57 protein-coding genes and 1 tRNA gene (1 of these 58 running past the window's edge) are annotated in these 57,671 nt (G+C 37.5%); 7 read left to right on the forward strand and 51 right to left on the reverse strand.

The genetic code is table 11. The annotated features are described in order from the left end of the window. Positions 1-356: 356 nt before the first annotated feature. The 7 genes from AC6UC9_RS00005 to ykzS all read right to left on the reverse strand — a co-directional run bounded on the left by AC6UC9_RS00005 (position 357) and on the right by ykzS (position 8,116). Positions 357-2,417: an LTA synthase family protein gene (locus AC6UC9_RS00005; RefSeq protein ID WP_500700771.1), complete on the reverse strand. Its 2,061-nt coding sequence runs from the start codon at positions 2,415-2,417 to the stop codon at positions 357-359. A 1-nt stretch (position 2,418) separates the two neighbouring features. Beyond that, positions 2,419-3,483, reverse strand: a complete 1,065-nt coding sequence (locus tag AC6UC9_RS00010; RefSeq protein ID WP_500693602.1) for a lysylphosphatidylglycerol synthase transmembrane domain-containing protein — start codon at positions 3,481-3,483, stop codon at positions 2,419-2,421. A gap of 4 nt (positions 3,484-3,487) precedes the next feature. Then, on the reverse strand, positions 3,488-4,510 hold the full coding sequence (locus AC6UC9_RS00015) for a glycosyltransferase family 4 protein (protein ID WP_500693601.1): 1,023 nt from the start codon (positions 4,508-4,510) through the stop codon (positions 3,488-3,490). Between the two features lie 12 nt (positions 4,511-4,522). Then, positions 4,523-5,707: a glycosyltransferase family 4 protein gene (locus tag AC6UC9_RS00020; RefSeq protein ID WP_500700772.1), complete on the reverse strand. Its 1,185-nt coding sequence runs from the start codon at positions 5,705-5,707 to the stop codon at positions 4,523-4,525. A gap of 102 nt (positions 5,708-5,809) precedes the next feature. After that, positions 5,810-7,540: a phosphoenolpyruvate--protein phosphotransferase gene (gene ptsP, locus AC6UC9_RS00025; RefSeq protein ID WP_500700773.1), complete on the reverse strand. Its 1,731-nt coding sequence runs from the start codon at positions 7,538-7,540 to the stop codon at positions 5,810-5,812. A 1-nt stretch (position 7,541) separates the two neighbouring features. Continuing rightward, entirely contained in the window at positions 7,542-7,808 is a 267-nt protein-coding gene (locus AC6UC9_RS00030; RefSeq protein ID WP_500693598.1) for a phosphocarrier protein HPr, read from the reverse strand. A gap of 113 nt (positions 7,809-7,921) precedes the next feature. Continuing rightward, positions 7,922-8,116, reverse strand: a complete 195-nt coding sequence (gene ykzS / locus AC6UC9_RS00035; protein WP_500700774.1) for a protein YkzS — start codon at positions 8,114-8,116, stop codon at positions 7,922-7,924. Between the two features lie 163 nt (positions 8,117-8,279). On the opposite strand from ykzS, the gene AC6UC9_RS00040 reads away from it, so the two are divergent. Together AC6UC9_RS00040 and AC6UC9_RS00045 are read left to right on the forward strand one after the other, a co-directional pair. After that, positions 8,280-10,295, forward strand: coding sequence for an ATP-dependent Clp protease ATP-binding subunit (locus AC6UC9_RS00040; RefSeq protein ID WP_500699311.1), 2,016 nt, complete (start codon positions 8,280-8,282; stop codon positions 10,293-10,295). Between the two features lie 90 nt (positions 10,296-10,385). Beyond that, a complete protein-coding gene (locus AC6UC9_RS00045) occupies positions 10,386-11,249 on the forward strand; it encodes a MucBP domain-containing protein (protein ID WP_500700775.1) in 864 nt (287 codons plus the stop codon). A gap of 30 nt (positions 11,250-11,279) precedes the next feature. On the opposite strand, the gene AC6UC9_RS00050 is transcribed toward AC6UC9_RS00045, so the two are convergent. The 7 genes from AC6UC9_RS00050 to recX all read right to left on the reverse strand — a co-directional run bounded on the left by AC6UC9_RS00050 (position 11,280) and on the right by recX (position 19,892). Further along, the gene (locus tag AC6UC9_RS00050; RefSeq protein WP_500696558.1) at positions 11,280-12,701 is read right to left on the reverse strand and encodes a C69 family dipeptidase; all 1,422 of its coding nucleotides are present in this window, start codon (positions 12,699-12,701) and stop codon (positions 11,280-11,282) included. A 58-nt stretch (positions 12,702-12,759) separates the two neighbouring features. Further along, on the reverse strand, positions 12,760-14,337 hold the full coding sequence (locus AC6UC9_RS00055; RefSeq protein ID WP_500700776.1) for a peptide chain release factor 3: 1,578 nt from the start codon (positions 14,335-14,337) through the stop codon (positions 12,760-12,762). Positions 14,338-14,412: 75 nt separating this feature from the next. After that, the gene (locus AC6UC9_RS00060) at positions 14,413-16,437 is read right to left on the reverse strand and encodes a CDP-glycerol glycerophosphotransferase family protein (RefSeq protein WP_500700777.1); all 2,025 of its coding nucleotides are present in this window, start codon (positions 16,435-16,437) and stop codon (positions 14,413-14,415) included. A 9-nt stretch (positions 16,438-16,446) separates the two neighbouring features. After that, positions 16,447-17,322: a hypothetical protein gene (locus AC6UC9_RS00065; protein ID WP_500700778.1), complete on the reverse strand. Its 876-nt coding sequence runs from the start codon at positions 17,320-17,322 to the stop codon at positions 16,447-16,449. Positions 17,323-17,381: 59 nt separating this feature from the next. Further along, positions 17,382-17,792, reverse strand: coding sequence for a glycerol-3-phosphate cytidylyltransferase (gene tagD / locus AC6UC9_RS00070; RefSeq protein WP_500693590.1), 411 nt, complete (start codon positions 17,790-17,792; stop codon positions 17,382-17,384). Between the two features lie 106 nt (positions 17,793-17,898). Then, the gene (locus tag AC6UC9_RS00075; RefSeq protein WP_500700779.1) at positions 17,899-19,062 is read right to left on the reverse strand and encodes an AI-2E family transporter; all 1,164 of its coding nucleotides are present in this window, start codon (positions 19,060-19,062) and stop codon (positions 17,899-17,901) included. A gap of 14 nt (positions 19,063-19,076) precedes the next feature. After that, positions 19,077-19,892 (reverse strand): recombination regulator RecX, encoded by an 816-nt coding sequence (gene recX, locus AC6UC9_RS00080; protein ID WP_500700780.1) that lies wholly within the window; start codon positions 19,890-19,892, stop codon positions 19,077-19,079. Positions 19,893-19,976: 84 nt separating this feature from the next. Between recX and AC6UC9_RS00085 the strand changes: the two genes are divergently transcribed. After that, complete coding sequence (locus AC6UC9_RS00085) at positions 19,977-20,426, forward strand: flavodoxin (protein ID WP_500700781.1); 450 nt, start codon at positions 19,977-19,979, stop codon at positions 20,424-20,426. Positions 20,427-20,447: 21 nt separating this feature from the next. On the opposite strand, the gene AC6UC9_RS00090 is transcribed toward AC6UC9_RS00085, so the two are convergent. Beyond that, the gene (locus tag AC6UC9_RS00090; protein ID WP_500695211.1) at positions 20,448-21,371 is read right to left on the reverse strand and encodes a YihY/virulence factor BrkB family protein; all 924 of its coding nucleotides are present in this window, start codon (positions 21,369-21,371) and stop codon (positions 20,448-20,450) included. Positions 21,372-21,374: 3 nt separating this feature from the next. After that, positions 21,375-22,478 (reverse strand): non-hydrolyzing UDP-N-acetylglucosamine 2-epimerase, encoded by a 1,104-nt coding sequence (wecB, locus tag AC6UC9_RS00095; RefSeq protein ID WP_500700992.1) that lies wholly within the window; start codon positions 22,476-22,478, stop codon positions 21,375-21,377. Positions 22,479-22,670: 192 nt separating this feature from the next. On the opposite strand from wecB, the gene AC6UC9_RS00100 reads away from it, so the two are divergent. Further along, complete coding sequence (locus tag AC6UC9_RS00100; RefSeq protein WP_500700782.1) at positions 22,671-23,609, forward strand: glycosyltransferase family 2 protein; 939 nt, start codon at positions 22,671-22,673, stop codon at positions 23,607-23,609. A 96-nt stretch (positions 23,610-23,705) separates the two neighbouring features. On the opposite strand, the gene AC6UC9_RS00105 is transcribed toward AC6UC9_RS00100, so the two are convergent. The 7 genes from AC6UC9_RS00105 to AC6UC9_RS00135 all read right to left on the reverse strand — a co-directional run bounded on the left by AC6UC9_RS00105 (position 23,706) and on the right by AC6UC9_RS00135 (position 30,446). Beyond that, positions 23,706-25,067 carry a gluconate:H+ symporter gene (locus AC6UC9_RS00105; RefSeq protein WP_500693612.1) on the reverse strand — a complete coding sequence of 454 codons (1,362 nt, stop codon included), beginning with the start codon at positions 25,065-25,067 and terminating at the stop codon, positions 23,706-23,708. 134 nt (positions 25,068-25,201) lie between these two features. Beyond that, entirely contained in the window at positions 25,202-26,089 is an 888-nt protein-coding gene (locus tag AC6UC9_RS00110; RefSeq protein WP_500700783.1) for a GRP family sugar transporter, read from the reverse strand. A gap of 131 nt (positions 26,090-26,220) precedes the next feature. Further along, entirely contained in the window at positions 26,221-27,108 is an 888-nt protein-coding gene (locus AC6UC9_RS00115; protein ID WP_500693583.1) for a GRP family sugar transporter, read from the reverse strand. A gap of 144 nt (positions 27,109-27,252) precedes the next feature. Further along, positions 27,253-27,325, reverse strand: a tRNA-Arg gene (locus AC6UC9_RS00120). 50 nt (positions 27,326-27,375) lie between these two features. Beyond that, positions 27,376-28,644, reverse strand: coding sequence for a DEAD/DEAH box helicase (locus AC6UC9_RS00125; protein ID WP_500700784.1), 1,269 nt, complete (start codon positions 28,642-28,644; stop codon positions 27,376-27,378). Position 28,645: 1 nt separating this feature from the next. Next, complete coding sequence (locus tag AC6UC9_RS00130) at positions 28,646-29,641, reverse strand: Gfo/Idh/MocA family protein (protein ID WP_500700785.1); 996 nt, start codon at positions 29,639-29,641, stop codon at positions 28,646-28,648. Continuing rightward, the gene (locus tag AC6UC9_RS00135) at positions 29,634-30,446 is read right to left on the reverse strand and encodes a GH25 family lysozyme (RefSeq protein WP_500700786.1); all 813 of its coding nucleotides are present in this window, start codon (positions 30,444-30,446) and stop codon (positions 29,634-29,636) included. The genes AC6UC9_RS00130 and AC6UC9_RS00135 overlap by 8 nt, the downstream gene beginning before the upstream one ends. A 205-nt stretch (positions 30,447-30,651) precedes the next feature. Between AC6UC9_RS00135 and gntK the strand changes: the two genes are divergently transcribed. Together gntK and AC6UC9_RS00145 are read left to right on the forward strand one after the other, a co-directional pair. Beyond that, positions 30,652-32,217 (forward strand): gluconokinase, encoded by a 1,566-nt coding sequence (gntK, locus tag AC6UC9_RS00140; protein ID WP_500696546.1) that lies wholly within the window; start codon positions 30,652-30,654, stop codon positions 32,215-32,217. Positions 32,218-32,324: 107 nt separating this feature from the next. Further along, positions 32,325-33,665: an APC family permease gene (locus tag AC6UC9_RS00145; protein ID WP_500700787.1), complete on the forward strand. Its 1,341-nt coding sequence runs from the start codon at positions 32,325-32,327 to the stop codon at positions 33,663-33,665. A gap of 26 nt (positions 33,666-33,691) precedes the next feature. Here AC6UC9_RS00145 and rlmD read toward each other — a convergent pair whose 3' ends face one another. From rlmD to AC6UC9_RS00195, 10 genes are all read right to left on the reverse strand, one after another. Beyond that, the gene (gene rlmD, locus AC6UC9_RS00150) at positions 33,692-35,068 is read right to left on the reverse strand and encodes a 23S rRNA (uracil(1939)-C(5))-methyltransferase RlmD (RefSeq protein WP_500700788.1); all 1,377 of its coding nucleotides are present in this window, start codon (positions 35,066-35,068) and stop codon (positions 33,692-33,694) included. Positions 35,069-35,110: 42 nt separating this feature from the next. Continuing rightward, on the reverse strand, positions 35,111-36,130 hold the full coding sequence (locus AC6UC9_RS00155; protein ID WP_500693576.1) for a diacylglycerol kinase: 1,020 nt from the start codon (positions 36,128-36,130) through the stop codon (positions 35,111-35,113). Positions 36,131-36,142: 12 nt separating this feature from the next. Continuing rightward, positions 36,143-37,564, reverse strand: coding sequence for an Asp-tRNA(Asn)/Glu-tRNA(Gln) amidotransferase subunit GatB (gene gatB, locus AC6UC9_RS00160; RefSeq protein WP_500693575.1), 1,422 nt, complete (start codon positions 37,562-37,564; stop codon positions 36,143-36,145). A gap of 2 nt (positions 37,565-37,566) precedes the next feature. After that, positions 37,567-39,021 (reverse strand): Asp-tRNA(Asn)/Glu-tRNA(Gln) amidotransferase subunit GatA, encoded by a 1,455-nt coding sequence (gatA, locus tag AC6UC9_RS00165; protein WP_500700789.1) that lies wholly within the window; start codon positions 39,019-39,021, stop codon positions 37,567-37,569. Positions 39,022-39,023: 2 nt separating this feature from the next. Next, positions 39,024-39,332, reverse strand: coding sequence for an Asp-tRNA(Asn)/Glu-tRNA(Gln) amidotransferase subunit GatC (gene gatC, locus AC6UC9_RS00170; RefSeq protein ID WP_500693573.1), 309 nt, complete (start codon positions 39,330-39,332; stop codon positions 39,024-39,026). Between the two features lie 31 nt (positions 39,333-39,363). Then, complete coding sequence (locus AC6UC9_RS00175) at positions 39,364-40,521, reverse strand: CamS family sex pheromone protein (protein ID WP_500699295.1); 1,158 nt, start codon at positions 40,519-40,521, stop codon at positions 39,364-39,366. Beyond that, a complete protein-coding gene (gene ligA, locus AC6UC9_RS00180; protein ID WP_500700993.1) occupies positions 40,502-42,520 on the reverse strand; it encodes an NAD-dependent DNA ligase LigA in 2,019 nt (672 codons plus the stop codon). The genes AC6UC9_RS00175 and ligA overlap by 20 nt, the downstream gene beginning before the upstream one ends. Before the next feature lie 22 nt (positions 42,521-42,542). Next, positions 42,543-44,807 carry a DNA helicase PcrA gene (gene pcrA / locus AC6UC9_RS00185; protein ID WP_500700790.1) on the reverse strand — a complete coding sequence of 755 codons (2,265 nt, stop codon included), beginning with the start codon at positions 44,805-44,807 and terminating at the stop codon, positions 42,543-42,545. A gap of 88 nt (positions 44,808-44,895) precedes the next feature. Continuing rightward, a complete protein-coding gene (locus tag AC6UC9_RS00190) occupies positions 44,896-46,029 on the reverse strand; it encodes an ATP-grasp domain-containing protein (protein ID WP_500693570.1) in 1,134 nt (377 codons plus the stop codon). Positions 46,030-46,059: 30 nt separating this feature from the next. Further along, positions 46,060-46,671 carry a glycoside hydrolase family 73 protein gene (locus AC6UC9_RS00195; RefSeq protein ID WP_500693569.1) on the reverse strand — a complete coding sequence of 204 codons (612 nt, stop codon included), beginning with the start codon at positions 46,669-46,671 and terminating at the stop codon, positions 46,060-46,062. A 119-nt stretch (positions 46,672-46,790) separates the two neighbouring features. On the opposite strand from AC6UC9_RS00195, the gene AC6UC9_RS00200 reads away from it, so the two are divergent. Beyond that, a complete protein-coding gene (locus tag AC6UC9_RS00200) occupies positions 46,791-47,102 on the forward strand; it encodes a DUF2187 family protein (RefSeq protein ID WP_500693568.1) in 312 nt (103 codons plus the stop codon). Positions 47,103-47,130: 28 nt separating this feature from the next. Here the strand turns inward: AC6UC9_RS00200 and AC6UC9_RS00205 are convergent, their stop codons facing one another. From AC6UC9_RS00205 to rpsE, 18 genes are all read right to left on the reverse strand, one after another. Then, positions 47,131-47,712, reverse strand: a complete 582-nt coding sequence (locus tag AC6UC9_RS00205; RefSeq protein WP_500696540.1) for an ECF transporter S component — start codon at positions 47,710-47,712, stop codon at positions 47,131-47,133. A gap of 66 nt (positions 47,713-47,778) precedes the next feature. Then, positions 47,779-48,171, reverse strand: a complete 393-nt coding sequence (gene rpsI / locus AC6UC9_RS00210; RefSeq protein WP_010022758.1) for a 30S ribosomal protein S9 — start codon at positions 48,169-48,171, stop codon at positions 47,779-47,781. Positions 48,172-48,184: 13 nt separating this feature from the next. After that, positions 48,185-48,628, reverse strand: a complete 444-nt coding sequence (rplM, locus tag AC6UC9_RS00215) for a 50S ribosomal protein L13 (protein ID WP_500693566.1) — start codon at positions 48,626-48,628, stop codon at positions 48,185-48,187. Between the two features lie 119 nt (positions 48,629-48,747). After that, positions 48,748-49,548: a tRNA pseudouridine(38-40) synthase TruA gene (gene truA / locus AC6UC9_RS00220; protein WP_500700791.1), complete on the reverse strand. Its 801-nt coding sequence runs from the start codon at positions 49,546-49,548 to the stop codon at positions 48,748-48,750. Further along, positions 49,549-50,331 (reverse strand): energy-coupling factor transporter transmembrane component T family protein, encoded by a 783-nt coding sequence (locus tag AC6UC9_RS00225; RefSeq protein ID WP_500700792.1) that lies wholly within the window; start codon positions 50,329-50,331, stop codon positions 49,549-49,551. Between the two features lie 13 nt (positions 50,332-50,344). After that, positions 50,345-51,208, reverse strand: coding sequence for an energy-coupling factor transporter ATPase (locus tag AC6UC9_RS00230; protein ID WP_500700793.1), 864 nt, complete (start codon positions 51,206-51,208; stop codon positions 50,345-50,347). Beyond that, positions 51,187-52,020, reverse strand: coding sequence for an energy-coupling factor transporter ATPase (locus tag AC6UC9_RS00235; RefSeq protein WP_500695228.1), 834 nt, complete (start codon positions 52,018-52,020; stop codon positions 51,187-51,189). Before AC6UC9_RS00235 ends, AC6UC9_RS00230 begins: the two co-directional genes overlap by 22 nt. 175 nt (positions 52,021-52,195) lie before the next feature. After that, a complete protein-coding gene (gene rplQ, locus AC6UC9_RS00240; protein WP_500700794.1) occupies positions 52,196-52,579 on the reverse strand; it encodes a 50S ribosomal protein L17 in 384 nt (127 codons plus the stop codon). Positions 52,580-52,597: 18 nt separating this feature from the next. Beyond that, a complete protein-coding gene (locus AC6UC9_RS00245) occupies positions 52,598-53,548 on the reverse strand; it encodes a DNA-directed RNA polymerase subunit alpha (protein ID WP_500693560.1) in 951 nt (316 codons plus the stop codon). A gap of 61 nt (positions 53,549-53,609) precedes the next feature. Next, on the reverse strand, positions 53,610-53,999 hold the full coding sequence (gene rpsK / locus AC6UC9_RS00250; protein ID WP_010022745.1) for a 30S ribosomal protein S11: 390 nt from the start codon (positions 53,997-53,999) through the stop codon (positions 53,610-53,612). Positions 54,000-54,023: 24 nt separating this feature from the next. Next, complete coding sequence (rpsM, locus tag AC6UC9_RS00255; protein ID WP_500693559.1) at positions 54,024-54,386, reverse strand: 30S ribosomal protein S13; 363 nt, start codon at positions 54,384-54,386, stop codon at positions 54,024-54,026. Between the two features lie 30 nt (positions 54,387-54,416). Beyond that, positions 54,417-54,536: a 50S ribosomal protein L36 gene (gene rpmJ, locus AC6UC9_RS00260; protein WP_010022743.1), complete on the reverse strand. Its 120-nt coding sequence runs from the start codon at positions 54,534-54,536 to the stop codon at positions 54,417-54,419. A gap of 26 nt (positions 54,537-54,562) precedes the next feature. After that, the gene (gene infA, locus AC6UC9_RS00265; protein WP_010022742.1) at positions 54,563-54,781 is read right to left on the reverse strand and encodes a translation initiation factor IF-1; all 219 of its coding nucleotides are present in this window, start codon (positions 54,779-54,781) and stop codon (positions 54,563-54,565) included. A 105-nt stretch (positions 54,782-54,886) separates the two neighbouring features. Beyond that, positions 54,887-55,546: an adenylate kinase gene (locus tag AC6UC9_RS00270; RefSeq protein WP_500700795.1), complete on the reverse strand. Its 660-nt coding sequence runs from the start codon at positions 55,544-55,546 to the stop codon at positions 54,887-54,889. Positions 55,547-55,559: 13 nt separating this feature from the next. Then, positions 55,560-56,876: a preprotein translocase subunit SecY gene (secY, locus tag AC6UC9_RS00275; protein ID WP_500700796.1), complete on the reverse strand. Its 1,317-nt coding sequence runs from the start codon at positions 56,874-56,876 to the stop codon at positions 55,560-55,562. Then, positions 56,876-57,307: a 50S ribosomal protein L15 gene (rplO, locus tag AC6UC9_RS00280; RefSeq protein WP_500699278.1), complete on the reverse strand. Its 432-nt coding sequence runs from the start codon at positions 57,305-57,307 to the stop codon at positions 56,876-56,878. Before rplO ends, secY begins: the two co-directional genes overlap by 1 nt. A gap of 31 nt (positions 57,308-57,338) precedes the next feature. Then, positions 57,339-57,521 (reverse strand): 50S ribosomal protein L30, encoded by a 183-nt coding sequence (gene rpmD, locus AC6UC9_RS00285; RefSeq protein ID WP_500693555.1) that lies wholly within the window; start codon positions 57,519-57,521, stop codon positions 57,339-57,341. A 17-nt stretch (positions 57,522-57,538) separates the two neighbouring features. Continuing rightward, positions 57,539-57,671: the end of a 30S ribosomal protein S5 gene (gene rpsE / locus AC6UC9_RS00290; protein WP_500693554.1), read on the reverse strand. It continues 371 nt past the right edge of the window; the window shows 133 of its 504 coding nt (coding positions 372-504); its start codon lies off the right edge, out of view; the stop codon is at positions 57,539-57,541.

A 57,671-nucleotide genomic window follows, 5' to 3' on the forward strand; every position in this document is an offset into this window, starting at 1 on the left:
TTTACTAGCTCATTATTATTTGTTGTTATTCTTTTTCAAAAGAATTAAAAAGCGAATTGACTTCGCAAATGTTTAATTTTAAGTTCTACAACTCAAAATTACCTTACACTTGTAATCAAAATCTTGTTCAGTTTTCAAAGATCTACTCTGACGCAACGTCGTCTTATTGTATCTCAACGCCGCATGTAATAATATACCATGTGGTTAATTTATTGTCAATAGAAAAGTTTGACTAATTTTAACCAAATTGTTTTGGCGCACTTAACGACAAGAACTACTATACCAAGGAAACAAAATTACGTCAAGACTTTTTTACAAAAAAAGCACTTAGATCTTTATCTAAATGCTTTTTCTAATTATTTTAGTTCAGGAGCATCAGTATGATACATCGAAACCGTGGATTTGCCACCATTCTGATCAATTAGATCAGTTTTACGTTCTTTGTCAGCCTTATCCAACTGTTCCATTGCATTCTTCGGCTTATAATTATAGTCTTTTCGATCCACAGGCTTAAATCCTTTAGGATGATAGAAACGAAGTAAATCACCATAGATAACTCTATCAGAAAGAGACAAATCACTAGTTACATAGTTCTGAATTCCATCTACTTCCTGTTGTTGTTGCTTATCCGGCTTAATAACTTGACCAGTCTTAGAATCATAGATTGTTCCCCCAACCTTAGTGTATTTAGGAGTTACAAAATCTCCATCCCTAAATGGAACAATTTGATTAGGATTATTCCCCAACAAATCATGTCCAAACTGGATCATATCATCATTCTTAATTCCTAATAAATGAAGCAGCGTTGGTAAGACATCGATTTCTCCACCATAAGTATGATCAACGTGCCCATCCAAATTATCAGCATGGATCATAAATGGCACCTTCTGAAAGTTAGCCAAATCATAGTTATTAACCGACTTTTTACCTAACATCTTAGCAATTGCAGGACGATGATTATTAGAAATCCCATAATGGTCACCGTATAAAACAATGACACTATTCTTCATTAATCCCGTTGCTTTTAGATATGCTTCAAACTCACCAAAAGATTGATCTAAATAATGAGCCGTTTGGACATAAGGATCAACGGTACTATCCCCCGTTTTAAGAGCAGGAAAAGAAACATTTTGTTTATCTAATTCATAAGGATAATGATTAGTCAAAGTGATAATTTTGGCATAAAACGGCTGTGGTAGCTTTTCAAGATAAGGAACTGAATCTTTAAACATAATCTTATCTTTCATTCCATATCCAACATTATACGAAGGTTTCTTCTTATAGTAGTTGCTATCGAAGAAGTACTGATATCCCCAAGACTTATAAGTATTATCTCTATTCCAAAAGCTCGGAACATCTCCATGAAAGACAGCCGTCGAATAACCCTTTTGGTCTAAAATTGCTGGAGCCGCCTGGAAAGTATTCTGCGAACCATAAGTAACCATCGCAGATCCCTGGGGCAATCCATACAATGAATTTTCAAGCATCATTTCAGCATCTGAAGTCTTACCTTGAGCAACTTGATGGTAAAAGTTATCAAACGAAATCGTATGCTTATCACTATAAAACTTATTAATATTCGGAGTAACTTCCTGTCCATCAACTTTATAGTTGATTAAGAACTGTTGAAAACTCTCCAAATGAATAATAAAAACGTTTTTACCCTTTTCTTTCCCAAAATATTTAACGCTTGGATACGTCTGATGTTGATTAATAAATTTCTTGACACTATTCAAATCTGAAGCTTTCGCCTTTGCTCGCGTAGAACTCTCTTGGTGAGTTTGATATGCATTAAAAGCAGCGTATTCATTTAAGCCTAAATACTTAACGATATAATTATTATCAAACGTCCGAGTTAAAAGACCACTCCGATCCGAATTAGCAAGAGAATATTCTCCCCCCATAAGCAAAATCGAAAGTAAAGTAATTCCAATGGCATAGCGATACTTAAAGGGACGGTAATCGATTTTAATAATCCTGAAGACTAATAGTAAGATTAAAACCACAACATCCAAATAAATCAAAAAATCCGTTGGATGAAGAATTTCCATCATACTCTTGCCCAAATTATTTTGGACGTCTCCGGTTCCTTTAATAATACCAATTGACAAGAAGTCAGAGAATTCTCGATAATATAAAACATTAGCAAACATCCAAGTCGACTGTAGAAAATCAATTATTAGCATCAGCCAATAAGAAAGCTTGCCCCGAAAGTACAGTGCAATCCCAAACAAGAGCAGTCCTGATGGAATTGGATTAACAATCATCAAAAAGGTTTGCATGCCACCCTTAACACCCAAACTAAAGTCGACGTTATAAACAACCAAAGTAGTTATCCAATATAAAACGACTACCAGCACGAAGAAACCGATAGTAGTATTAAAAAAATTACGAATGCTTTTTAATATTCGAGACATTCTAGTTTCCTCCAAAACTCTTATGACTTTCGCTTTTTAGTATTTTCCTATTCTTTTGTGCCTTTTTACTTGGCTTCATCACGAGGGCAAAGGCTCCCAAAATCAAACCTAAGTAATACGTAAGAATCCGCCACAGGATCATCGCAAGTACTAGCTTACTTCCATTAGTAATATAACTTCTAAAAATCATCTCAAAGCTATACTCAGCTCCACCTGCTCCTCCAGGAATGGGAAAAATCGAGATAATCATCACAATCAAAATGTGGAGACTGGTTACCATTACCACATTAGCATTGGTATAACCTAACGAAAGCATAATAAAGTAGGGAATTAAGTAATAAAAAAGCAACTGAAAAAAAGTGATTATGAATATTTTAGCCATCAACTTCCCTTGGTGACCAATTCTCACACTCTCTTTATAAAAGTTATCAATCTTCTTATTTAATGTATTTACTAACTTATAAAATGTAGCATCTTTTACAAACCATTTCACTGGTTTGATACAAATATTAACAAATTTTTTAGTAAATGAATGCCAATACATGATCATAAGTAGTGAAACGATCACAAACATGTGAATTCCAAATCCGAACACAACAAACCATGCCAGAGCGTGCATTTTATCAATAACGTAGTTAAAACCGATTATTAACGCAATAAAAAAATTAATTACTATCATGGCTTGGTAAACAACAAACTTCATAAGTAGTGCAGAACTAGCCCGACCACCATCAACTCCCGATTGAATTAAAACAAATAGTTGAGCCGGCTGACCACCAGATGAAAACGGAGTGATCCCATTAAAAAGTTGCTCCACTAAGGGTACCCGGATTGCATCCCGAAAAGTAAAATTAGGATCACTATTTCGAACTAACATGTAAGTAATCACGGATTCAAGAGCAAAATAAAGCAAAATGCACCCTAAAGCAACTAATAACCACCATGGATTAATCTCAACAATATCTCTTATAAGAACGCTAAACTTAATGTCTCTAGCTGCATACCATGAAATAAGTAATCCAAGGGCAATCATGATAAGTAGTGAGACTTTATTTCTCCTGGACATTCAATTACCCCTTTTTCGCCTGGTCAAAATAAAAATCATGCCAAATCTTGGCTAGATGATCCTCGGAATAATAATCAGATGCTTTAAGTGATTTTTCAGCATATGCTTTCAGAAGCTTAGGATCATTTAACAACATCTTAAGTTTTTTATCCATTTCAGCCTCATTATTTGCTGAAATATAATACCCGTCAATAATTTTTTTATAAAGGGATAAATCCCGCAACATAACAGGAATTCCACACGAGAATGCCTCTAAAACAGACATCGGGAATAACTCATTATACGACGGTAAAAGAAATAAATCAGCCATATTATAATAATTTACTAATTCTTTACGATCAACGATTCCGGGAAAACTCAGATTTTGAGGTGGATTATCAACCAATTCTTTCAACTCAGAATATCCAGCTGTCATTTTCCCAAATGAAAATCCTCCTGCCCAAACAAATTGAACGTTTGGATTTTGCATTGCTAATTTACCAAAATCAAGGACGCCCTTTCTGGTCTGAACTTGACCGGTTCCGAGCACCGTAAACCGTTTTGTTTGATAACCATAACTACTTCTAAGAGCTTCTTTCTGGCTCTTTGAAACCGGATAAAATTCTTTTTTACTTACAAAATTTGGAATATATGTAATTTTCTTTTTATCAATCCCATATTTTTCAAGTTTAGGTATAAAAGTTGGATTTACAACGACAATATGATCCATCCGTTTATAAAAGGCAATTACATACTTATAAAAAATTTGTCGAAATGGAGTAGGAATTTTTAAACTCCCCTCAAGCGTTTCCGGCAAAAAATGAACGTATCCAATCTTTCGTCCCATTTTTTTTGAAAATGTAGACAAATAAAACGTTGGATTAATGGTGTGATAATGACTAATGTTCGCTTGATTAAATTTATTAATCTCAATGTCAAACTCGTTTGGAAAATGTTTCTTTAACATCTTAATTAACTCAATGTATGCACTACCAACTCCTTGACCTTTTACTTTGTCAGCAGTTGAAAACATATCGATCTTTAACATCAACAAAACTCCTCAGTCAGATGTGTTAGTTTGCTTAGCTTTAGTTTGATCAAACTCTTTGATTGTATCATCATAAAAGCTCAACATCTGATCCACAAAATACTCAGCTGAAATTTCGTGTAATTTCTCTTCACGGACATTTTTGGAATCGGGATATTCACCTCGGTTTTGCAAATAATCCACCGTTTCAGAAACAAACCTTTCTTCTGACTCAAACGTCATTCCAATTGATTTATCATCAATTAAGTCATCGGTGTACGGACTTCTTGCAACGACAACTTTGGTGCCAGCAGCAACTGCTTCAATGTACGTTAACCCCTGAGACTCAGAATTAGACGTAGAAACAAAAACATCTGCCATTCGATAATAATCATTGACATGATTATTATTAATTTCTCCGGTGAAAATAACATGGTCGTTAAGTTTCATGTCAGACACTTGCTTCATTAAATCATCTTCGGCAGGTCCTTCACCCACAATCACAAGCATAGCATTTGGAACTTGATCCAAAATTTTAGGTAGTGCATCGATCATTTCGGAGATGTTTTTTTCATACGCAACTCGACTAACGGAAACCATCAATGGGGTCTCATCCCTAATGCCTAATTTTTTTCTAATATCAACATGGTCATTTTCTTCATAATGCTTAACGTCAATCCCGGTTGGAATAATTCGAATGGGACTCTTAACCCCATAATCAGTAAGCTTGTCCAAGACACGCTTACTTGGTGCCACCACACCATCCATGTGATGACAAAAAGCTAACATCATTTCTTTTACGTGTACTGGTTTTAATAATTTGCCGTTGGCAACATAGTGCAAATAATCTTCATACATCGTGTGATAAGTGTGAATACAAGGAATATTCAAATTTTTAGCAACGAACTTCCCGATAATTCCAAGTGAAAATTCAGTTTGGGTATGAACGATATCTAATTTTAATTGCTTAGCAATTTGATAAGCCTGAAATATTCCTCTGACGGCGATTCTTCTTTCGGTAAAAGAAATAAAGGGAACACTTGAAAAACGGTAAATGTCTTTTTCATCGTCATCATTTTTTTCAACGTTAGGATCAGTTGTAGTAAAAATATAGACATGATTTCCACGCCTTTCTAACTCATCTTTTAACGTTTTGATTGACGTAGCAACTCCGCTAACTTGTGGAAAATAAGTATCTGTAAACAAACCAATATTCACGTTGTTTTCCCCTCTCTCTTTAACGTTAAACAAATGTAATTATATGGGTTTCCCGCATGGTTTGCAACTTTGTGCCTAACTACTCAAACCTAAGTAAACCATCTACTCTGGCATCTTAGAGATAAAGTCATCAATCATCTTATTAACGTCACCAGTGGTATCTGCATTTTTAACGACACTATCAGCTAACTTACTTGCTGATTTCGAATTAATTTTACTAATATATGCTTTAGTTTTTAAAATTTGAGTTGGAGTGGCTGATAATTCATCCACTCCTAACCCAATCAAAAAAGGAATCACCTGTGGATCACACGCAACCTCACCACAAACACCCACGGTCTTAGAAGCGTTATGAACGATCCTAACGACCCTTTCAATTAAACGAAGCACGGCTGGATCACAAGCTTGGTACAAATAGGAGACACGCTCATTTAAACGATCAACAGCAACCGTGTACTGAACTAGATCATTAGTGCCAATACTTACAAAATCTACTCTTGAAATGATCTTATCAATCATAATTGCTGCCGCTGGAACTTCAATCATCGTTCCTAATTGAACATCTCCAAGTTTAACTCCTCTATCAATCAAATTCTGGCGTTCTTCAGTGTAAATCGAAAGAACCTGATCCAGCTCTGAGACCGTTGATATCATAGGAAACATGATCCGAATTGGTCCATAAGCTGAAGATCTAAGGAGTGCCCTGATTTGAGTGCGAAAAACCTTGCTTTCACCTAAACTATAACGAATGGCACGATAGCCAAGAAAGGGATTCGTCTCATTATGGGAAATATTAGGCAAATAATTAACTAGTTTATCTCCACCAACATCCATTGTTCTAAAAGTTAACTGCTTTCCTTTTACTTTTGAAACAATGTTTTTGTACATCAAAAATTGTTCGTCTTCGCTCGGGAGATGGTCAGAATCCATGTAAATGTATTCGGTACGAAATAATCCAATTGAATCAGCCCCAACTTCTAAAGCATTATCAACTTCATTTTCGTTACTAACATTAGCCCCCAATAGCAGAGGGTGCTCATCTAATGTCTTGGTCGATTGGCCCTTGAACTTTTCCCATGACCTTTTTTGTTTTCTAAATTTTTCAAGCTTTGTCTGGAATTTCTCGATTTCATCTGAATTGGGACTTTCAATAACGTTTCCACTACTTCCGTCAACAATCAATTGTTCATCATTTTTTAAATGATTTAGGCTGTCCTGCAACCCTAGTACAGCTGGAACGTCCATACTTCTAGATATAATGGCTGCATGAGAATTCTTGGTTCCAACAGCTGTAACAATCCCTTTAATATTTTTCTTTTGAACTTGTGCAATCTGAGTTGGAGAAATGGAATTAGCAACAATAATAACTGGCTGGTTAATAAGTGATAGATCGGGAGTATCGACGCCAAGTAGACGTCCCAAAAGCTGGTCTCTGATATCTTCAATATCATGAACCCGTTCCCTTAAATACGGATCATTCATATTCAAAAAAATAGCTGCATATTGATTGAATACACGATTCAATGCAAATGCAGCATTCTTTTTTTCTTCTGTTATGACTCTTTTAACCTCATTAATCAACTCTGGATCAGATAAAACTTCTAAATAAAAATCTAAAATATCAAGATATTTTTTAGCCATTTCAACTCTATTACTTTGTTTGATTTTTATAATAGTAGTTTTGGTATCTTGAAACGTTTTTTTAAGGCGTGCTTTTTCTTCGTCTATACCCAAAAAGGCTTCTTTATTAAAAGTTAAATCTGGTTTAGTTAAACAATAAGCTTTTCCAAATGCGATCCCATCACTAACACCAATACCCTTAAAGGTAGTCATATTAGTCGATCAATCCTTCATCTTTCATGGTTTTAGCAATTGCATCAAGGGCTTCTTTAGCATCGTCACCATCGGCTGAAATAGTAATATCAGCACCTTGGCCAACTCCTAATGACATAACACCCATGATTGATTTTAAGTTTACAGATTTATCACCATATTCAAGACTAATATTTGAATCAAATTTGCTAGCGGTCTGAACTAACAAAGTTGCTGGACGAGCATGAATGCCAGTTTCTGCCGTGATTTTGAATTGACGTTTCTCCATAATGAACGCACTCCTTTAATCGTTTATTTAACTCTATTTACAGTTTAAGAATATCAATTTATCATCTAAAAAACAAGTAATTATCATAAATCGCTTACATAATTGTTATGACGCTAATTTTCAGACGAATAATGATAGGTTAAAATGCCCTTTTTGCTGGCTTTCCCTACGATTCTTTTCCGTGTTGGAAAGCTCATAAAAGCCTGCTGAAATTTCGGAAAATCCTTTGGTTCAACCGTCAAATCTTTGATTTTTCCATCCTTTAATTGGTTTAAGAGTCCGGTAAAGTCATTTTCGTTTTTATCCATAATTATTGCCTCCTAATCGGTTTCAATGTTACCACATTAAAATAATTTCTAGATCAGTCAAAATACTTGATTGAATGTTATTAGTGCGTATAATATTCATGAATGGTCAATAAAGGTCAGACTTTCGTCTGACAATTTAGTTAAGCAAAAGGAGGCTTAAACTATGGAAGGACAAGGTTCATACGGATTTGGTAGTCTAGATGACTTTCTTCGTGCCATGCAAAATGGCCAAGTCAATGATTATCAAGTTCCACCACAAAGTGGACGCGGCAACGGCCGAAATGGTTCAAAATCAATTCTTTCAACTTACGGAACTGATTTAACTAAAAAAGCTAAAGCCGGAAAACTTGACCCAGTAATCGGTCGTGATAAAGAAACGGCTCGAGCAATCGAAGTTTTAAATCGTAGAGGCAAGAATAACCCGGTCTTGATTGGTGAAGCCGGAGTTGGAAAAACAGCAATTGTTGAGGGCCTCGCTCAAAAAATTGCTGATGGTACTGTTCCAGAAAAACTTCAAAACAAACAGGTAATTCAATTAGACATGGTTTCAATGGTTCAAGGCACAGGTATTCGTGGTCAATTTGAAAAACGAATGCAACAATTAATTAAAGAGGTTCAGTCAAACCGTAACATCATCTTATTCATTGATGAAATTCATGAAATCATGGGGGCAGGTAATGCTGAAGGTGGCATGGACGCAGGTAACGTCTTAAAACCCGCTCTTGCTCGTGGGGACTTTCAATTAATTGGAGCAACCACTCTAAAAGAATACCGTGACATTGAAAAAGACTCTGCTCTTTCAAGACGACTTCAACCAATCATGGTCAAAGAACCAACGGTTGATCAATCCATCAAGATTCTAAAGGGTCTACAAAATCGTTATGAAAACTATCATCTAGTCAAGTATACCGATCAAGCAGTGAAAGCGGCAGCTACCCTTTCCGATCGTTATATCAGTGATCGTTACCTTCCGGACAAGGCAATTGATTTACTTGATGAAACTGGTTCCAGAAAGAATTTAACTTTAAACATTGTTGATCCAAAAACAATTGACAAAGAGATTGACAGTGCTGAAAACGAAAAGAAGACGGCTTTAGATAAAGAAGACTACGAACAGGCCGCTTACTACCGTGATAAGATCAAACGACTTCATCAAAATAAGGATAAGGGTGCTACAAGTGAGAAACACAACACCGTTACCGAAAAGGATATGCAACAAGTTGTTGAAGAAATGACCAATATCCCAGTTGGAGAACTACAAACCAAAGAACAACAACAATTAAAGGACTTAGCTCCAAATTTAAAGCAACATGTGATCGGACAGGACAAGGCTGTTGATTCAGTTGCTAAAGCCATTAAACGAAATCGAATTGGTTTTAATGGTAGCGGTCGTCCGATTGGTTCATTCCTATTCGTTGGATCCACTGGGATTGGTAAGACTGAGATGGCTAAACAACTTGCCAAAGAATTATTTGGATCTGAAGATTCAATGATTCGATTTGACATGTCAGAGTATCGTGAACCACAATCAGTTGCTAAATTGATTGGTTCACCGCCTGGCTACGTTGGATACGATGAAGCTGGCCAATTAACCGAAAAAGTCCGTCGTAATCCTTACAGCTTGATTCTGTTAGATGAAGTTGAAAAAGCTCATCCAGACGTTCTTCACACATTCTTACAAATCTTAGATGACGGTCGTTTGACTGACTCACAAGGCCGAACGGTTTCCTTTAAGGACACTGTCATCATTATGACTAGTAACGCCGGAAGCGATGCCGAAGCAAGCGTTGGGTTTACACCAGAAGCAACTGGTAAAACTCATTCTGTGATGGATAAATTAGGACTTTATTTCAAGCCTGAATTTCTCAATCGTTTTGATGACATCGTTGAATTCAATCAACTTTCTAAAGATAACTTAAACCAAATTGTCGATCTGATGATTAAAGATATGAATAACATGTTAGCGTCAAGAAACGTTCACATTGATGTTTCCAAATCGGCCAAAGCAAAAATTGTCGAACTCGGTTACAATCCGTCAATGGGTGCCCGTCCGCTTCGACGAGTAATTCAAGAACAGTTAGAAGACCAAACGGCCGACTACTTCTTGAATCATCCAGAAACTAACAATCTTGTTGCTGATACAGACAAGAACAACAATATCGTTATTAGTACTAAGTAGTGAAAGAGACTTAGATTAGAATTCTAATCTAGGTCTTTTTTTATTTCCAGAAATGGTAAAATCAATATAAACCATCTTTGGAGGAAAATTATGTTTAATTGGATGAAAAAAATCTTTTCAAAAAATAATCATAACTACAAGCATTCAAAACATCGGATGAAAAGACCAATCAGACAAAACAACGTTAAAAAGACGACAACCTCCATAGATCCATCCGAAATTTCTTTAAACAAACCAAAATCAATTCATACCACCACCCCATTACCTGCCGAAAATCATCAATCAACTCCTAAAAAAGAGGTTATCAGAACCCCAAGTACAGTTTTTATGGAATTTGTCGATCAAAACGGGAATCAATTAAAATCAACTGAAATCATTAGTGGTTCAGTTGGCGATCCAATTAATTTCATCGTTCCCAAAATAAAAAACTACATATTAGTTAGTGTTGATGGAATGACTAAAAAAATGCAAGCAAAAAAACAACTAATCAAGTTTCATTACATCCCTAAGTTAGGCCAACCAGTTAGCGTTTACTGCTTTGATTTTGATTCATTTCGCTTGCTTCTCCCTCCCAAAATCGTGAATGGTCCATTAAACCAGCAGTTTACACTAAAGTCTCCTGTGATTCCTAACTACCAGCTTCACCTATCGGTTGGTGACTTAACCGGTCAATTCACAAATAAAACCAAAAATATCATCTTATATTACCGACGTTCTAACTGGAAAGTGGTTCAGTCAGTCAATTATTTAGTCAAAATGAAAATCCCCACTTCCGTTTATGATTCACCCGTGCGAAAGCAAAGATACGATCAAATTTTGCCAGCTGGATCAACTTGGCGTGTCTTTACAGAAATTCGAACTAATCAAGATGATTGGTTAAATCTCGGCGGATCACAATGGATCAAAAAGCGATCCACGATTCGTACCCATAACAATGACAAACGTCTAACCTAAAAAAATCCCACTCTTATTGAGTGGGATTTTTTACAAATTTTTATCCATGTTATACGTCAATTTAGAGAGTGTAAGACCCTTTTCCATCAATTCATGCATAAATTGATAGGTTCGACTCCTCATTTCTTTGACCAATTGCTGATTCTGATCTTTCAAAAATTCAGATGCGTCCTGATCATTCATATTAGCAGCTTGACCCATCGTATCTGATATATGCCCTAAAAATAACTCGTTAGCATGTTTCTTAAAATCACGATCCTGTTGAATAAAATTACTGTAATGAGATTCAACGATCATCGATAGTTTACGATACATCCAGTATGCGCTCTTATCATCCATCGTGAGAGGAGTAACCTCATAACTTGGATCAGTCTCGTCAACGTTCGCAAAAAAAGGAACATATGGACTAAAGGCGGGAATTCCAAAATTTAGCCACATAATTGCCGAACATTTATCACTTACATCATTTCTAATTTGCAGAACATGTGAATTTTGGGTTCGATTCATTGAAATTGGTCTAAATTGAGTATTCGATTCTTTTGGATCTTTAGCCAATGGATCATATTTGGTCTCGTTATAATGAGAACTCAAAATAAACTGAACGTCACTAACTTCAATTTTACGGCTTGCTTTTCTAATAAACGGGAGATCATTTGAGGTTGGCTCCTGCTCAATCTCGGGATTCAGCACCTTTTGCCCATACCAAACTCGAGGTGTGTTGTAATGGTGATCAAATTCATTATGAGTCCCAAAGATATGTCGAAAGTTAAATCCCTCTTTATCAGGATTTAACTGGTACTTTTCAACAAACTCTTGTAACCCATCGGAATACATAAAGTTCTCTGGATCATCAAAATCAACCTGTTGAATCGCAACCTCATTTGCTACGACCGCATAACAATCGTCAGGAATTCGTTGTGCAACCCAGTGGTGACCAGTAACGATCTCCATATACCAGACTTCGTTCTTGTCACTAAAAAGGACCCCATTTCCCTCTGGTGAACCATACTTTTTGATTAAATTTCCAAGATAGGCAACTCCATCCCTCGCGGAATTAATGTAAGGGAGAACCATCGATTGTAAAGAATCTTCAGCTAATCCATGCTGAACAAGCGGATCATGAGCTAAAGCATGCTCGTTTCCATAAACACTTTCAGTGGCACTCATTGCAACATTCTTTTCATTAAATCCACTTTCAGCATAAACGCCTTCTTTTTTAACGTCAGCGTTCGGTGTCATCAAAATTCGGTAACCCGACTTTGGCATTGGAGCAGTAAAGCCGTTTTGGTTGGATTTCCAAACTTTGTCCTCGTTATGATATGCAGGTTGAACATAAAAACGTTGAGGAGTTAATGGTAAAAAGGTATCATCATTTCTAGAAATCATCGTTGACCCATCAACACTAGCGTCTTTACCAACCATCACACTGGTACAAGCACTTAACTTTTTCATAATTCATATCCACCTTTCACAAAAACTAGTTTATATCGAATATTACGTCAATTCAATCCTAAAGCTTGGCAGTTAACTTGACATCAGGATATTTATCTTTAAACCAGCGTTCTGCAAACTCATTTTCAAAAAGGAATAACGGATCCCCCTTTTGATCCCGTACTAAAATATTTCTAGACGAAGACATCTTTTCGTCCAGCTGGTCAGGGTCAATCCACCGGGCAATTTTATGCCCCATTGGTTCCATCACAACATCTGAGTTATATTCATTTTTCATTCGAAACTGAAATACTTCAAACTGAAGCTGACCAACTGCTCCCAAGATATACTGTCCCGTGCTGTAATTAGTGTAGAGCTGAATGGCTCCCTCTTGTACTAATTGTTGAATGCCCTTATGAAACGACTTCTGCTTCATAACGTTTTTGGCTGAAACTCTCATAAATAGTTCTGGAGTGAACTGTGGCAGCTTTTCAAACGCAATCGGTTTTTTGCCAGTATAAATGGTGTCGCCAATCTGAAAATTACCAGTATCATAAAGACCAATAATATCTCCAGCAACCGCTGTTTGAACGTTTTCACGCGTATTAGCCATAAATTCAGTAACGTTTGATAAACGGATCGGCTTCTGGGTACGATCAAGGGTAACATCCATGCCCTTTTGAAATTCACCAGAGCAAATTCGTACAAAGGCAATTCGATCACGATGACGTGGATTCATATTAGCCTGAATCTTAAACACGAATCCAGAAAATTCTGGTGCCGTTGGTTCAATTTCATTTCCTTGAAGAGTTTTGTGAGGACCTGGAGCTGGTGAGAGCTTCAAATAAGCGTCTAAAAAAGTTTTAACCCCAAAGTTAACCAACGCTGAGCCAAAGAAGACTGGTGTTTGATCACCCTTGGCAATTTTTTCTTTGCTAAATTGATTCCCAGCTTCAGAGATTAAATCCATTTCACTTCTAGCATCTTGATAAATGCTATCGTCTGCTAGTGAGTTATCTCCAATAAGATTGCCATCATCATCTAGTTTAATAAAGTTCTGACCATCCGCTTCTGGTTTATAAAGTTCAACTCGATGATCATAACGGTCGTACAGCCCCTTTAAAATTCGACCAGAGCCAATGGGCCAGTTCATCGGATAAGCCTCAATTCCCAGTACATCTTCCAATTGATCAATTAATTCCATGGGATCCTTGCTATCACGATCAAGCTTATTCATGAAAGTAAAAATTGGAATTCCACGCATTTTACAAATTTTAAATAACTTTTTAGTTTGCGGTTCAATTCCCTTAGCGGCGTCAATCACCATCACGGCAGAATCCACTGCCATAAGAGTCCGATATGTGTCTTCTGAAAAATCTTCATGTCCTGGTGTATCAAGAATATTAATCCTTTTTCCCTGATAATCGAACTGCATAACCGAACTAGTAACTGAAATTCCACGCTTCTGTTCAATTTCCATCCAATCTGACTTAGCAAAATTCCCACTTTTTTTCGCCTTAACGGTCCCAGCTTCCCGAACAATCCCACCAAAGAGGAGTAGCTGTTCGGTGATAGTGGTTTTCCCAGCATCAGGATGAGAAATAATGGCAAACGTTCTTCGTTTATCGACTTCTTTTTCTAGGTCTGCTTTTTTCATCTTTACTTCCTTTCTGTTATAGATTAATTGTATACCATCAAACAAACAAAAAATCCGGAAAATTCCGGATTATTTTTAACGAATTTGTTGCATCACATAATCAATCGTCTTAATCGAACTAAGTCCATCGTTAATCCGACAGAAGCGATTGTAAAATTGCATAAATTTAGGATCGTTTTCAACGTTTTCGTCTTTTAAATCAGTTGAGATTCCCTTCATTAACTCATCAGAATCATAGACGATCCTTCCAGGCAAATCTCGTTCATAATCCAAGTAAAAGCCACGCAACTCATCCTTATACACGTGATAGTCATAAGGATAGAACAAAATTGGCCGTTTAAGGTAGGCGTAGTCAAAAAAGACTGAGGAATAGTCGGTTACCAGCAAATCTGAAATTAAATATAAATCAGAAATGTTGGAATAGTTCGATAGGTCATAGACGAACCCTTTGTAATCAGAGACGTCTAATGCATTCGAAATCAAGTAGTGCATCCGTAGAATTAGGACAGTATCACTTCCAAAGTGTTGTTTGAACTCTTCCAAACTAAACGGTAGCTTAAAGGTATATCTCCCCTTACTCTCAAACTGATTATCTCGGTAAGTAGGAGCATATAGGACAACTTTCTTGTCCCGTGGGATTCCCAATCGATCCTTAATCTTATTAATCTCAGTAGGATTATTCCCGTTAATCAATTCATCATTTCTTGGATATCCCACCTTTAAAATCTTGTTTTCATACCCGAAGGCACTTCTAAAGACCTTGGTTGAAAAATCATTTGGTGAAATCAATGCATCCCAACGATTAGCTTCTTTAACAAAGTTATCATGGTACTTATTGGTTGTCGTACCAGGCATTGAAACTCGTTCAATATCTAACCCTAACTTCTTTAATGGTGTGCCATGCCAAGTTTGAACATACGTTACATAGTCTGGTTTAACGACCCAGGCAGGAAATCTAGCATTGCTAATCCATACCTTAGCCTTTCCCATGGTACGAACCCAACGTCCCGTATTTTTAATTACATAGTTAATGTTATGGTCTTTACAAAATTGCTTTTGTGACTTTTGAATGGACCACACAAAGTTAATCTTAGGATGTAATTTTTTAAACACCTGATAGATAGCATAAGGACTATCACTCACCTGACGTCCACCAAAGCTCTCAAACACGATCGTCGTAGTAGCAAATGGTGTATGCCCCCGTTTAAACAACTTTCGTAAGCGCAAACGATTAACTTTACTTAATAAGATTTTAAACGATTTCCACAAATGCTTAGCTTTTCCGTAAAACTTAGTAAGTCTTTTTGTAGGAGACGGCCGTCTTCTTTTAATAACACGAAGTTGACCTTGCTTTCCCTCTTTTAATACTAATTCACGATTATCACCTAAGTGAGAAACGGTTTTAAACGATGAAAGCGAAACATCCATCACCAATCTTTGCTGAAAATGCTTACCATGATAATTATACCTGATATACAAACGATATGTATCTTCATCCTTTAGCTCTTTAAGCGGAATGGTAATCGCAAAAATCCCTTGAAAAGGTGAATCGGTAATCGGATAAAGTCGTTTGCTTTGATCACTTGCTTGTTTAATTACAATTGCCATCTGATCAAGTTTTTTACCGTCAATGTGGTTAAACCCCGTTAATCGTAAATTACCGCCACCAAGCAAATTAACCGAGTTCATCACAAATTGCTTTTTAGATCGGTTCGTTCTGACATAAAAGACCGCCATGCCAGACGGGTCAATCTCATATTGATAATAAGCATTTAACCCAATCCGCCGAACGGCACTCACGTATTCACTTTCAACTTGAATAAGGGTTCGATGGTCACTATTACCACACGAATAATAGAGTTGCCATTCAAATTCATCCTGTCCCACGGAGTCAAAGTGAAATTTATTTGGATCAATTATAATTGCTGCCTCATTGCCACCTACATCCCCTTTAAGAACAGGGATGGTGATTGAGGCTAAGCTTTCTTTTTCAATCAAAGTAACAGTTGCATCTTCATCAGCGTAACTAGGATTAATTAACTCAAATTCAATTTTCAACTTTGTTTGTTTTGGTATAACGTTAGAAAGTATTGCTCGCATTATTTCTCCTTAATAGTTGAAAATCACGTTTTGACCAAGATATTTAGAAAAGTTAACCATATCATCCAAATCGATAAAAATGGTAGTCTCCTTACCTTCAGCATACTTATTAACTAAAGCAACATTAAATGCTGAAATATCACTATAACGGCTTGCATTGCCATAGTCTGAAATGACATATGATCGAGCATCTGAACCTTTAGACAAATACTTCAAATTACCAAGATTAACATCATAATCGATTAAATCACTAGTTGGTCTAGCAATCTTTAAACTTGTTTCTGGAGGTGAAACAACCGAGGTTTTACCAAGATAAAAAATCTGAGCTGCTCCACCGTTACTTTGATCCACCCGACATGCCACGTCACCACGTTGATTTAAAAATTTAATTACTTGATGTTCATCATTAATCCGTTTGAAAACAGCAGTAGCGTTATCATGATTGTCATAATAAATCGTTTTACTAACGTAGGGCCCATCATAAAAGATCACTTTGAATAAACCTGACCCAGCCAAAATTTCCTTTCGTTCAGCTCGAACCACCCCATTATGGTCACTGTAGACTTGAACGGACTGACCCTTAACCACTCTGTCGTGAACGTCAAATTGGGTTAAATCGTTATTTAAATCATGATTTTGATCAAAAATTCCACGTTGTTTACTAAAAACGTCAAACAATTGGATGATTTCTAATTGCACTTGCTGATGAAAAGAATCAGATAACTTCCTAATCAAAGTGGCCACGTACTGTGATTGATCGTAGTTTAAAATGGAAATTACAACTTTAATTGAATTCCCGTCATCGATCATTCTTTCCAATCGTTCTTTAAATCGGGGCTTTTCAGCTCCATGAACTGAAGTTACCAAAAAAAGTGCTTGTTTCATTTTGCTCCCCTTAAACTAAAACATTCTAAGAAATAAAACGAAGAATCCTGGGACTTAAACTAATCTTTCCAATCCTTTTGGCTCGTGACGCCTAAATCAGACTTGATCTTAGACGTTGAAATTCCTTGGGTTCGCGGCAAATAAATTACTTTACAATACTCTTTAAGAAAGTCAAACTTACCCTTCCAATCGTCACCCATCACAAAGATATCAATCTTATGATCTTTAATATCTTGAATCTTCTGGTTCCATCCCTTTTCAGGAATTACTTCGTCAACGTAGCGGATAGCGTCTAAAATGTACTTACGATCCTCATAAGAATTATAAGCACGTTTCCCCTTTACGGCATTAAACTCATCCGTCGAAAGACCTACCGTCAATGAATCACCTAATTCACGAGCACGTTTTAATAAACGCACATGACCCTTGTGAAGCAGATCAAATGTGCCATACGTAATTACTTTCGTCATAATATCTCCTGTCAGAAGACCATAATTAATACTCCTATTTATCAACAACTAAATGTTAGCATATCTTCCATTATCGTCAATAAAATTCACGATCCATAACTAAAGTTTAATTTGGCTCATTTTCAGATGAATTAGTTTTTGCTGAATTAGTGGAGTTCGAATCGTCATGTTGAACTAACCAAATATTGTAACAATATTCAATCACAACCTTCGCAATCGCATAAACTGGAATGGCTAGAATCATCCCAAACAACCCAGCAATGTGACCAGCTGCAAGTAAAATGATAATAATAGTTAGTGGATGAATCTTTAACGATTTCCCAATCACATTCGGGTACACCAAGTTTCCATCAATTTGTTGAACAATAATGACTACCACAATTACCCAGATAACTTGCATAATATTATCTGAAAAAGCAACAAAAAGTGATGGAATAATTCCAATGTAGGGACCAACGTATGGGATGATATTACATAATCCGGCAAAGACCCCGAGCAAAAGAGCATACTTTTGTCCGATCAGAAAGTATCCTAAAGTGGTAAACGTTCCAACAAACAGACACTCAATGACTTGGCCACCGATGTAACGTGAGAGGGTATGATTCATTTTTTTAAGTAGCGTTACCGTTTGTTTCCTGTGGTGTTTGGAAAGTCCGGGAGTTAACTTTTCAATGCTTGGAAGTAGTTTGTTTCCATCCTTTAACATGTAAAACAGAATGACGGGGACAGTAATTGCCGTGATAACCACGTTCGTTGCCATCGAAATAATCGTTCCCGCACTATTAGTCAAATTGGCCAGAACTGTTTTCAAATACGATGAATATGAGGACTGAATCTTGTTAACAATGGGACGCCAGTCCACTTTTTTCAAAAATCCATAACGCGTGATTTTAGTTAGTAATTCCTGCCCTTGTTTAGCAAATTCAGGCGCTGCCTCTACCATGTTAGCCACCTGAGTAATCAACCGTGGTACAAATGAAAACGCCATGTAAACAATAACCCCAATCACAATCAAAAATACGATGGCGGTGGCCCAGGTACGATTAATGTGTTTTGTTTTTGTGATTTTTATTTTCATTAGAAGGTTAACGATCGGATTCAACATGTAATACAAGAATCCCGCTAACAAGAGTGGAACGAAGATCGTTGACACAAAAATTACAATCGGCGAAAAAACAAAACTAATTTTGGAACATAAATAAACGATTCCAACTGCAATCAGAATCTCAACCGTCCAAAAAAACAAAGCCGAATTTTTAAATCTATTCATTTGATTCACTCCAATTAATTTTCTTTTGTGTCCAAGAATTGATCAATATCATCAAGATCAAAGCCCTTACGATATAACGACTGCTTGGCTTTCTGACGTCGACTCATATTATTATACTTCTTATACTTATTCCAAGCCTTGTTACCCTCTTTAGCAAGTAACTCATTTTGATGATCGACATCACCTTGAAAGTCTAATTCACTAATGATTCTATCAATATCATCAAATGAGTATCCCTTTCGGTATAAAGCCGTCTTCGTTTTTTGCATCCGTTTGTTAAAGGGATATCGCTGATTATGAGCAAAGATTTTTTGGGCCTGCTTTTTACCATTTTTAAGCGTCATTTCGCTCGAATAATTAACTAAAATTGCCTCATTTATGTATTCATCTGCAATTCCCTTTTGTTTTAAATACTTTGAAACAGCCATGGGACCCTTATTCTGTTGTTCAACAATTCCTTTGACATAGGTGTCAGCATAATGTTCATCATTAAGTAGATTAATCTGTTCTAGTTTTTCAACCGCTTCATCGACTGCTTCAAGGTTGTCTGAATATGATTTTAACTTATCTCTAACCTCTTTTTTTGAACGAGTCTGATACGAAATAAAATCAATAGCCTTATTATATAACTTTGAAACATCGTCCGCCGCCTTAATTTTGTCAATCTTACCTTGGCTTAACTCAGATCCCTTAAAGATCCCAAACTGAATCATTACTTCTTCACTCACAGGAAAAGCATAATGATCATTGATGTATACGTTATATCTCCCCGGTCTTTTTTGCGAAACAATTTTTGTGACCCTTAATTTATTTGCATTTTGCTTATCCATCAGCGCTAACTCCCATCAAATTAACAATTTGAAACTATTCTGATATACTTATTTGAAAACACTACAAAGGAAGTGGTTTCACTCATGCCAAAAGCACACGTGATTTACGCCACCATTACTGGCAATAACGAAGACGTTGCTGATATCGTCACCGAGGGACTTGAGGACCTTGGCGTAGATGTCGAAGAATCTGAAATTTCTCAAACCGACGCGGACGAACTTAAAGATACCGATATTATTGTTATATGTCCATACACCTACGACGAAGGAGCTCTCCCTGAAGAAGGGATGGACTTTTTTGAAGATTTAGATTCACTGAAACTAAAAGGAAAAGTTTTTGGAGTGGCTGGTTCTGGAGACGTTTTTTATCAAGAATATTATAACGTTGCCGTCGACGCATTTACCAAAGCTTTAAGGAAAACTAACGCTACTCAAGGAGCTAAAAGCGTCAAAATCAATCTTGAACCTGATGAAGATGACATCAAAGTTCTTGACCAGTTTTCTCGTGAACTGGTGAAATCCAGCGAAAAATAATTTAGCAAAAAACATCACCACCTAATTTTGGGTGGTGTTTTTCTTTTTGGAACGAAATTTACGTGCGCTAGAAATAATAGACCGAACGGATCCGTTTGTTGATTCAATGTTACCAGTAAAGTACTCTTGGATACTGGCATTAATAACGGCACCAAACATCAGCACGAGTCCAATAAAATATAACCACAACATCACTACTATAAAAGTTCCTAACGTCTTATAAGCGGTAATATTTCTAAAAAAGTACTCAATGATTAGCGAAAAAGCTTGTGACAAAATCATTAAACCAAGCACAGATATCGCTGATCCTAGAATTGTATAACGAATCTTGGTCTTAACACTTGGCACAAAATAGTACAAAAGCATCACAACTATGAAAGACCCAGAAATAATAAATGGAATTCGAATGGATGCCACCACTTGCGTTGCAATGGTTGAAAGATGCAGAATTGGTCTCAAGTACGTGATAATTTCTTGACCAAACCCTTGCAAAATCATTAAAACAATCAATAAGAGTACCAGTAAAAGCATCCACACAAATGAAATTAAACGATTCGTGATGGCATTCTGAGTGTCAGCTACTCCGTAAGTTCGGTTAACCGTTCGTTGAAATGCTGCCATCGCCTGACTAGCTGACCAAATTACCAGCAACAACCCAATCGATAAGCTACCACCACTATTATTATTATCAAAAGCTGACTTAATCATGGGCAAAAGCATCGTATAAATCGATGACGGAACCGCGGTTCTGATATACATTAAGATATCATTAGGATCTCCATGTAAAAGTTTAATGATGCTACCAATCATAATTAAAATTGGAAACAGTGATAAGAGGGAATAATACGCCAAGACGATGGCAGAATCAGAAACGTTTCCCATCTTAAAATGTTTCATAACTAACTTAACAAATGAAATTACTTTTTGATTTGTTTTTAGTTCCACAAGCTAGGACTCTCCTTTAAAAGTTGCCTCAATTGCAGATAAAATTTGCTTAGCTGCCGTTCCATCCCCATAAGGATTATGAGCATCAGCCATCTTTCGGTATTCATCTGGATTATCAAGTAAGTCCTCCATCGCATCTTTAATGGCCTTAGGATCAGTCCCAACTAGTCTCAAAGTGCCCGCTTTAACTCCTTCGGGGCGTTCAGTCGATTCTCTAAGAACCAAAACGGGCTTTCCAAGTGAAGGAGCTTCTTCTTGAACTCCACCAGAGTCAGACATAATAAAATAACTTCGAGCCGCCATATTATGAAAATCAACCACATCTAAAGGTGCAATCAAATGGATACGAGAATCACCCTTAAAAATCTGTTGGGCCATCTTTTGAACCACGGGATTAAGATGAACCGGGTAAACAACATCTACATCATGATGTGAATCAACCACTTGTTTAATTGCCTGAAACGTTCGTTTCATTGGTTCACCTAGATTTTCGCGCCGATGCATTGTAAGTAAGATGATCCGCTGTCCATCATCAATGTTATCTAAGATCGAATGATGATAATCATCACTCACCGTTTGATGAAGGGCATCAATGGCAGTATTTCCTGTAACAAAGATGTTTGACCCCGGATGATTCTCTTTTATTAAATTTTGCTTACTTAACTCCGTGGGTGCAAAGTACAAGTCAGCTAAAACATCCGTTAATTGACGATTCATTTCCTCTGGATATGGGGAATATTTATTATGAGTACGCAGCCCTGCTTCAACGTGACCTAACATTTTTTTATGATAAAAAGCAACCACTGAAGCGGCAAACGTACTCGTAGTATCACCATGAACTAGAATAATATCTGGATTAGTTTTAGAAATAATTGGACCTAACTTAGTGATCACAGAAACAGTAATATCTCCAAGTGTTTGATCATTCTTCATAATGTTTAAATTATAATCGGGAGTGATTTTGAAAATATCGAGAACTTGCTTAAGCATTTCACGATGTTGACCCGTGACCACTGTGATTGGTTTAAACTTGTTTCGATTTCGCTTCATCTCTAAAATAATTGGAGCCATCTTAATGGCCTCCGGTCGAGTTCCAAAAACAGTCATAACTTTAATTGGTCTGGTCACATTTAATCCCTCCCATTTGCCTAGTACCTTAAGTATATCAAAAGATTTACCCAATTCCGATGCCAAACCACTTTAAATAATGATAAAATGATATTAAACAATCTGTAAATAATTGGTAATGTATTTTTGAATTTAAAAGTTTAATTGCCAAGTACTAAGGAGTAATTAATTTTGGAAAAAATTAGTCTGATTGTTCCTTGTTATAATGAACAGGAATCAATTGAACTTTTCTACAAAACTGTGGAAAAGGTTTTTGCACAAATGAATAAAGACGGTGAAAAGTATGAGCCTGATTACCTTTTTATAAATGATGGATCAAGTGACAATACCTTTAAGATCATTAAAAATCTTCACGAAAAACATCCTGACACCGTTCACTTCATCTCATTTTCAAGAAACTTCGGGAAAGAAGCTGGAATGGCTGCTGGGCTAAGAAATGCCAAAGGCAATTACATTGCATTAATGGACGTTGATCTCCAAGATCCGCCGGAACTCCTTCCTAAAATGCTCAAAATCATTCAGACCCAGGACTATGATTGCGTTGGGTGTGTCCAAACAAGCAGAAAGCAAAATCCAGTTCGAGCTTTCTGTTCTTCGATGTTTTATAAGATCATCGATAAAATGTCAGACGTTAAAATTAAACCTAACGTTCGAGATTATCGTCTAATGTCTCGACGTTACGTCGATGCAGTAAATGAACTAACAGAATACAATCGATTCTCAAAAGGAATCTTTGCTTGGGTTGGTTTTAACACCAAATATTTAGAATATCAGGGGGTCCCTCGGGCTGCTGGAGAAACTCATTGGTCTTTCTCACAATTGGTAGAATACTCGATGGAAGGAATTATTGATTTCTCTGATGCCCCACTAACCTTTGCTACTTACGTTGGAATAATCTCATTTTTACTCTCACTCGTTGGAATTGCATTTGTCGTTATCAGGGCATTATTCTTTGGAGGAGCCGTATCTGGTTGGCCTTCTTTAGTATCAATTATTCTCCTAATCGGTGGAATCCAACTCTTCTGTTTGGGCATTCTAGGAAAATACATTGGAAAAATTTATTTAGAAACAAAACACCGTCCTCAGTATATCATTAAGGACGAAGCATAGTTTAACCGGTAGCCACCTATAAAATTATAGGTGGCTTTTTTATACAAAAAAGACTTCACATCATAAAGTGAAGTCTTTTTGAATTTATTAACTAACTTAGAACATTCCCAGAATTCCATTCAGAATCAAGACCATTATTAGCCCCACAACTGAAATCACGGTTTCTAACACCGTCCAAATTGAGAAAGTTTGTTTCATAGTTAAGTCAAAGTATTCTTTGAACATCCAGAATCCGGCATCATTAACGTGTGATGCGGCAAGTGATCCAGCACCAATGGCTAAGGCCATCATTACTGGGTTAACGTTCAATGAGGACATCAGTGGCATAACAAGTCCGGCAGCAGTCATTCCAGCCACCGTAGCTGAACCTAGCGATACACGAAGAATAACGGCAACTAACCAGCCAAGGATGATTGGAGATAGTGATGAGTGCATCATGATGTTCTTAACGGCATCACCAACACCACCATCAATCAAGACTTGCTTGAAGGCACCACCACCACCAATAACCAATAGAAGCATGGCAATTGATTTAACGGAGGCTTCAATACTCTTAGAAACGTCACTCATTTTCTTACCACGATGGAAGCCCATTGACCAGATGGCAAATACTAAAGCGATTACCATGGCAATCATTGGGTTACCTAACATCGAGATAATAGCATCAAATCCTGATGGCTTAGCAACTGCTTTCCCGCCATGGAAAACTAACTGGTAAATGGTATTAACCGCCATGAAAATAGCTGGTAATAATGAAGTTAAAACCGAAAGACCAAAACTAGGAGTTTCATCTAATTTGTATTCTTTAACTTCACCAAAAGCTGGCAGGCTCTTCTTGACTACGAACGCGCTCGGAACAAACTTCTCAGCAAACTTCGTAAAGACAGGACCCGCAATTAAAACAGCTGGAATTGCAACAATGATACCAAAGAGCAATACCTCACCAATATTAGCGCCCAAGGCTGTGGCAACAGCAGTTGGAGCAGGTTGTGGTGGTAAGAATCCCTGGGTTGCTGACAATGCAGCCGCCATTGGAATTCCTAGATAAACAAATGGTACATCGGCTTCAAGGGCAACCGCGAAGACGATTGGAGTAAGTAATACCAATCCAACTTCGAAGAACAATGACATTCCGATAATGAACGAAGCAATTACGATTGCAATCTGTAATCGCTTCTTTCCAAATTTGTCGATCAGCGTCTTGGCGATTCGATACGAACCACCAGAATCAGAAACCAAACGACCGATCATGGCACCGAATCCGAAGACGATGGCCAATTCACCTAATGTACTACCAATACCAGTCTTAATGGCATCGGCAATTGATGCTGGGTTCATTCCTAATCCAAGCGCAACTAAAATAGCTGTGATGATCAAGGAAACAAAAGTATTTAGCTTAAGTTTGATGATCATGAAAAGGAGAAGTGCGATTCCTAAAATCAACACTATGAAGGGCATGTATGACATTTCTTTTCCTCTTTCCAATTATTAAATTAAAACAACGCTATAAATTAATTGTATACGGTTTCATGCCAGTTTTCAACACCATCTTTTAAAATTAAGCTTTAAAATAGCACTAGCCACCTCTTCTTTTACTTAATAAAACTAGTAATGACTCCTCCGATAATGACGAAAATCATTCCAATGGTAATATATAAAAGTTCTCTTTTAGTTTTGTGTTCGTGTAAAAAGATGATTCCACCAAAGGTTGATATGACAACACACATTTGCGAAATCGTAAATCCAGTTGCTACTCCATTTAATTCGGTTGAAATCAAATAGGTTAAAGCACCAAATCCAAACAAGAAACCACTGATAATATTTTTATAGGTAGCCACTTCTTTAAACGGATTAACCTTGGTTTTAAATATTATAAAACAGGCAAAGATAGTTCCCATCACGACCATTCCAATGGTTTGAGGGAGAAACGCTGCCCATCCATTCGTATTAGCAACTTTTGGGAATGCCGAATAGCCAACATACCCAAAAGTTCCGATGATTAAAACTAAAACACCCTTTCTAATATTAACATGTTGCTTTTCTTCCTCAGTTTTTGGTGCTAACGTTCTGTCTTTTTTGGTAGTTAGTAAAACACCCAAAATGATTAAAATAATCGATCCGAATCCAGCTAACTTTGGAATCAAACCCGCCCATTCACCAAAAACAATTACTCCAGTTAATGAATTGCCAATCAACTGAAGACCAGTTGACACCGGCATGGATAACGAAACTCCCATCAGTGAAAATGCCGTGTACTGAGTATATTGTCCAATTGCCCATGCCATCCCAGACAGAAGACAAAGCCAAAAAACTTCTTTTGAAATCACTGGTTGCTTAATGAAATAGACAATAACAGCAATTAAAATGGCTCCATATGTAGAACCCATTAGTTGATTAATTGGCTTTCCACCTAGCAAACCGATTGAAATTGGTAAAATACCCCAAGCAATCGCTGGTAATAATGCAATTAAAATATTCAAACTTAATCCCCCGAATTAAAATAATTTCTAATAATTCTCTTCAAGTTCAATATACTACCTTTTAAATCAAACCGATATTCAAATTCACAAAAAAGGACACTAAATGTGTCCTTTTTTGAAAAGATAAAATTTTAAATAAAACTTGTAATGACACCACCAAGAATGACACAAATCATTCCAAGTGTGACAAATACTAGTTCTTTCTTTGTCTTGTGTTCGTGAAGAATTATAATTCCACCAAAGGTTGAAATGACAACACACATCTGTGAAATCGTAAATCCAGTGGCCACTCCGTTTAATTCAGTCGAAATTAGATAGAAGAAGGCACCAAATCCGAACAAAAATCCGGTAATAATGTTTTTATATGAAACAGCTTGTTTAAACGGATTAACCTTGGTTTTATAAGCACTAATAATAACAAAGATCGTTCCCATGATGACCATCCCGATCGTCTGGGGCAGAAAGGCTGACCAACCATTGGTATTAGCAATCCTTGGAAAATCAGAGTAACCGATATATCCAAACATGCCAATTACTAACAGAATTAAACCATTCCGAGTATGCTGAGCGGCATTCTCTTCAGCCGTCTTGGGTTCATTACTGCCATTGTCTTTCAAAGTTGTTAGTAAGACCCCAATGATAATCAAAATAATTGATCCAAAACCAGCTAGCTTGGGAATTAAGCCAGCCCATTCACCAAAGAAGATTACTCCGGTGACTGAAGTACCAACTAACTGCAAACCAGTTGAAATTGGCATCGTTCGTGATACACCAATTTGAGTAAAGGCCATGTACTGAGTCATTTGACCAACTGCCCAAGCCATCCCTGAAAGTAAACACCACCAAAAGTCCTGCATGGTGATCACTGGTTGTTTAAAAATAAACACAAGGATGGCAATGATTAACGCTCCATATGTAGTTCCCATCAACTGATTAACTGGCTTACCACCGATTAACCCAGTTGCAATAGGAAGGAGCCCCCACCCTAACGCTGGGAGTAAAGCAATTAAAATATTCAATATAATTTCCTCCTAAAATGTAAATCCGTGTAGAACTCATTATAATCGCCCATAAGCCCAAAAATCAATTAATTAATTGTCATCACCAACATTTGCCCAAATAAAAAACACCTCATTTAAATGAAGTGTTTTAACGCTTATAGATGACCCCACTCAGACTCGAACTGAGATCGACCGCTTAGGAGGCGGTTGCCCTATCCAGTTGTGCTATGGGGCCAAAAACATTTTCTATTCTCTCACGAATAAAAAATTTAGTAAAGAAACAAACTAATGGTGATTTTTATGACTACTTGGTTTACCCTTATCTTTTTGTTTTCGTTTTCGGTGTTTATTCTTTTTTGGTTTAGCCTGGATAGCTTCGTGCACCTGTCTTTTTTTAGTCAGTGCCTGTTGTTTGATTTCTTTTTGATGCTCTAACTGTGAGTCATCAATGTGATCAACAATCTTGCCGTTGAAATAATAAATCGGTTTTAAATCGTATTCACTATTATCTAAAACGTGCTTTAAATCGCGAAGATCATGGTCATCTCCAAAATTAATTACTAACCCTGGCTCACCCATTCGACCTGTTCGACCAACACGATGAATGTAGGTATTCGATTCATTTGGCAAATCATAATTAATTACAGCTGGTAATTTTGCAATATCAAGACCCCGAGCAGCAACGTCAGTCGTTAATAGTAACTTGATTCTTCCTAGGCGAAAATCATCCAAAGCTCTTTTGCGACTCTGTTTATTTTCACCAGCAGTTAATTTTTGAACTTTAGCATTTCCCTCGTGTTTGAAGAAATTAAAAGCCCGATTAAGCGTATCAGTCTGATTAAAAAATACTAATGCTTTAAATCCTTGCATTTTAGATAACCGGTTTAACATCTCATTTCGTTTGGCACGCGAAATTTGAAAGAGGCCATGGGTTACCTTACCCCTGGTTTGATCAACATCCCTAACGTCAATTATGTCGGCACTTTTACCCATTTTTTCCTTTAGATGATACAAAACATCAGTGTCTGTAGCAGAAAAGTAGGCAGCCTGAGCATCTCTAGGAACTGCAGCAATAATATTTTTAACCTGATCTAAAGAAGTATCGTTGAGCAAATCATCAGCTTCGTCAATGACCACTGTTTCAACGTCGTTAACCTTTAATTTTCGTTCATTAATCAAGCTAAGAATTCTTCCGGGAGTTCCCACAACAATCTCTGGATGTTTTTTTAACTGTTCCTGTTGCCGTTTAACGTTTGCTCCACCAATCAATGGCAAAATTTTCACTTTAAAAGGAACCGCCCAATCTCTAATCACACCTGCCACTTGCATAGCAAGTTCTTGAGTAGGTTCGATTACAATGACCTGTGTGCCAACCCCTGGCATCGAATTAGCCAAAATCGGCATTGTAAACGCCACGGTCTTGCCAGAACCAGTTGGTGATAGTGCGACAATGTCATTTTCACCCTCAATCATTGGTGCATAGACAGCTTTTTGGATGGGCGTCTGGTCCTTATATCCTAATTTTTCAAAACGTTTAACAAATTGTTCGAGCACACTATTCTCCTATTTGTAAATAATGAATTCCAGCACTATCAGCAAGACGTCCCATTAAAGCATTAACTTTCTGCATTAAATTCAGTCCTCCAACGTATCGATTTTCGTAAACAGGATTCCCTGGATGATTTATGACTTCAGCAAAATCATTTGCTTCTGGAATCATCGGATTGTCGGTATAAAGAGGAGAAATCTCACTTTCTTTACCCTCATTCATTAATTTAGCTGCCGTAAACTCACCAGCATTATCAATTAAGACCGTTTGCTTTCCACAGTAGATCTCTGATTGTTGATACGAAGTAGTAACCTTACTAAAGTTTAAAGTAACATCAAAAGTGCCATAGTTTAAAACAGCGACTCCACCACCATCAGCTCCGGTTTCAATGAATTTAGGATAGTACATCTGTGTTCTTGGTAATCCAAATAGAGCAACGGCATCATACACAGGATAAACTCCGAGGTCTTCCAAGGCTCCGCCACCAAATTGAAGGTTAAAGACATTCGGAACTTCACCCTTAAGAACCTTATCGTATCGAGAAGAATATTTGCTAAAAGTAAATTCTGCCCCATCAATTTTAATATCATCAATTTGATCTTGAACCGCTTTAAAAGCGGGCATGTGAATGTTCCGTGCTGCTTCCATTAAGCGAGCTTTGGGATGTTGCTTTAACGTGTCGATGGCAGACTGGAATTGATATGGTCCAATAAAAGCAGGCTTTTCAACAATGACATTCTTGTCATGCTTAAGTGCTTCAATGACTTGTTGATAGTGAATGGCATTTGGTGAAGCAATATAAACGGTGTCGAATTTGTCAGATTCAAAGAAAACCTGTAAATCATCAAAAATGTTGTCACAATCATTTGGCTGAGCAAATTTCCGCGCCGTATCTAATTTTCTTGAATAAACAGCGTTCAACTTATACTTGCCAGTATTAACAGCAGCATCAACAAACTTTTGTGTGATCCAGTTAGTTCCAATTATTCCTAATTTAATCATTATAGTTCTCCCATTGCATTTCTTCATTATTTACAATATTTACCTGACCTAGATACTGATTCCACTGCTTCTGGTTCCCATTAAAAGCTACGGAATCAAAGCTTCCCTTCTGTCCATCAATGTTTAAATGATCGGAAGAATTCATGTTGATAAAGCGCACGTGCGGTTTCTTTGCATCGCTTTCACTATTTAACCAAAAAGCGGCATGTGGAATTGATCTAAATTCTCGGTACATCTTCTCGTTAGTATTAATAATAACAGGTCGATCGTATCTCTGGTACAAAAACTGAACGAATTCATTAATCCGTTTCTTTTGTTGCTTTAAATTCACGTTGTTTTCATCATACGGATAGTAATATTGAACTTGAATGACGATTGGAAGCGTCCCGGTATTATCTTTGACTTGAGTTATAAAATTACTCTCTTGGTCCTCAATACTACTCTTAAATCCATAGGTATGATAAACCCCAATCTTTAAACCAGATCCCTGACTGCGATTATAATTATTGTCAAAATTATCGTCAGCAAAACTTGCTCCTTGAGTAGAACGAATGTACACGAACTTTTGGCCTTTCTGTTTAAGTGCCGTAAAATCGATGTACCCATCGTCTTGATTTACCGTCACACCCTGAACTGGATACTTTTTCAAAAGTAATTCGCGATCACGATTTTTATGGGCAAAGTACATCCAAATGGAAATAACGATAACTAGTAGCAGTACACTAACCAGTCCAATTAATGCCCACCTAGTTAATTTTTCTTTTCTTGCTTTTTTTCGAAGGTTGGACCGGTTAATCTCAGTCATTTGGACCTCCTCAATCATTTCTTATAATTAGTATAATTATAAATCAATATTATCACTATTTATTGATATTCGCTTGAATTCAAACGTTGATTTCAATATAATGAAAGCGTTATAAGTAGTATAATTTTTTTACTCGATCACTTAATAAAGTTGGCATGAAATCTGTCATAGAGTGCATCAACTAGCATGGAAGGGAAAGATTATAATGGAAAACGTAATTGGGGTCGACATCGGAACTACAAGTGTCAAAACCGTTTTATACGATGACAAAGGTGAAGTTAAAGGTTATTCAAACGATGGATATACTTTGTATCAAGACACTGCCGACATGGCAGAAGAAGATCCAGAGGAGATTTTCTCAGCGATGATTCAAGGTCTACAAAATGTTCTTAAAAAAGTAGACCCTAAAAAAGACACCATCAAGGGAGTTTCATATTCGTGTGCGATGCACAGTTTGATCCTCTTGGATGAGAACCACAAGCCACTCACCCGCGCAATCACTTGGGCAGATAATCGTGCCGTTGAATACGCAGATAAATTAAAAGAAAACGGCATTGGAATGGAACTTTACAAAAAGACTGGTGTTCCAACTCATCCAATGACACCACTTGTAAAGGCCATGTGGCTCAGAAATGAAAAGCCTGAATTGTTTAAAAAAGCCCGTTATTTTGTTGGTGTTAAAGAATACATCAACTATAAATTATTTGGGGTTCTAAAAGAAGACTATTCGATCGCTAATGCAACTGGCCTATTCAATATTTTTGACATGGACTGGGACGATGAAGCATTAAAAGTTGCTGGCATCAAGCGTGATCAACTGCCTGAATTAGTAGACACCACTTATCAATTAAAGGGCTTAAACGAAGAATACGCCAATAAAATTGGAATTGATAAAGATACACCATTTATCATTGGTGCTTCTGACGGTCCTCTGGCTAACTTAGGGGTAGACGCCATTAAACCAGGTGTAGTAGCTGTCACAATTGGAACTTCTGGTGCCGTTCGTGTCGTTAACGACAAGCCAACGATTGATCCTAAGGGTCGTGTATTCTGTTACTACCTAGCTAAGAATATGTGGGTTGTCGGTGGACCCGTTAATAACGGTGGAATTGTCTTCCGTTGGGTTCGTGATCAACTTTGCTTGCCAGAAAAAGTCACTGCCGAACAGATGAATATTGATGCTTACGATCTTCTAACTGAAATTGCTTCTAAGATTCCAGCAGGATCCGAAGGGTTAATCTTCTTACCGTTCTTGGGTGGTGAAAGAGCTCCAATCTGGGATGCCGACGCTCGTGGAACATACTTCGGTTTGACCAGAAAACACACTCGTGCTCACATGATTCGATCTGCTCTTGAAGGAATCGTGTATAACCTCTACACCGTTATGTTAGCCCTTGAAGAAGTTGTTGGCGAACCAAAGAGTATTCAAGCAACTGGTGGTTTTGCTCGTTCAGAACTTTGGCGCCAAATGTTAGCCGACATCTTTGAACAAGACGTCAACATTCCAGAAAGCTTCGAAGGTACGGCTCTTGGCGCTGCTACCCTTGGAATGTACAGTTTAGGCATGATTGACAGCCTTTACGACGTCAGCAAGTTTGTTGGGGTTACCAATACTCATAAACCAAATCCAAAGAATTACCAAGCTTATCGTGAATTGATCCCAATTTACATTCGTCTAAGTCGTCATCTTCAACCAGAATACAAGAACATTGCTAATTACCAACGTGAACATGAAAATGATTGGAAAACCGGTCCGAAAGACGAAGACTAAATCAATATCACTAAAAAGCATCCAATTGGATGCTTTTTTATTTTATGTACTGACTTCGATTTGGCCCCATGCTATAATTAACCATTACGCAAAAAGGAGTGGATCAAATGCCTCAAAGCAACTTAAAGAAAAACATTGGAATCGGTGCTGCCCTGTCAACTGTCATGGGAACCGTGATCGGTGCTGGAGTCTTTTTCAAAACTGCCAGTGTCGTATCTAATACTCATTCTGTTACTCTCACCATCCTAGCATGGATCATTGGTGGTCTTTTAACAATTTGTGGTGGACTAACGGTTTCAGAATTGGCTGCGGCCATTCCTAAAACTGGAGGAACCATTCAATACTTAAAATATACTTATGGACCGCTAACTGGATTCCTACTGGGATGGGCCGAAATTCTTGTGTATTTTCCGGCCAACTTAGCGGCTCTCTCAATTGTTTTCTCCACTCAACTAATTAATTTGTTTCACTTATCAACATCACTCTCAATTACCATTGCAATTATTTGTGCATTAAGTGTTACGTTAATTAACCTTTTAGGATCAAAAGTAGCCGGAAGAGTCCAATCTTTAACACTAATTGTCAAATTAATTCCTATCTTTATCATTGTAATTGCTGGACTATTACTCCCGGGTCACGTTGACGTATCTTTTTGGCCTCCAATCCAGAACCATGGCTCCACTAACCTATTAACTGCTTTTGGTGGCGGATTACTGGCCACAATGTTTGCCTACGATGGATGGATCAACATCGGAAGCATCGCTGGCGAAATGAAAAATCCCCAAAAGGACCTTCCTAAGGCCATTATTTTGGGTTTAACTTTTATTATGATCATCTACGTTTTGGTAAACTGGGTTTTCTTAAAAAATATGCCACTTGATCAAATTGCAGGAAACCAAAACACCGCCTATGAAGTTGCCATGAAACTATTTGGTGGCATTGGCGGAAAACTAGTGACCATTGGCATCTTAATTTCCGTTTATGGCGCTATGAATGGTTACATCTTAACCGGGATCAGAGTTCCGTATGCAATGGGTAAAGACGATCAATTACCATTTAGTAAATACTTTGCAAAACTTTCTAAACACACTGCTACCCCCTATATTTCGGGATTATTTATGTTTATGATCGCTGTCGTTATGATTTTCATGGGTAGTTTTGATATGCTAACTGATATGTTAGTTTTCGTGATGTGGATATTTAATTGCCTTTTATTCGTTGCTTTATTCATCTTAAGAAAGCGTGAACCGGAGTTGGTTCGCCCATACAAAGTACCTTGGTATCCAATTGTCCCAATTCTCGCACTAGCCGGGGGAATCTTTATCTTAGTTTCAACGATCCTGACCCAAACCGTTTTGGCTATCATTGGTATCATAGCCACTTTAATCGGAATTCCAGTTTATTACTGGCATAAAATGATGAAAAACAAAACTTCAACTGAAAAATAAAAAGAATCTAGCTCGCTAGATTCTTTTTATTTACTCTTTTCCAACACCGTTACACTTTCAACATGCGGTGTTTGCGGAAATTGATCCACTGGTTGAATAGGTTGTTTAATTTCATAGCCACCATCAATTAAAGCCTGACAATCCCGTACAAGAGTAGCAGGATTACATGAAACATATACTAATCGTTCTGGCTTCATCTCTAAGACACTAGCAATAAAGGTTGGATCAAGGCCCTTTCTTGGCGGATCAACTACCACGACATCTGGTCGAATGTCCTGCTCTGCCCACTTCTTCATCTGGTCCTCAGCCTTTGCAACCACAAAGCTAACATTATCAATATGATTTAATTTAGCGTTCTTTCGGGCATCTTCAATTGCCTCAGCAACCACATCAACTCCGTACACATGCTTAACTTTTGGTGCCATTGCCAGTGAAATTGTCCCAATCCCGCAATACGCATCAACCACTACATCATTTTTCGATAATTGCGCCTTATCGATGGCCAAAGAATAAAGTTTTTCAGTCTGAACCGGATTAACCTGGTAAAACGACATTGGTGAAATCAAAAACTTGGTGTTTAAGAGTTCATCCTTGATGTAAGCTTTACCTGATAACAGGATGTTCGTGTCCCCCATCAGTCGATTCCCGTGAGAATCATTAACATTTTGAATTAAACTATCTAAATCAGGCAACTGATCATTAATGGATTTAATAATTTCATCTTTATGTGGCAAGTTTTTACCATTGGTAACCAAAACTACCATCATCTCGCCGGTTGCTTTTCCATAACGGACCATAATATTCCTAATACAACCCTTGTGAGTTGCCTCATTGTAAGCACTAACATGATAAGCTCGTAAAACATCCCGAACCTTAATAATGGCTTCATCGATGTGAGGATCTTGAATGTAAAAGTCTTCAATTGGAATTAAATCATGACTGTGGCGCCGATAAAAACCCGTTTCCAATTGACCATTCATCTTCCTAACCGGAATCTGAGCCTTATTTCGGTATTTTGATGGATTATCCATTCCAATTGTTTGAGCAACAGCAACGTTTAAATGAGCCTTCTTAAACAATTCCTCAATCTGATGTTGTTTAAACTCTAATTGTTTTGGATATGCAAGGTGTTGTAATGGAGCAATCCCAGACTGCGTATACCGTCGATCAATTGCTTGAACTCGATTGGGACTTGGTTCGATAATCTTTTCTAATTTTCCAAAGGCGAAGTTCTTTTTAACTTTAATCACCCTGATCTGGACTTTCTCACCTGGAAGAGCATCCTCAATGAAAATCGGAAAATCGGAAACCTTACCAACCCCCATTCCCTGGTAAGTCAAATCAATCACGTTTACCGTGAGGTCTTGGTTTTTCTGTACTGGAGCTTCTTTTTTAGCGCTCATTTGTTCTCCTTACTAAAAAGTTTTACCGTTACACGGCAAAACTTATTTTTTACTATCAGATGGAAGTTCATCGACTTTTCTGACAAACTTCTTTTCAACATTTTTGACCTGAGGAGCGACACTAGCCGACTCACTGATATCATCAGTCTTAAGGTTGGAATAAATACTAATTCGCTGCTTTAGATCGACAAACTTCATCGGAGCATCACCACCGTATTCGCCATCAAGATTAATCTGTAAGCGACTATCATCCCCAGGAAAAGCCTCAAATGTATTGGTCTTTTTGTATATAATCCTAGGATCATCAATGTGCCGACCGCCATTAAACGCTTTAGCAATTAATTGCAACATTTCAACTAAATTACCGGTTTTAACAATAATCATGGTAAATTTACCATCATCCATGGTTGCGTTTGGAACAATTTGTTCAAAACCACCCACTGAATTAGTCATGGCTAAAAAAAACATTGAAGCCTTCCCACGATATTCTCCACCATCATACTTTAATAACATCGGAACTGGCTTCACATTTGGCAACATTTCTGCTCCCTTTACCAGGTATGCAAGATACCCAAAAATAGTCTTTAAATCAGAAGGAACATTGTAAGTTAATTCTGTCATAAACCCACCAGCCGCAATATTAATGAAATAATTAGTCACTTCATCATTGTATGCTTTACCAACGTCCATCTTTGAAACATTGCCCTTAGTGATCACTTTAGCAGCTTCAACGTAATCATCTCGAGGAATGTGCAATGCACGCGCAAAATCATTGGTAGTTCCAGCAGGAATGATTCCTAATTGTGGTCGATAATCACGTGGAGCAATGCCATTAATTACTTCATTGATGGTCCCATCTCCACCTGCCGCAATGATGAGATCAAATCCCTCTTCAGATGCACGGGCGGCTTCATCACGTGCTGAATGTGGTTTGGGGGTGGTCGCAAAAGCACTGGCTTCATATCCACCATTCTCCAAAACATCCAAAATATTAACCAACTGCGGTTTTAACATTTCACGTCCAGACGTTGGATTGTAAATTACTCGTGCTTTTTTGACCATTCTTACATCACCCTATTTATCTAAAGAACCTTTCAATAATTTGTTTACAACTTGCGGATTAGCTTGTCCATGAGTTTGTTTCATAATTTGTCCAACCAAATACCCAACAGCTCGATCTTTACCATTATGATAATCATCAACTGACTGTTGATTATCTTTTAAGACCCCATCAATAATTGGTTGCAGTTTTTTAGGATCAGATAATTGGACCAGTCCTTTTTCTTCAACGAATTTCTTTGGATCTTGCCCCTTAGTAACTGCCTTAAATACTTTTTTAGCCATTTTACTTGAGATGGTATCGTCCATAATCATTTTAATCATGGTAGCCATCGCTTCAGGCGTGATTTTGGTGTCTTCCAAGTTAGCTTGATTATCGTTCAAGTACGCATTGACGTTATCTTGAAGGTAGTTAGCGGCTAATTTAGGATCAGCACCTAATTTAACCATTTTATCATAAAAATCAGACATTTCTTTGGTCTGAGTGATAACCATTGCATCATAATCAGTGATCCCTAATTCATTAACGTAACGATTACGACGTTTGATAGGCATCTCAGGCATGGATTCTTTTAATTCATTAATCCATTCATCAGAAATACTCAAAGTTGGAAGATCTGGTTCTGGGAAGTAACGATAATCATCTTTTCCCTCTTTGACACGCATTAACTCAGTTTTACCAGTAGATTCATCAAAACGACGACTCTCAGAATTAATCTGACCGCCGGACATCAACACCTGTTGTTGACGTTGTTCTTCGTACTCAAGTGATTTTCTAACATGATTAAATGAATTCAAGTTCTTTAATTCAATCTTTTGACCTAATTCTTTACTACCAATGGGTCGAACTGAGATATTAACGTCAACCCGCATTGACCCTTCTTCCATCTTGACATCAGAAATTCCGGTAAATTGAATCCGTTGCCTTAATCCTTCCAGATAATCATATGCTTGTTGCGGAGTTGTCATCTCGGGCTTAGAGACAATTTCAATAAGCGGAGTCCCCTGACGGTTTAAGTCAACGTAAGAATATTTTTGTTCATGGGTATTCTTACCAGCGTCTTCTTCAATATGCATCTCTTCGATTCCAATTTTTTTCTTACCATTTTCGGTCTCGACTTCAATCCATCCGTTTCTAGCAGTGGGTCTCTCGTTTTGAGTAATCTGATACCCCTTCGGATTATCCGGGTAGAAATAATTTTTACGATCAAAATGAGGGTGCTTTTCAATATGAGCATGTAAAGCTAGAGCCGCGGTGATACCATCCGCAACGACCTGTTTGTTAACGACTGGGAGCGTTCCAGGATAACCCCAGTCAATTACGTTAGTATTACTATTGGGCTTGTCCCCAAACTGTGCAGCAGATGGACTATAAATTTTTGAATTAGTTTTAAGCTCAACGTGGACTTCTAGACCAATGGTCGTTTCAAAATTCATGACTATTTACCTCCCATCTTTGGTGTTTGCTTGTGAAAATCAGTATTCTGTTCAAAAGCGTATCCTGCTTTATAAATGGTACTCTCATCAAACGGTTTCCCCATTAATTGCATTCCGATTGGCAAACCATTACTGGATCCAGCAATTTGGGACATAGCAGGAACTCCAGCCATATTGGCTGGGATCGTCAAAATATCATTCATATACATTTCAATGGGATCTTGATCTTCTACTCCAATTGTAAAGGCAGTAACTCGAGATGTTGGACTCAAAATTAAATCATGGTCAGCAAAAACCTTTTTAAAATCATTGATGATTAAAGTCCGAATTTTAGCAGCCTGTTTGTAATATTTATCAACATTATCGTAAGAAAGCGATAAGGTACCTAGCATAATCCGTCGCTTAACCTCATCTCCAAACCCTTCTGATCGTGATTTAACGTACAATTCATCAAGTGTTTGAGCATCTGATGCTCGATATCCATAACGAATTCCATCGAATCTTTCTAGGTTAGAAGATGCTTCAGCGGTTTGAAGCGCATTATAAGCAATAACACCATATTTAGAATTAGGCATCGAAACCCAGTCAACCTTTGCACCTAATTTTTTAAACGTTTCTGCGGCATTTTTGATTGCTTTTGAAACATCAGGAGATAACTTATTAACGTATTCCTTGGGAATGCCAATTCTCATCCCCTCGACCCCATCTTTAATGTGTTCGGTGAAATCAGGAACTTCCTGTTTTGAACTAGTTGAATCGTGTTCGTCATGACCTGAAATTGCGTTTAAAACCAGAGCATTGTCAAAGACACTTCTAGTAAGAGGTCCAATTTGATCAAAACTTGAAGCCATCGCAATAAGTCCAAAACGTGATACTCGACCATAGGTTGGCTTCATTCCAACAATTCCCGTGAATGAAGCTGGTTGTCTAATTGAACCTCCGGTATCTGATCCAAGTGCAACTGGAACTTCACCGGAAGCAACTGCGGCAGCCGAACCACCGGACGAACCGCCAGGAACTTTGCTATAATCCCATGGATTGTGAGTGGTTTTAAGGGCTGAATTTTCAGTTGAACTTCCCATTGCAAATTCATCCATGTTGGTTTTACCAACGTTAATGGTACCAGCATTAGAAAGTCTCTTGGCCACCGTTGCATCATAAATTGAGGTGAAATTTTCTAGCATTTTTGAAGATGCAGTAGTTGGTAATTCTTTAGTAACGATGTTATCTTTCAAAGCTAACGGAATCCCATCTAAAATATTATTAGGATCGATCCCACGTTCATCAATGGCTTTAGCATTTTCAAGCGCCTTATCATTTAGATTATTAAAAGCATCAATGTTTTGGTCAGTAGTTTTGATGTTGTCCATGGTCTCTTTTACTAAGTCAACGGCCGAAATTTCCTTATTTACCAACATCTGGTGAAGTGAACGCAAATCCTTATCTAAATAGTTCATTATTATTCATCCTCACTTTCGTCAATAATTACTGGAACTTTAATTAAGTCATCTTGAATATCAGGAGCATTCTTTAACAAAGCATCTTGTTCGTGCCAATCTTCTGCCACGTCTTTTCTAGTAACGTCAATTCGATCCGTTACCGTATAAGTGGGCTCAACACCCGATGTATCAACTTTTTCAAGTGTATCCAACATTTTCAACAAATCATTTAATTGTTGGGTGAATTCAGGTAATTCATCTTTTTTTAATTCAAGCTTAGCTAACCCAGCAATATGTTGGGTTTGTTCTTCCGTAATCTTATCAGCCATTTTATCCCCTCTTTTACTAAATCACTAAATCTTAATAGCTATTAAACACATGCGAACTGAAGGACTTTCCTCCCGCATTTCGGTTCAAATAACTTTGAATTCCATCAGTTGATTTTACGGTAATATCAATTGGTACACTGCCAGGAAGATATTTTTGAGCAGCATTCTGTAGGTATTGAGTAAAACTGATGATTTCAGTTTGACTATAAAATTGAGTTGTAATGTTAATGTGCATTCCTTGAAGTTGCTTACCCTTGTATTGAGCCTGTGCGGTAATCCCACTCAAGTTAGGGAAGAAATTTTGAACCTGTGACTTAAATTGATTAAACGCAGATAAATCATTCGTATTAGGTCCCTTAGAACCATTGGCAATCGGGAACACATATGATTTTTCATTAATTGGTTTCCATGAGTTTACAGACGTCGTGCCCGGATTGTTAACCGATGAGGCAAAGAAATTACCACCAGTCAAACTATCGTTTGGAGCTTGCTTGTACAATGCAATCACGATTGGAATATTCTTTAATTCTTTATTCTGTCTCAATCGTTTAAGGATCGTGTTAGCCATCTCCTTACCTTGTTTCTCAACCACATCATCGGGGATCTTCTGTTGATACTGACTCCCATACTTCTGTTTAGTGTAGTAGTACACTGAATTGATCCCAAGGCCAATGGTCATACCCTTCATGGTCATTTTATTACCATTTGGAACTAAGAAGTCTTGTTCATCCATTTGTTGCAAGTACATTGGGGTTACTTTTCCCTTTTGTTGCGATGGATTTAGTCCCTCCGGGTTTTGCTTTGACTTACGATCAAGCCACTTCTCGGCAGTGTCAGTAGAGATGTATTGTCCCTCCTGAAAAACATACTTATCAGTCGAAAAATTCTGCTTGGAAATTCCAAGCAAACCGTTCTGAAATCCTTTCAAGTTAAACTGATTATCATTTTGTTGAATGTCAACTCCACGCGATTTACTAGTTTGATAATGTCCATCCTTAATAACACTCTGATAATTCTTACCACCAGTTTCCCCGGTTAATTGTGTATTCTTATTATTTGTATTAGTGGTACTCTTGTTAGTACTCCCACAAGCTACTAACATTAATGCGCTAGCCGCCACCATTAAAATTACTTTTAAGCGTCTCAACTTAAATTCCTCCGACTTCTTATCATTCTTTTTGCATTTCATTTTTAAAATGATCTTCATCCCAAACCGGAACCGAAAGAGATTGAGCTTTGGTTAGCTTACTACCTGCATCCTCTCCCGCAATTACTAGGTCGGTATTTTTAGAAACACTACTTGTGACATCCGCTCCATGGTTTTCAAGCCATTCACTGGCTTGACCCCTAGTTAAATCAACCAACTTTCCGGTCAATACAACTCGTTTACCATTGAAAAAGTTATCTGGTTGTACTATCTCTTCATTATTTACATAGTCCATATTAACACCAACATCAACGAGTTCGCCAATTAATTCTCTACTATCAGCGTTTTCAAAATAAGTATGAACACTATCAGCAATAACTTGACCAATGGTGTCAATTGAGGCGATTTCTTCGACACTTGATTTCATGAGAGCATCCATGGTTTTAAAGTGTGCAGCAATTAATCGCGCTGCTTTAGCACCGACGTGTCTGATGCCCAATCCAAAAAGCAATCTTTCAAGTGAATTGCTCCGACTACTATCAATGGCAGAAAGTAAATTGTTAGCAGACTTGTCACCAAACTTATCAAGAGTGAGTAGTTCATCATAACTAAGGTGATACAAGCTGGCCACATCCGAGACCATTTTTTTATCAAACAACTGCTTCACAATCTTAGGACCCAAACCATCAATATCCATTGCATTTCTAGAAGCAAAATGATTAATTTGTTCCACCAGCTGTGCTGGACACTTCGGATTAATACAACGTAAGGCAACCTCACCATCTAAGTGGACTAATTTAGCACCACATGAAGGACATCGATCTGGGATAACATATGGCTTAGAATCTTTTGGCCTTAAATCAGGAAGATACCTTTCAACCTCCGGAATAATGTCGCCAGCTTTATACAAAACAACTGTATCATCGACACGGATATCTTTTTTCTCAATATAATCAGGATTATGAAGTGACGCTCTTGAAACGGTAGTACCGGCCAATTGCACTTGATCCATGATTGCGGTAGGAGTTACCACTCCCGTTCTTCCAACGGTCCACTCAATCTTTTTAATTTTAGTATGAACTTCTTCTGGCGGAAACTTGTAAGCGATCGCCCACTTCGGGACTTTAACCGTATGCCCAATTTCCATTTGTAAAGGAAGCGAATTGGTCTTAATCACAATGCCATCGATACCAAAGGTGAGATTATCTCTTGCTGCTGAATACTTTTTAATGTAAGCATCAATCTGATCCATATTGTCAGCCACTTGATAATGCTCATTGATGGTAAAGCCTAATTCTTTTAGTTCCTCTAAAAGTCCACTTTGAGTGGTAGCCTTTAAATCGTCATAATTAGCAACGTTATACATAAAAGTACTTAAGTGGCGATCCTTAGTAACTTTTGGATCCAATTGTCGAAGACTCCCGGCAGCAGCATTTCTCGGATTAGCAAACGTTGGTTTTCCGTCATTTTGTCGTCGTTCATTTAACTTTAAAAAGGCTTCTTTTCCCATATAACATTCGCCACGTACTTCAATATCAATGGGTCGACTTAATTTTTTAGGGATTGATGGGATGGTTTTTAAATTTTCAGTGATATCCTCACCAATTTGTCCATTTCCCCTAGTCGATCCCTGCACGAACACCCCATGCTCATAACGAAGTGAAATAGCTAGTCCATCGATCTTCAACTCACAATTATACTCAGTATCTTGAGGATAGTTGTGCTTGAGTCGAACCACAAAATCCTTAAGCTCTTGGGGTGAAAATACGTCACCTAGTGAAAGCATTGGAATCTCGTGATTGACCTTTGTAAATTCATTCGAAGTTGCCCCACCAACGTGCTGAGTCGGTGAATCAGGAGTGATAATTGCTGGAAACTTGGCTTCCAGATCCTGCAAGCGAGCATAGTTTCGATCATATTCCGCATCTTCTACGGTTGGCTGATCCTGTTCATAGTACTGTTTTCCCCACTTAATTAACTTTGGTCTTAGTTCTGAGGCCTCTTTTTTTGCTTCACTTTCATTAACCTGATCCATTGGAATCTTAAACAATCTTACCACTCCCTTACTTAATCGATTGAATTTTTGTTATGGGTGCAAATGCAGCTAATAGACGTTTAATTCCTTTTTCTGGAAAGGCAATGTCAAGTTCCATATCTTCACCGGTTCCATTAATTTTAACAACCGTTCCAGTTCCCCACGCCTTGTGTTTGACTTTATCACCAATATTCCATGACTTCTTGTCAGCACCAGTTCCTTGGGGTTTTTCGACTCGTTTGTTAGGGCGATGATATGGTTCACTAAAGGCTCGATTGGTTTGTTTATTATACTCACTACTGGTGTCAAATGGAGTTTTAGGTCCCGTTGGAATTGAACTCTCATTATCCAATACATCCGAATTAATTTCATCCATAAATCGTGACTCGGGATTATTTTGCATTCTACCATATAACATTCGTGAATATGCATTTGTCATATAGAGTTTGGTCTGAGCCCGCGTAATTCCCACATAGGCTAACCGTCGTTCTTCTTCTAACTCACTTTCCTTTTCAGTAGCTCGACTAAGAGGAAAAATTCCTTCTTCCATCCCAACCATAAAGACGACTGGAAATTCAAGCCCCTTAGCAGCATGCAAAGTCATTAAAGTCACCTGTTTAGCCGATTCATCAACATCGTCTTGAGCCGATACAAGGGCCAGATCCGCCAAAAAATCTGTCAAACGACTATCACTACTACCAGTCTGTTCATCATACTTTAAATCAGAATCTTTTGTGACAGAAAGAAATTCTTCAATATTCTCAATCCGTGTCTGTGACTCCAGTGAATTGGTTTTCTTTAGATCAGCCATATATCCAGATTGATCCAAAAGTGCTTCGGTAATTTCCGTAACGGTCATATCCTTTTGCTTTTTTTGAACGTTTGATATGACATTAGCAAAATTAGCAATGGCATTTCGAGCACGACTGGAGATATTATTGGCCAAGTCAACATTTTGAGCTGCTTCTAGTAGATTCCATCCATTATCTGCTGCAAACATTCTCAACTTTTCCACACTTGAACTACCAATTCCACGCTTAGGAACGTTAACAACCCGTTCAAAACTTAATGAATCACTGGGATTAGCAATGAGAGTCAAATACGAAAGAATGTCTCGGATTTCCTTACGGTCGTAGAATTTATGCCCACCAACCATCGTGTACGGAATATTTGATTTCAAGAAGGTCTCTTCGATTACACGCGACTGGGCATTCGTCCGGTACAAGACCGCAAAATCATTATAAGAATAATGATGTTTACTGACCTCATCTTTAATCTTAGACACCACGTAATGGGCCTCACTAGCCTCACTTTGAGCACGATAGTACGTTACCTTTTCGCCAGTATCATTTTCCGTCCACAAATTCTTATCTTTTCTCTCGGCATTGTTTTGAATAACGTCGTTTGCGGCACTTAAAATATTCTTAGTTGAACGATAATTCTGTTCCAGTTTCACAACGTGTGCATTTTTATAGTCATTTTCAAAATCCAAGATATTATTCATGTTAGCACCACGCCAACCATAAATACTCTGATCAGCGTCACCCACTACACACAAATTTTGATACTTTTTGGCAAGCATTGATACTAATTTATACTGTGCTTCATTGGTATCCTGATATTCATCGACATGGATGTAATGAAACTTATCTTGATAATAATTCAACACCTCTGGATATTGTTTAAACAATCTAATCGTAAGCATAATCAAATCATCAAAATCGACAGCTTGATTTTCTTGAAGTCGCTTTTGATATTCGAAATATACCTGTGAAACCACCTCTTCAAATGGACTGTTAGCTGAATGTGACTTTTGATAATCTCGTGGAGTCTGTAAATTATTCTTAGCATTTGAAATGGCACTTAAAATAGCCCTTGGATCATTCTTTTTCGGGTCTAGATCTAAGTCTTTTAAAATTCGTTTTACAAGGGTCTTTTGTTCTCCTGAATCAGTGATAGAAAAAGCACGATTATAACCTAATTTATCAATGTCACGTCTCAAGATTCTCACGCCAAGTGCGTGAAAAGTTGATACCCAAACATCGTCACCACCGACGCCAAGTAATTTACTAACACGTTCCTTCATTTCGCGAGCAGCTTTGTTGGTAAATGTAATCGCCAAAATATTCCATGGCATCACACCTTTTTTCTCAATTAGATAAGCAATTCGATGAGTGAGCACCCTGGTCTTACCACTTCCAGCACCAGCCATAATCAAAAGTGGACCTTCAGTTTGTTCTACCGCCTCTTGTTGCTTATCGTTCATTGTCTTTAGTAGGTCTGTCTTTGACACGTTAACCAATCCTCTCGCTTTGTAAATCCATCATTAATTATAGCAAAATAGAGCCGACAAATTGCCGACTCTTCAATTTTAATAACATTTAATTTTTGGTCCAAATTCCTGTATTCACAATTCGATTAAACGTCTCTTCGACCGAATTGGTTGGAATTAAAATCACTCCAACCACATCATCATCACGTGCATTACTGTGATAATTAAAATAAAATTGCCAGTTTGGTTGAAGGATTCGTTGTCTAAGAACCTGTTCATATTGCTTTTTCGTAAACAAACGAGCAACCACATCACTAATCTTATTAATCTTAGCTAATGGCAACCCTGAAATGGCCCGAAGATGTTGATCATACTCGCTGATATCAGTAGCTAAATTAAACAAAAAACCGGCATTATTAACGGTTGGATCAATGTTTGTAACGTAAATGTTTTGATCAGCCGTTACACCGAACGATACCTCAAATGAACCAACGTATTTAACATTTTTGCCGATTTGATTAACAATTCTAATCATTTCGTTAATAACGTTAGAATCTGTTTTGGAAGTATCAGTACTTACCGTTTGGAGCATGTTCCCTAAATAACTGGTTTTAACGGCGGGAAATTGTTGTAAATCTTCTTTTACTGATTTAGTAGCAATAATTGCGTATTCGAAACGGTAAGGAACGTAAGACTCAAGGATATAAGGCCCTCTTTTTAACATGTCGGACGCAAGTGCAATATCATTTGATTCGTTAATAACTAACTGTTGGTTATTAGTCATGTGTCGCTGAATTGGTTTTAAAATTGCAGGATATCCAATTGAATCAATTGCTTGATAGATATCTTCCAAGTTAATAATAGTGACGTATGGTGACGTATTGACGTTAATTTGATCAAAAAAGGCCCTTTCCATCACACGGTCCTGACTAATCTCTAAAAGGGATTCGCCTTGAGGAACATAAGTATACTTTTCGATTTCACTAATAACCTGAGGATCAATGTCATTTGAAACGTATGTAACTAAATCACACTTCTCAGAAAATTCCCTTAAAGTATCAACATCATTAACGTCACCTGTAAATGCGTAATCAGATTGTCTAGCGATCTCGCTATCTGAATTAGAACTATAGGTGGCGATTTTTAATCCCGCGTCGCGGGCCACGTTAACTAGTTGCGTACTACTAAAATAGTCACCAATAATTCCAATTGTGCTTCCTGGGTAGAGTAATACTGAATCCATAGTTTAACCTCCAATAAATCTTTTGCTACATCATTGTTTATCGTATTGATTAAGATGATACTTTTTAATGATTTTAATTATTTTGTCTGCATAAGCCGGGTCTGTTGCATATCCATCGGTACTGAGAGCCTTGGCAGAATCAACGTAATTGTCCGCCGACACAACTTCTTTATATTGCATGGGGTTCCAGTCTGTGCCATGAGCTAGTAAAACAGCATGATCTTCAATTGACTCATCCCAATTATCGTAAACGCGAAAACTTCCGTGAACCATTGCAGGTGATCCACTTGTATATTCAGTCGTGTCCAAAGTGACACTCTTTTGTCCAGCACCCGCTTTAACACCAAAAAGATTATTATACTTTGAAGCCAAAGTACTCTGGCCCCAATCTGATTCTAAAATAGCCTGAGCAAGGGTAATGCTAGTCAAAATTTTATACTTCCGTTGCATCTCAACTGACTTTGGTAGAATCTTGTTGATAAATTCCTTATGTTGAACACTAACATTATTTTGTTCATACTGCGGGTTAAAATGAGAATTGCCTAAAATCATCACAGCACCAACGAACATGACTAACAGGATTAGCACGGTCAGGACATAAGCAACTAACTTATTTTGCTTTTGCTTCTTTTTCCTAGCCAAACTAACCCTCCTTACAAATAAATTTACTGTTTAAATTGTACTACAAAAATGTTAAAAATTGACAAATGTTAATTATTCGTTTATATTTCATTAGTTGAATACAATTGGAGGTGGTCAGTTTGGCAAAGAAACACGATGAACAAACGGAGACCGAAAAATCACCCTTTGAAGTTGGCGATGAAGTATCGTTTAAACTTGAAAAGAATGATTTTACTGGTTATATCGATAAAGCTTACAATAATGCCTTTTTGATTACATTTGAATCTGATGATCCAGAAATAATTGATAAGTATCATAACAAGACCGTTATTAATCACAAAGATCTTAAAATGATTAAGCAAGCTCCACGAATTCAAAAAGATCCTGATGAGGGACCAGATGACGATTCAAAACAAGATGGTGACAAAAAATCATCGGACGCATCAAAGTAACAAAAAGCAGATCGTAATGATCTGCTTTTTATTTTTGGATTACTTTATCTAACGAAATAATGATAATTGGACAAACAATTGCTGTAATAATCATTTCTATCAGACCATTGGTTCCAACTACCCCTAATAAGGCATAGATAATTTTGTCAACACTCACATGGTATAGGATTGGAGCTTGCTTTCGATTAAAAATATAAATAAATAACAGCACTAAAATTGTATTGGTCATGGAACCCAAAGCGCATGCAATCACAAGTGAAAGCTTATTATTAAGTAATTTTTTTAACCATTTGTAGGAAAAGTAAGCAACTACCGGAATTAGGGCCCGCGGTAAAATGGCCGTAATCGGATTCTCAAAGACAAGTGGAGCAATTGGACTAGTAGGCCACGTAAAGGCCCTGACAAACACAATTACACCCCAGAGCGTGCCAAGAATAAAGCCATCCTTTAAACCAAGCACTAAGGTTGCCACAATCACGGTAATTGGAATTAACGTAATGCTTAGTGGACCAACCGGAATATATCCTAAAATAGGAACAAAATTTTGAATCAAAATAATGGCAATAAAAACTGACAAGATTGCAATATGATAATTTCGTGTCTTTTTCATTTTAAATTCACCCATTTAATAAAAAAGCGCTCATGCGGACATGAGCGACAAAATATAATCTTCTGATTAACGTTTTGAGAATTGACCAGCCTTACGAGCTTTCTTAAGGCCGGGTTTCTTACGTTCCTTCATACGAGGGTCACGTGTTAATAAACCAGCCTTCTTGAGGGATTCTCTAAAGTCTGGATCAACTTCAAGTAAAGCACGTGCAATTCCTAAACGAACAGCACCAGCTTGTCCTGAATATCCACCACCATTAACGTTAGCTAATGTGTCATAGTTACCAAGTGTCTCAGTAACATTGTATGGTTGTAAAATGATTTCTCTTAAATTAGGAAATGGAATGTAATCTTCAACATCTTTGTCATTGATTACAACTTTTCCAGTACCTGGTACTAAGCGTACACGAGCAACTGAATCTTTACGGCGACCTGTGCCGGTATATTGTACTTTAGCCAATTGTGTTTCCTCCTTAAATTAGGTTCTTAATATCAAGAACTTCTGGTTTTTGAGCTTCATGAGTGTGATCTTCACCTGCATAAACGTGAAGTTTCTTAGCGATTTGACGACCTAATGTACCGTGAGGAAGCATACCTTTAACTGAAGTTTCGATAAGTCGATCAGGCTTCTCTGCTCTCATTTGACCAGCAGTAATTGACTTAAGTCCACCAATGTAAGATGTGTGGTGATAATAAATCTTGCCACTAGCTTTCTTACCAGACAATGCAACTTTAGATGCATTGATTACAATAACATTGTCACCTGTATCTACGTTTGGCGTAAATGTAGGTTTGTTTTTTCCGCGTAAAATAGAAGCAACGACACTTGAGAGACGACCTAATTCAACGCCATCTGCGTCAATAACGTACCACTTGCGATCTACTTCGCCGGGTTTAGCCATATATGTTGTATGCACTTTTAATTCCTCCATGTTTCCGTGTTTGTTCGACACCTAATAAGTTTCCGGGGCTTATCGTGGGGCAAACAATACCAGTTACAATAGTACTAACATTTCTTCTGAAAGTCAAATTCATTTTAATCATCTGGATGATGTTTTCGTTTTGAATGTTTTGGATCATCTCCTGGATAATAAACCTTTTTTAAGTACAATCCATTAGCTGGCATTGTTAAACGTGCTTCGTTTCGATCCTTCACTTTGAACAATCGTTGGATATCATGAACTGGCCGCTTTCCCCGTCCAATCTCCATCAGCACCCCAACCATAATCCGAATTTGATTATACATAAAACCATCACCATAAAACTCGAACTGCATCTCATTAGTAACTTTATCTAAGTTAGCATCAACCGAGAAAATTGTACGAACCCGACTTCCTTCCTTTGCACCAGAAGCAACAAACGACGAAAAGTCATGTTTGCCAACGTAATCATGAATGGCCTCTTCGATCCAATTGAAATTAACGGGAAAACGCCAATGAGCAGTATAATTTCTTTTAAATGGATTGGTAAAGCGCCCCAAATCCAACCGATACAAGTACTTTTTCCCCGTTACATCATAACGAGCATGAAAGTCAGCATTAACCTTTTGCACACTTATTATTTCAATATCCAGGGGACACATACTGTTTAACCCCTTTAACATACTTTCCTCACCTAAATCATAGGGAAAATCAAAATGGGCAACCTGACCTAGGGCATGAACACCTGCGTCAGTTCTGCCAGATCCATAAAGTAAAACGTGCTTGCCACTTTTTTGGGCCATTTTGTTAATAATATTAGTTAAAGTTCCCTCTACCGTTCGCTGCTTTGGCTGCGTTTGAAAGCCAGCAAATTTAGTCCCATCATATGCAAATGTAATTTTATACCGAGTTTTCATCTAATTCCTCACTAAAATAATTACAACCGTTAAAACCATCATGACCCCTAAAGCAACCCAATCAAGGACCGTCCAAGAGACGAGCTGATAATGAGTTCGCTTGACCTCATCAGAATATCCACGAGCTTCCATGGCATCTGCAAGGTGTTCAGCATGACGAAAAGAAGAAACAAACAAAGGAATAATCAGCGACACTAAGCTTTTAGCTCGTTTCATTAATTTGCCCTTACCAAAATCGACGCCTCGTGCTCTCTGAGCGTTCATAATGTCATTTAACTCATCAATGAGGGTGGGGATGAATTGCAGTGCAATTGAAACCATCATCCCAATCGTTTCAGTGGGAACTTTAACCCACTTAAGCGGTCTCAGAATCGTCTCAACTCCAAGTGCAATCATCGATGGACTGGTTGTGATGGTCAAAATAGTAGCAATCGTGATAATGAGGACCAATCGAATAAATATCATGACCGCATTAATAATTCCCGACGAAGTGATGGAAATAAACCATAAATGAAAATAAACCGTTCCGCCATGGCCAAAAAACACTTGAATCAAGACCGTAAAAATAATTAGCCACAGAATGGGTTTGATCCCCTTTAGAAGCATCCTAATTCGAGAATGGGATAAGTATACCAGCACCAATGTAAAAAGCGTCATACATCCATAACTGACCCAATTATTGCACATCAAAATAAGCGTAATAATGATAACGGAGCCTAAAATCTTAAACGCTGGATTTAAACGATGAATGAATGAATTTCCAGGAAAGTATTTTCCAAACACAAATTGATCGATTCTACTTCACTCCACTTCGTTTTTGCGTAATTTCGTTAACAACTTCATCCGCTGTTAACGGAATCTTTTTTAATCTGATGCCTCGATTAATTAAATCATAGTATATCTGAACAGAATCAGGAAGCGCTAATGAATTTTGATCGATTAACTTGTAATTGCTGAATAATTCCCTAGGAGTTGAATCAGAACACACTTTTCCACCATTCATAACCACAACACGGGTAGCATTTTGTGCCACCACATCCATATCGTGAGTAACCATGATGATGGTTACTCCATTTTTGTTTAGTTGCTTGATGATCTTTAATATTTCAGTCTTGCCACCAGGATCCAATCCCACCGTTGGTTCATCTAAAATGAGAACGGTTGGATCACATGCAATCGTTCCAGCAATTGCGACCCGACGCATTTGACCGCCAGACAACTCAAAGGGTGAACGAGAATACAGTTCTTTACTAATGCCAACAATCGAAAGCGCCTGAATGGCTCTCTTTTTTGCAACTGCTTCATTTTCGCCAAAATTAAGTGGACCAAAAGATACATCTTTTAGAACATTATCTTCAAACAGTTGTTTTTCCGGAAACTGGAAAATCATCCCGACTTTTTTTCTGAGCTCACTTAGGTTATGGTTGTTAGTTTCACTGTTAATTTTGATTTTGCCAACGGTAACACTCCCTGAAGTCGGTTTCAATAATCCGTTAATCATCTGAACTAACGTTGACTTTCCGCTACCAGTTTTTCCAACAACACCCAAAAATTCACCCTTATTAATCTTTAAACTGACATTACTTAAAGCCTGTCTTTCTGATGGCAGACCGGGTTGATAGACAAAATCAACGTTACTTAAAATAATGTGCTTATCCATTGGCTCATCCCCTCATCATCCATGTACTTGTCAGTAATGTCATATCCTGCATCAAGGAATTTCTGCCTTAACTTCTCACTAAAAGGAAGATCTAGATCCATATCAGCAATTAATTGATGCTTCTGAAAGAAAGCACTTGGTTTTCCGTCAAATACAATTTTATTATTATTAAGTGCTAATATCCGATCGGATTTAGCCGTCACATTGATATCATGCGTAATGGAGAGAATTGTCATATTTTGTTTTTGATTTAATTTGTTGACAACTTGATGAATTTGTCTAGTAGCTAAAGGATCTAGCATACTTGTCGCTTCATCTAGAATTAAAATTTTAGGATCAAGCACAATTGCTCCTGCAATTGCGACCCGTTGCTTCTGTCCACCAGAAAGACTACTAGGAATCTCGTCTCGATATTCCCACATTCCTACCTTTTCTAACGCCGATTTAACTTTTGGCTTCATCGCTTCTCTTGGAACCGCCCGATTTTCAAGTCCAAACGCAACGTCACTTGCTACCGTGGCACCAACAAATTGATCATCTGGATTTTGAAAAACTAAGCCAATTGCTTTTCTTGTTTCGCGGTCATTACCATGAGAGTCCAACCTGATCCCATCTACCACAATTTCTCCCTCACTAGGAGTTAGAAGACCATCAACCAGTTTGGCAATGGTACTTTTACCACTCCCGTTCCGACCGATTAATGAAATATATTCACCCCTTTCGCACTGAAAAGAGACATCATCTAATACCTTATGATCATCTTCATTATTATACCTAAAAGAAAGATTGGAAACATTAATGATTGGATTCATGGAATCAGCTCTCCTATTATTAAAATTATGTATAAAAAAATCACTAAAAGATTAAGGCGCATGGAGTTAACCACATTCAAGCTAGACTTGGAAAATCCATCATCGTAACACTTTATACCTTTAACCTTAGTGATTCCTATAGTGAAATATTTATTATTCTTAACAAATATCGAAATTATTCGACAAATTGCAAGATTACCATTGGTGCACCGTCACCACGACGAGGCATTGTTTTAAGAATACGTGTGTAACCACCGTTTCGGTCCGCATACTTTGGTGCTACTTCGTCAAATAACTTTTGTAATGCACTAGTTACTTTGATACTATCTCCGTCTTCTTTTACATCAGCAATGGTGTTTTGCAAGTAAGCTGCAGCTTGACGACGAGCATTCAAGTCACCCTTCTTGCCCAAGGTAACCATCTTGTCGGCTAATGATCTAACATCCTTAGCGCGAGCTTCTGTTGTTTTGATTTGACCGTTAACAATTAAGTCAGTAGTCAAATTACGAAGCAAAGCACGACGTTGAGCACTCGTACGTTGTAATTTGCGATAACTCATAACCGGATATCCTCCTTTTTAGTCTTCTTTACGTAAAGATAGTCCTAATGCTGCTAATTTTTCTTTAACTTCATCGAGTGACTTACGGCCAAGATTTCTAACCTTCATCATGTCAGCTTCAGACTTATCAGTTAATTCTTGAACAGTATTAATTCCAGCACGTTTCAAACAATTGTAAGAACGAACTGAAAGATCCAATTCTTCAATTGACATTTCAAGCATTTTTTCTTTATGGCTTTCTTCCTTCTCAACCATAACATTGGCATTCTTTGCTCTGTCAGTTAAATCAATAAATAATTGGAAATGTTGATTTAAGATCTTAGCTGCCAAACTAATTGCATCAGAAGGTGTAATTGAACCATTAGTCCAAACGTCTAACGTCAATTTGTCGTAATCATCACGTTGACCAACACGTGCATCTTCTACTTGATAATTAACACGTTCGATTGGGGTATAAATAGAATCAACTGGTAGAACACCAATTGGCATACCATCGTTTTTGGCTTTGTTTTCTTCAGCAGAAACGTAGCCGCGACCTTTGTTGGCAGTCATGTTCATGTGGAATGTAGTTCCGTCAGCAACCGTTGCAATGTGCAAATCCGGATTTAAAATTTCAACATCACTATCAGTTACGATATCACCTGCGGTTACATCGGCTGGTCCAGTTACATTAATACTCATTGACTTTGTTTCATTGTCATCTGAGTTAATTTTCAAATTAATCTTTTTAACGTTTAAGATAATTTGAGTAACATCTTCAACTACACCCTTTACAGTTGAAAATTCGTGTAGAACACCATCAATTTGGATGCTAGTAACCGCAGCTCCTGGTAATGAAGCCAACAAGACACGTCTAAGTGAATTGCCTAAAGTGGTACCATATCCTCTTTCGAGTGGTTCTACAACTATTTCACCATAGTTGTCTGTTTCTTCAATTTTGTGAATGTTTGGCTTTTCAAATTCAATCATTGTAGTCTCTACCCCTTTCAAAACGCATTGAGTAATTTAAAACTTTAACGTTCATTAAATATTAAACTCTACGACGTTTTGGAGGACGAGAACCATTGTGTGGAACTGGAGTTACATCACGAATTGCAGCAACTTCCAAACCAGTACTTTGTAAAGCACGAATAGCTGACTCACGACCAGATCCAGGACCCTTAACAGCAACTTCTACTGATTTCATTCCATGTTCCATTGCAGTCTTAGCAGCTGCTTCAGCAGCCATTTGAGCAGCAAATGGGGTAGACTTACGACTTCCACGGAATCCCAATGCACCAGCTGATGACCAAGCAATAGCATTCCCTTGAACATCGGTAATCATAACCAAAGTGTTATTAAAGGTTGAGTGAATGTGTGCTACACCAGACTCAACGTTTTTTCTTGCTTTACGCTTACGAGTATTTTTAGTTTTAGCCATAGAAACTGATAGCCTCCTTCTTTATTATTTTTTACCAGCGATTGTGGTTTTCTTACCTTTTCTTGTACGTGCGTTATTTTTCGTGTGTTGACCTCTAACAGGTAAACCGCGACGATGACGCATCCCACGATATGAACCGATTTCTTGAAGAGTCTTGATACTCATAGTAACTTCTCTACGTAAGTCACCTTCGATTGTGTAACCATCAAGAGCTTCTCTGATCTTATCTTCTTGATCAGGTGTTAAATCACGTACACGAACGTCTTCTGATACCCCAGCTTTTTTCAAAACTTGCTGAGCAGTTGTGTTTCCAACACCATAAATGTATGTTAACGCAATAACAATTCGCTTATCACGTGGTAAATCAACTCCGGCAATACGAGCCATTAAAGTCCACCTCCTATAATTTTAATTTATTTATTTTCCTTGTCTTTGCTTGTGCTTAGGGTTTACAGGGCAAACCACCATCACACGGCCTTTTCTCTTAATAATCTTACAATGTTCACACATTTTTTTTACTGATGGACGTACTTTCATTTTTTATAACCTCCTATATGAAGGGTTTACTTAAATCGATAAGTAATTCGACCCTTTGTTAAATCATACGGTGACATTTCAACGGTTACACGATCTCCTGGTAGGATCCGAATGTAATGCATTCTGATCTTGCCAGAAACGTGTGCCAAAATTTCATGACCATTTTCAAGCTCGACCTTAAACATTGCATTAGGTAAAGTCTCTGAAACCTTACCCTCAACTTCAATTACATTATTTTTAGACACGAATAATCCTCCAAAACTACTAAACTCGTAAGTATCACTTACAAATAGACATACAAACTATAATATACCACATCACTGACATTCCAGCAATCAAACGACAATTTACTAATTTAAATTGCTTAGAATTTTTTCAATGTCGTTACTAACGTCTGCAATATCTCGATCACCCTTAACTGAATGCAAAATGCCGCGATCCTTGTAAAAGTCAATTAAAGGAGCATTACTCTTTTCATTGATTTTCAAACGATTCTTGACAGTTTCAGGTTTATCATCACTTCTTTGATAGAAGACGTGAGCACCGCAAACATCACAAGTACCATCAACTATAGGTTTTTTATATAATTTATGATAAGTTTCGCCACAGTTTTTGCAGATGAAACGACCCGACAAACGTTTGATTAAAACACTTGGATCGACTTCAATATTAATAACTGCATTCAACTCTTTGCTCATTTTCCTAGTCATTTCCTCAAGGCTTTTAGCCTGATCAATGTTTCTAGGAAAACCATCTAACAAATAACCTTTGTCAGTATCAGGTTGTTTAAGACGATCCTCAACAATCCCACAGGTAACATCATTAGGAACTAATTCACCCTTATCGATGTATTGTTGAGCCTTAATTCCCATGGGAGTTTTGTTTTTCATTGCTGCCCTAAATATGTCTCCAGTTGAAATATGTGGAATCCCATATTTTTCAACAATGAATTCAGCTTGAGTACCTTTTCCAGCTCCTGGAAGACCCATTAGTAATAAATTCATTGACATTTAAATTCCTCCACTACTTGTTATCATCCGGAGTACTTTGAATAAATCCAACGTACTCTTTTCTCATCATTAATCCTCTAATTTGTTGAATGGTTTCAATAGCAACTCCAACAATAATCAAGAGGTTAGTACCACCTAGTCCAATTGATTCGTTTAAGTTCCAAACATTTTGTGCAATCAACGGGATTAGAGAAACAACACCCAAGAACAAAGCACCAACGGTACTAAGTCTCATCAACAATCGAGAAATATATAACTGAGTTTCACGACCAGGCCATACTCCCGGAATGTAGCTACCTTGTTTTTGTAAATTTTCCGACAATTTCTGTGGATTAACTTGAACAAACGCATAGAAGAAAGTAAATACAACAATTAAGAAGGTGTAAAACGCAGCTCCAAGTGGGGTCTGCATGTTAAACAACTTACTTAAAAATTCATACCATCCGGATCCTTGAAAGTTTTTGGTGAAAAACATCAAAATCGTTTGAGGAGTGGAAATAAATGCACTTGCGAAAATAACTGGAATAACTCCAGCGACGTTAACCTTCAAGGGAAGGTAACTGCTGTCTGGTGAACCTGATGTTCTTCTAGTATATTGAATTGGAATTCTACGTTCAGCTTGTTGTACCCAAGTAACAAAGGTAACAATAATCAAAATTACAATAATCAAGGCAATAATGAAAAGAGCTGGCTTCCAAATTTCATTCATTGGTGTACCTTCAACGTATTGACGATAAACACTCATAATTCCACTTGGCATTTCAGCAACAATTCCAGCAAAGATGATCATTGAAACTCCCTGACCAATTCCTTTGTCAGTAATCATGTCGCCCATCCACGTAGTGAGCATTGTACCAGCAGTCAAAATTAAACCAATACTAATGTAAGTTCCCATTCCAGGGTTCTTAACTAAATGAAGACTACTCAAAGCATTAAATCCAGCAGTAATACCAATTGATTGGACAAATGCTAAAACAATCGTTAACCATCTTGTTACCTGATCCAGTTTTTGCCTTCCGACTTCACCTTGTTTTCCCCATTCAACGAATCGAGGAACGATATCCATCTGAAGTAACTGAACAACAATTTGTGCAGTAATGTATGGTGAAACTCCCATTGCAAATAATGAGTAATTAGTTAATCCACCACCACTAAACATATTCAATACATTAACTAAACCTGAGGATGCAACACTTTGCAAAGCTTCCGCATTGATTCCAGGCACAGTAATGTAAGCACCTAAACGGAAAACTGCCAATATAAAAAGGGTAAATAAAATCCTTTTTCTAATATCTTTTTCTTCAAAGGCATTCTTTAAGGTAGTGAACATTAAATCACCTCAGCTTTACCGCCGGCATCTTCAATTGCTTTTTCAGCACTCTTTGAGAATTTGTTAGCTTTAACAGTGAGCTTCTTAGTTAACTTGCCATCTGCAAGAACTTTAACGCCATCATTTGAGCCCTTAATCATTCCAGCTTGAATCAATACATCTGGAGTTACTTCTGAGCCATCATCAAAATTATCTAAATCAGCTAAGTTAACGATCGCTAAAACTTTTCTGTTGAAGTTGGTAAATCCACGTTTTGGAATTTGACGGTATAAAGGCATTTGGCCACCTTCAAAACCAACACGAGTTTTGCCACGAGCCTTTTGACCTTTTTGGCCACGACCTGAAGTCTTACCTTTACTACCAAGACCACGACCTAAACGAGTTCTTGATGAACGTGAACCGTCAGCAGCTTTTAATTCATTTAACTTCATTAAATTGCACCTCCCTATCTTTTAAAGAATATTAATCAACTTGTTCAACCTTAATTAAATGAGCAATCTTGAATAGAGCTCCACGAGTTGCTTCATTATCAGGTTTAATAACACTACTATTTACTCGTCCCAATCCAAGGGCCTTAACAATCTTACGTTGTTTAGGGAGACGGTGAGCAGCACTATGAACTAAAGTAATCTTTAATTGAGCCATCTTCTAACCCCTCCTTATTATTCGGTTAAGTGATCTGATGAGACACCACGTAATGATGAAATTTCTTCAGCATTCTTAAGTTCCTTAAGACCTTCAAAAGTTGCACGAATTACGTTTACAGGTGTATCAGAGCCTAAACGCTTACTAGTA

The sequence above is a fragment of the Fructilactobacillus sp. X7R4C1 genome, from assembly GCF_059901115.1.

Bases quoted from the DNA above. Each gene is read 5' to 3' on its own strand.
- AC6UC9_RS00005 (WP_500700771.1), bottom strand. From the start codon at position 2,417: ATGTCTCGAATATTAAAAAGCATTCGTAATTTTTTTAATACTACTATC.
- AC6UC9_RS00010 (WP_500693602.1), bottom strand. From the start codon at position 3,483: ATGTCCAGGAGAAATAAAGTCTCACTACTTATCATGATTGCCCTTGGA.
- AC6UC9_RS00015 (WP_500693601.1), bottom strand. From the start codon at position 4,510: ATGTTAAAGATCGATATGTTTTCAACTGCTGACAAAGTAAAAGGTCAA.
- ptsP (WP_500700773.1), bottom strand. From the start codon at position 7,540: ATGACTACCTTTAAGGGTATTGGTGTTAGTGATGGGATCGCATTTGGA.
- AC6UC9_RS00030 (WP_500693598.1), bottom strand. From the start codon at position 7,808: ATGGAGAAACGTCAATTCAAAATCACGGCAGAAACTGGCATTCATGCT.
- ykzS (WP_500700774.1), bottom strand. From the start codon at position 8,116: ATGGATAAAAACGAAAATGACTTTACCGGACTCTTAAACCAATTAAAG.
- AC6UC9_RS00040 (WP_500699311.1), top strand. From the start codon at position 8,280: ATGGAAGGACAAGGTTCATACGGATTTGGTAGTCTAGATGACTTTCTT.
- AC6UC9_RS00045 (WP_500700775.1), top strand. From the start codon at position 10,386: ATGTTTAATTGGATGAAAAAAATCTTTTCAAAAAATAATCATAACTAC.
- AC6UC9_RS00050 (WP_500696558.1), bottom strand. From the start codon at position 12,701: ATGAAAAAGTTAAGTGCTTGTACCAGTGTGATGGTTGGTAAAGACGCT.
- AC6UC9_RS00055 (WP_500700776.1), bottom strand. From the start codon at position 14,337: ATGAAAAAAGCAGACCTAGAAAAAGAAGTCGATAAACGAAGAACGTTT.
- AC6UC9_RS00060 (WP_500700777.1), bottom strand. From the start codon at position 16,437: ATGCGAGCAATACTTTCTAACGTTATACCAAAACAAACAAAGTTGAAA.
- AC6UC9_RS00065 (WP_500700778.1), bottom strand. From the start codon at position 17,322: ATGAAACAAGCACTTTTTTTGGTAACTTCAGTTCATGGAGCTGAAAAG.
- tagD (WP_500693590.1), bottom strand. From the start codon at position 17,792: ATGACGAAAGTAATTACGTATGGCACATTTGATCTGCTTCACAAGGGT.
- AC6UC9_RS00075 (WP_500700779.1), bottom strand. From the start codon at position 19,062: ATGAATAGATTTAAAAATTCGGCTTTGTTTTTTTGGACGGTTGAGATT.
- recX (WP_500700780.1), bottom strand. From the start codon at position 19,892: ATGGATAAGCAAAATGCAAATAAATTAAGGGTCACAAAAATTGTTTCG.
- AC6UC9_RS00085 (WP_500700781.1), top strand. From the start codon at position 19,977: ATGCCAAAAGCACACGTGATTTACGCCACCATTACTGGCAATAACGAA.
- wecB (WP_500700992.1), bottom strand. From the start codon at position 22,478: ATGACTGTTTTTGGAACTCGACCGGAGGCCATTAAGATGGCTCCAATT.
- AC6UC9_RS00105 (WP_500693612.1), bottom strand. From the start codon at position 25,067: ATGCCCTTCATAGTGTTGATTTTAGGAATCGCACTTCTCCTTTTCATG.
- AC6UC9_RS00130 (WP_500700785.1), bottom strand. From the start codon at position 29,641: ATGATTAAATTAGGAATAATTGGAACTAACTGGATCACACAAAAGTTT.
- AC6UC9_RS00135 (WP_500700786.1), bottom strand. From the start codon at position 30,446: ATGACTGAGATTAACCGGTCCAACCTTCGAAAAAAAGCAAGAAAAGAA.
- gntK (WP_500696546.1), top strand. From the start codon at position 30,652: ATGGAAAACGTAATTGGGGTCGACATCGGAACTACAAGTGTCAAAACC.
- AC6UC9_RS00145 (WP_500700787.1), top strand. From the start codon at position 32,325: ATGCCTCAAAGCAACTTAAAGAAAAACATTGGAATCGGTGCTGCCCTG.
- rlmD (WP_500700788.1), bottom strand. From the start codon at position 35,068: ATGAGCGCTAAAAAAGAAGCTCCAGTACAGAAAAACCAAGACCTCACG.
- AC6UC9_RS00155 (WP_500693576.1), bottom strand. From the start codon at position 36,130: ATGGTCAAAAAAGCACGAGTAATTTACAATCCAACGTCTGGACGTGAA.
- gatB (WP_500693575.1), bottom strand. From the start codon at position 37,564: ATGAATTTTGAAACGACCATTGGTCTAGAAGTCCACGTTGAGCTTAAA.
- gatA (WP_500700789.1), bottom strand. From the start codon at position 39,021: ATGAACTATTTAGATAAGGATTTGCGTTCACTTCACCAGATGTTGGTA.
- gatC (WP_500693573.1), bottom strand. From the start codon at position 39,332: ATGGCTGATAAGATTACGGAAGAACAAACCCAACATATTGCTGGGTTA.
- AC6UC9_RS00175 (WP_500699295.1), bottom strand. From the start codon at position 40,521: ATGAAATGCAAAAAGAATGATAAGAAGTCGGAGGAATTTAAGTTGAGA.
- AC6UC9_RS00190 (WP_500693570.1), bottom strand. From the start codon at position 46,029: ATGGATTCAGTATTACTCTACCCAGGAAGCACAATTGGAATTATTGGT.
- AC6UC9_RS00205 (WP_500696540.1), bottom strand. From the start codon at position 47,712: ATGAAAAAGACACGAAATTATCATATTGCAATCTTGTCAGTTTTTATT.
- truA (WP_500700791.1), bottom strand. From the start codon at position 49,548: ATGAAAACTCGGTATAAAATTACATTTGCATATGATGGGACTAAATTT.
- AC6UC9_RS00230 (WP_500700793.1), bottom strand. From the start codon at position 51,208: ATGGATAAGCACATTATTTTAAGTAACGTTGATTTTGTCTATCAACCC.
- AC6UC9_RS00235 (WP_500695228.1), bottom strand. From the start codon at position 52,020: ATGAATCCAATCATTAATGTTTCCAATCTTTCTTTTAGGTATAATAAT.
- rplQ (WP_500700794.1), bottom strand. From the start codon at position 52,579: ATGAGTTATCGCAAATTACAACGTACGAGTGCTCAACGTCGTGCTTTG.
- AC6UC9_RS00245 (WP_500693560.1), bottom strand. From the start codon at position 53,548: ATGATTGAATTTGAAAAGCCAAACATTCACAAAATTGAAGAAACAGAC.
- rpsK (WP_010022745.1), bottom strand. From the start codon at position 53,999: ATGGCTAAAACTAAAAATACTCGTAAGCGTAAAGCAAGAAAAAACGTT.
- rpsM (WP_500693559.1), bottom strand. From the start codon at position 54,386: ATGGCTCGTATTGCCGGAGTTGATTTACCACGTGATAAGCGAATTGTT.
- rpmJ (WP_010022743.1), bottom strand. From the start codon at position 54,536: ATGAAAGTACGTCCATCAGTAAAAAAAATGTGTGAACATTGTAAGATT.
- AC6UC9_RS00270 (WP_500700795.1), bottom strand. From the start codon at position 55,546: ATGTCAATGAATTTATTACTAATGGGTCTTCCAGGAGCTGGAAAAGGT.
- secY (WP_500700796.1), bottom strand. From the start codon at position 56,876: ATGTTCACTACCTTAAAGAATGCCTTTGAAGAAAAAGATATTAGAAAA.
- rplO (WP_500699278.1), bottom strand. From the start codon at position 57,307: ATGAAGTTAAATGAATTAAAAGCTGCTGACGGTTCACGTTCATCAAGA.
- rpmD (WP_500693555.1), bottom strand. From the start codon at position 57,521: ATGGCTCAATTAAAGATTACTTTAGTTCATAGTGCTGCTCACCGTCTC.